General features: G+C 62.9%; 54 protein-coding genes (2 of these 54 running past the window's edge). 24 read left to right on the top strand and 30 right to left on the bottom strand.

Annotated elements, in window-relative coordinates; translation table 11 throughout:
- The 3 genes in view from QM467_RS03215 to QM467_RS03225 are tightly spaced (at most 48 nt apart) and all read right to left on the bottom strand, a layout consistent with a single transcriptional unit that may run on beyond the window.
- A protein-coding gene (locus tag QM467_RS03215) for an NRAMP family divalent metal transporter (RefSeq protein ID WP_283364856.1) crosses the window boundary here: on the bottom strand, positions 1-1,065 show its 5' portion. 588 nt of this gene lie to the left of the window's left edge; 1,065 of the gene's 1,653 nt are visible here — the first part of the coding sequence; it begins with the start codon at positions 1,063-1,065; the stop codon falls past the left edge of the window.
- Positions 1,066-1,113: 48 nt separating this feature from the next.
- Positions 1,114-1,236, bottom strand: a complete 123-nt coding sequence (locus QM467_RS03220; protein ID WP_283364857.1) for a hypothetical protein — start codon at positions 1,234-1,236, stop codon at positions 1,114-1,116.
- A gap of 15 nt (positions 1,237-1,251) precedes the next feature.
- A complete protein-coding gene (locus QM467_RS03225; protein ID WP_283364858.1) occupies positions 1,252-1,497 on the bottom strand; it encodes a hypothetical protein in 246 nt (81 codons plus the stop codon).
- A gap of 533 nt (positions 1,498-2,030) precedes the next feature.
- Between QM467_RS03225 and QM467_RS03230 the strand changes: the two genes are divergently transcribed.
- The 3 genes from QM467_RS03230 to QM467_RS03240 are packed head-to-tail and all read left to right on the top strand — an operon-like array spanning position 2,031 to position 4,316.
- A complete protein-coding gene (locus QM467_RS03230; protein ID WP_283364859.1) occupies positions 2,031-2,309 on the top strand; it encodes a metal/formaldehyde-sensitive transcriptional repressor in 279 nt (92 codons plus the stop codon).
- Positions 2,310-2,317: 8 nt separating this feature from the next.
- On the top strand, positions 2,318-3,553 hold the full coding sequence (gene dmeF, locus QM467_RS03235; protein WP_283364860.1) for a CDF family Co(II)/Ni(II) efflux transporter DmeF: 1,236 nt from the start codon (positions 2,318-2,320) through the stop codon (positions 3,551-3,553).
- Positions 3,554-3,557: 4 nt separating this feature from the next.
- On the top strand, positions 3,558-4,316 hold the full coding sequence (locus tag QM467_RS03240) for a cation transporter (RefSeq protein ID WP_446737724.1): 759 nt from the start codon (positions 3,558-3,560) through the stop codon (positions 4,314-4,316).
- A gap of 110 nt (positions 4,317-4,426) precedes the next feature.
- Here QM467_RS03240 and QM467_RS03245 read toward each other — a convergent pair whose 3' ends face one another.
- The 6 genes from QM467_RS03245 to QM467_RS03270 form a co-directional block, all read right to left on the bottom strand.
- Positions 4,427-5,239 carry a nucleoside phosphorylase gene (locus QM467_RS03245; RefSeq protein WP_283364861.1) on the bottom strand — a complete coding sequence of 271 codons (813 nt, stop codon included), beginning with the start codon at positions 5,237-5,239 and terminating at the stop codon, positions 4,427-4,429.
- 8 nt (positions 5,240-5,247) lie between these two features.
- Complete coding sequence (locus tag QM467_RS03250; RefSeq protein WP_283364862.1) at positions 5,248-6,519, bottom strand: MFS transporter; 1,272 nt, start codon at positions 6,517-6,519, stop codon at positions 5,248-5,250.
- Positions 6,520-6,521: 2 nt separating this feature from the next.
- Positions 6,522-7,238: a class I SAM-dependent methyltransferase gene (locus QM467_RS03255; protein ID WP_283364863.1), complete on the bottom strand. Its 717-nt coding sequence runs from the start codon at positions 7,236-7,238 to the stop codon at positions 6,522-6,524.
- Positions 7,235-8,353 carry a cysteine desulfurase family protein gene (locus tag QM467_RS03260; RefSeq protein WP_283364864.1) on the bottom strand — a complete coding sequence of 373 codons (1,119 nt, stop codon included), beginning with the start codon at positions 8,351-8,353 and terminating at the stop codon, positions 7,235-7,237. The genes QM467_RS03255 and QM467_RS03260 overlap by 4 nt, the downstream gene beginning before the upstream one ends.
- Before the next feature lie 2 nt (positions 8,354-8,355).
- Positions 8,356-8,709 carry a DsrE/DsrF/TusD sulfur relay family protein gene (locus tag QM467_RS03265; protein WP_283364865.1) on the bottom strand — a complete coding sequence of 118 codons (354 nt, stop codon included), beginning with the start codon at positions 8,707-8,709 and terminating at the stop codon, positions 8,356-8,358.
- Positions 8,710-8,816: 107 nt separating this feature from the next.
- Positions 8,817-9,551 carry an MBL fold metallo-hydrolase gene (locus tag QM467_RS03270; RefSeq protein ID WP_283364866.1) on the bottom strand — a complete coding sequence of 245 codons (735 nt, stop codon included), beginning with the start codon at positions 9,549-9,551 and terminating at the stop codon, positions 8,817-8,819.
- A gap of 124 nt (positions 9,552-9,675) precedes the next feature.
- On the opposite strand from QM467_RS03270, the gene QM467_RS03275 reads away from it, so the two are divergent.
- The 10 genes from QM467_RS03275 to QM467_RS03320 all read left to right on the top strand — a co-directional run bounded on the left by QM467_RS03275 (position 9,676) and on the right by QM467_RS03320 (position 18,359).
- Positions 9,676-10,332 (top strand): ArsR/SmtB family transcription factor, encoded by a 657-nt coding sequence (locus QM467_RS03275; RefSeq protein ID WP_283364867.1) that lies wholly within the window; start codon positions 9,676-9,678, stop codon positions 10,330-10,332.
- Between the two features lie 45 nt (positions 10,333-10,377).
- Entirely contained in the window at positions 10,378-10,626 is a 249-nt protein-coding gene (locus tag QM467_RS03280) for an SHOCT domain-containing protein (protein WP_283364868.1), read from the top strand.
- 588 nt (positions 10,627-11,214) lie between these two features.
- Complete coding sequence (locus QM467_RS03285; protein WP_283364869.1) at positions 11,215-13,098, top strand: potassium transporter Kup; 1,884 nt, start codon at positions 11,215-11,217, stop codon at positions 13,096-13,098.
- 137 nt (positions 13,099-13,235) lie between these two features.
- On the top strand, positions 13,236-13,577 hold the full coding sequence (locus QM467_RS03290) for a hypothetical protein (protein ID WP_283364870.1): 342 nt from the start codon (positions 13,236-13,238) through the stop codon (positions 13,575-13,577).
- Between the two features lie 423 nt (positions 13,578-14,000).
- Positions 14,001-14,327: a hypothetical protein gene (locus QM467_RS03295; RefSeq protein WP_283364871.1), complete on the top strand. Its 327-nt coding sequence runs from the start codon at positions 14,001-14,003 to the stop codon at positions 14,325-14,327.
- A 33-nt stretch (positions 14,328-14,360) separates the two neighbouring features.
- A complete protein-coding gene (locus QM467_RS03300; RefSeq protein ID WP_283364872.1) occupies positions 14,361-14,624 on the top strand; it encodes a hypothetical protein in 264 nt (87 codons plus the stop codon).
- A gap of 185 nt (positions 14,625-14,809) precedes the next feature.
- On the top strand, positions 14,810-16,420 hold the full coding sequence (locus tag QM467_RS03305) for a helicase-related protein (protein ID WP_283364873.1): 1,611 nt from the start codon (positions 14,810-14,812) through the stop codon (positions 16,418-16,420).
- A gap of 303 nt (positions 16,421-16,723) precedes the next feature.
- A complete protein-coding gene (locus QM467_RS03310) occupies positions 16,724-17,053 on the top strand; it encodes a hypothetical protein (RefSeq protein ID WP_283364874.1) in 330 nt (109 codons plus the stop codon).
- Between the two features lie 68 nt (positions 17,054-17,121).
- Positions 17,122-17,772 carry a TOPRIM nucleotidyl transferase/hydrolase domain-containing protein gene (locus tag QM467_RS03315; protein WP_283364875.1) on the top strand — a complete coding sequence of 217 codons (651 nt, stop codon included), beginning with the start codon at positions 17,122-17,124 and terminating at the stop codon, positions 17,770-17,772.
- 8 nt (positions 17,773-17,780) lie between these two features.
- The gene (locus tag QM467_RS03320) at positions 17,781-18,359 is read left to right on the top strand and encodes a hypothetical protein (protein ID WP_283364876.1); all 579 of its coding nucleotides are present in this window, start codon (positions 17,781-17,783) and stop codon (positions 18,357-18,359) included.
- 594 nt (positions 18,360-18,953) lie between these two features.
- Here the strand turns inward: QM467_RS03320 and QM467_RS03325 are convergent.
- Positions 18,954-19,160: a hypothetical protein gene (locus QM467_RS03325; RefSeq protein ID WP_283364877.1), complete on the bottom strand. Its 207-nt coding sequence runs from the start codon at positions 19,158-19,160 to the stop codon at positions 18,954-18,956.
- 195 nt (positions 19,161-19,355) lie between these two features.
- Between QM467_RS03325 and QM467_RS03330 the strand changes: the two genes are divergently transcribed.
- From QM467_RS03330 to QM467_RS03340, 3 genes are all read left to right on the top strand, one after another.
- Positions 19,356-19,538 (top strand): hypothetical protein, encoded by a 183-nt coding sequence (locus QM467_RS03330; RefSeq protein ID WP_283364878.1) that lies wholly within the window; start codon positions 19,356-19,358, stop codon positions 19,536-19,538.
- A gap of 335 nt (positions 19,539-19,873) precedes the next feature.
- Complete coding sequence (locus tag QM467_RS03335; protein WP_283364879.1) at positions 19,874-20,152, top strand: helix-turn-helix domain-containing protein; 279 nt, start codon at positions 19,874-19,876, stop codon at positions 20,150-20,152.
- Positions 20,153-20,996: 844 nt separating this feature from the next.
- Complete coding sequence (locus QM467_RS03340; RefSeq protein ID WP_283364880.1) at positions 20,997-21,536, top strand: antitoxin Xre/MbcA/ParS toxin-binding domain-containing protein; 540 nt, start codon at positions 20,997-20,999, stop codon at positions 21,534-21,536.
- Between the two features lie 41 nt (positions 21,537-21,577).
- Here QM467_RS03340 and QM467_RS03345 read toward each other — a convergent pair whose 3' ends face one another.
- The 4 genes from QM467_RS03345 to QM467_RS03360 all read right to left on the bottom strand — a co-directional run bounded on the left by QM467_RS03345 (position 21,578) and on the right by QM467_RS03360 (position 27,364).
- Entirely contained in the window at positions 21,578-22,126 is a 549-nt protein-coding gene (locus QM467_RS03345; RefSeq protein WP_283364881.1) for a hypothetical protein, read from the bottom strand.
- A gap of 375 nt (positions 22,127-22,501) precedes the next feature.
- The gene (locus QM467_RS03350) at positions 22,502-23,626 is read right to left on the bottom strand and encodes an ABC transporter permease (RefSeq protein WP_283364882.1); all 1,125 of its coding nucleotides are present in this window, start codon (positions 23,624-23,626) and stop codon (positions 22,502-22,504) included.
- Position 23,627: 1 nt separating this feature from the next.
- The gene (rbbA, locus tag QM467_RS03355) at positions 23,628-26,354 is read right to left on the bottom strand and encodes a ribosome-associated ATPase/putative transporter RbbA (RefSeq protein ID WP_283364883.1); all 2,727 of its coding nucleotides are present in this window, start codon (positions 26,352-26,354) and stop codon (positions 23,628-23,630) included.
- The gene (locus QM467_RS03360; protein WP_283364884.1) at positions 26,351-27,364 is read right to left on the bottom strand and encodes an HlyD family secretion protein; all 1,014 of its coding nucleotides are present in this window, start codon (positions 27,362-27,364) and stop codon (positions 26,351-26,353) included. The genes rbbA and QM467_RS03360 overlap by 4 nt, the downstream gene beginning before the upstream one ends.
- Before the next feature lie 136 nt (positions 27,365-27,500).
- Between QM467_RS03360 and QM467_RS03365 the strand changes: the two genes are divergently transcribed.
- Positions 27,501-28,148, top strand: a complete 648-nt coding sequence (locus QM467_RS03365) for a TetR/AcrR family transcriptional regulator (protein WP_283364885.1) — start codon at positions 27,501-27,503, stop codon at positions 28,146-28,148.
- Positions 28,149-28,262: 114 nt separating this feature from the next.
- Positions 28,263-29,123 (top strand): tRNA nucleotidyltransferase, encoded by an 861-nt coding sequence (locus QM467_RS03370; protein WP_283364886.1) that lies wholly within the window; start codon positions 28,263-28,265, stop codon positions 29,121-29,123.
- On the opposite strand, the gene QM467_RS03375 is transcribed toward QM467_RS03370, so the two are convergent.
- The 6 genes from QM467_RS03375 to QM467_RS03400 all read right to left on the bottom strand — a co-directional run bounded on the left by QM467_RS03375 (position 29,120) and on the right by QM467_RS03400 (position 37,746).
- Positions 29,120-32,308 (bottom strand): efflux RND transporter permease subunit, encoded by a 3,189-nt coding sequence (locus QM467_RS03375; protein WP_283364887.1) that lies wholly within the window; start codon positions 32,306-32,308, stop codon positions 29,120-29,122. The two genes, QM467_RS03370 and QM467_RS03375, sit on opposite strands and share 4 nt — an antisense overlap.
- Positions 32,309-32,329: 21 nt before the next feature.
- Positions 32,330-33,496: an efflux RND transporter periplasmic adaptor subunit gene (locus tag QM467_RS03380; RefSeq protein WP_283364888.1), complete on the bottom strand. Its 1,167-nt coding sequence runs from the start codon at positions 33,494-33,496 to the stop codon at positions 32,330-32,332.
- Between the two features lie 5 nt (positions 33,497-33,501).
- Positions 33,502-35,148 carry an efflux transporter outer membrane subunit gene (locus tag QM467_RS03385; protein ID WP_283364889.1) on the bottom strand — a complete coding sequence of 549 codons (1,647 nt, stop codon included), beginning with the start codon at positions 35,146-35,148 and terminating at the stop codon, positions 33,502-33,504.
- Between the two features lie 242 nt (positions 35,149-35,390).
- Positions 35,391-36,128, bottom strand: coding sequence for an acetoacetate decarboxylase (locus QM467_RS03390; protein WP_283364890.1), 738 nt, complete (start codon positions 36,126-36,128; stop codon positions 35,391-35,393).
- Between the two features lie 35 nt (positions 36,129-36,163).
- Positions 36,164-37,333 (bottom strand): patatin-like phospholipase family protein, encoded by a 1,170-nt coding sequence (locus tag QM467_RS03395; protein WP_283364891.1) that lies wholly within the window; start codon positions 37,331-37,333, stop codon positions 36,164-36,166.
- Positions 37,330-37,746 (bottom strand): hypothetical protein, encoded by a 417-nt coding sequence (locus tag QM467_RS03400; protein WP_283364892.1) that lies wholly within the window; start codon positions 37,744-37,746, stop codon positions 37,330-37,332. Before QM467_RS03400 ends, QM467_RS03395 begins: the two co-directional genes overlap by 4 nt.
- Before the next feature lie 75 nt (positions 37,747-37,821).
- Here QM467_RS03400 and QM467_RS03405 point away from each other — a divergent pair, with 75 nt between their 5' ends.
- The gene (locus tag QM467_RS03405; protein WP_283364893.1) at positions 37,822-39,504 is read left to right on the top strand and encodes a SulP family inorganic anion transporter; all 1,683 of its coding nucleotides are present in this window, start codon (positions 37,822-37,824) and stop codon (positions 39,502-39,504) included.
- Here QM467_RS03405 and QM467_RS03410 read toward each other — a convergent pair whose 3' ends face one another.
- Positions 39,505-40,752, bottom strand: coding sequence for a NupC/NupG family nucleoside CNT transporter (locus QM467_RS03410; RefSeq protein WP_283364894.1), 1,248 nt, complete (start codon positions 40,750-40,752; stop codon positions 39,505-39,507).
- 168 nt (positions 40,753-40,920) lie between these two features.
- Here QM467_RS03410 and QM467_RS03415 point away from each other — a divergent pair, with 168 nt between their 5' ends.
- Together QM467_RS03415 and QM467_RS03420 are read left to right on the top strand one after the other, a co-directional pair.
- The gene (locus QM467_RS03415; RefSeq protein WP_283364895.1) at positions 40,921-41,451 is read left to right on the top strand and encodes a flavin reductase family protein; all 531 of its coding nucleotides are present in this window, start codon (positions 40,921-40,923) and stop codon (positions 41,449-41,451) included.
- A 58-nt stretch (positions 41,452-41,509) separates the two neighbouring features.
- A complete protein-coding gene (locus QM467_RS03420; RefSeq protein WP_283364896.1) occupies positions 41,510-41,779 on the top strand; it encodes a hypothetical protein in 270 nt (89 codons plus the stop codon).
- A gap of 59 nt (positions 41,780-41,838) precedes the next feature.
- Here QM467_RS03420 and fabI read toward each other — a convergent pair whose 3' ends face one another.
- The 4 genes from fabI to QM467_RS03440 all read right to left on the bottom strand — a co-directional run bounded on the left by fabI (position 41,839) and on the right by QM467_RS03440 (position 45,090).
- Positions 41,839-42,666 carry an enoyl-ACP reductase FabI gene (fabI, locus tag QM467_RS03425; RefSeq protein ID WP_283364897.1) on the bottom strand — a complete coding sequence of 276 codons (828 nt, stop codon included), beginning with the start codon at positions 42,664-42,666 and terminating at the stop codon, positions 41,839-41,841.
- 55 nt (positions 42,667-42,721) lie between these two features.
- Positions 42,722-43,585 carry a 3-hydroxyacyl-CoA dehydrogenase family protein gene (locus QM467_RS03430; protein WP_283364898.1) on the bottom strand — a complete coding sequence of 288 codons (864 nt, stop codon included), beginning with the start codon at positions 43,583-43,585 and terminating at the stop codon, positions 42,722-42,724.
- A gap of 195 nt (positions 43,586-43,780) precedes the next feature.
- On the bottom strand, positions 43,781-44,437 hold the full coding sequence (locus QM467_RS03435) for a 3-oxoacid CoA-transferase subunit B (RefSeq protein ID WP_283364899.1): 657 nt from the start codon (positions 44,435-44,437) through the stop codon (positions 43,781-43,783).
- Positions 44,434-45,090 carry a CoA transferase subunit A gene (locus QM467_RS03440; protein ID WP_283364900.1) on the bottom strand — a complete coding sequence of 219 codons (657 nt, stop codon included), beginning with the start codon at positions 45,088-45,090 and terminating at the stop codon, positions 44,434-44,436. The genes QM467_RS03435 and QM467_RS03440 overlap by 4 nt, the downstream gene beginning before the upstream one ends.
- Positions 45,091-45,430: 340 nt before the next feature.
- Between QM467_RS03440 and QM467_RS03445 the strand changes: the two genes are divergently transcribed.
- The gene (locus tag QM467_RS03445) at positions 45,431-47,764 is read left to right on the top strand and encodes a putative bifunctional diguanylate cyclase/phosphodiesterase (RefSeq protein ID WP_283364901.1); all 2,334 of its coding nucleotides are present in this window, start codon (positions 45,431-45,433) and stop codon (positions 47,762-47,764) included.
- A gap of 44 nt (positions 47,765-47,808) precedes the next feature.
- Here QM467_RS03445 and QM467_RS03450 read toward each other — a convergent pair whose 3' ends face one another.
- From QM467_RS03450 to QM467_RS03470, 5 genes are all read right to left on the bottom strand, one after another.
- Entirely contained in the window at positions 47,809-48,417 is a 609-nt protein-coding gene (locus QM467_RS03450; RefSeq protein WP_283364902.1) for a hypothetical protein, read from the bottom strand.
- Positions 48,418-48,448: 31 nt separating this feature from the next.
- Positions 48,449-49,288 (bottom strand): DUF2092 domain-containing protein, encoded by an 840-nt coding sequence (locus QM467_RS03455; RefSeq protein ID WP_283364903.1) that lies wholly within the window; start codon positions 49,286-49,288, stop codon positions 48,449-48,451.
- A gap of 229 nt (positions 49,289-49,517) precedes the next feature.
- Positions 49,518-50,351 (bottom strand): hypothetical protein, encoded by an 834-nt coding sequence (locus QM467_RS03460; RefSeq protein ID WP_283364904.1) that lies wholly within the window; start codon positions 50,349-50,351, stop codon positions 49,518-49,520.
- Between the two features lie 158 nt (positions 50,352-50,509).
- On the bottom strand, positions 50,510-51,946 hold the full coding sequence (locus QM467_RS03465) for a DUF1254 domain-containing protein (RefSeq protein ID WP_283364905.1): 1,437 nt from the start codon (positions 51,944-51,946) through the stop codon (positions 50,510-50,512).
- A 185-nt stretch (positions 51,947-52,131) separates the two neighbouring features.
- Positions 52,132-54,687, bottom strand: a complete 2,556-nt coding sequence (locus QM467_RS03470) for an arylsulfatase (RefSeq protein ID WP_283364906.1) — start codon at positions 54,685-54,687, stop codon at positions 52,132-52,134.
- A 239-nt stretch (positions 54,688-54,926) separates the two neighbouring features.
- Here QM467_RS03470 and QM467_RS03475 point away from each other — a divergent pair, with 239 nt between their 5' ends.
- A complete protein-coding gene (locus QM467_RS03475) occupies positions 54,927-55,943 on the top strand; it encodes an AraC family transcriptional regulator (RefSeq protein WP_283364907.1) in 1,017 nt (338 codons plus the stop codon).
- Positions 55,944-56,107: 164 nt separating this feature from the next.
- Positions 56,108-56,533, top strand: partial view of a xanthine dehydrogenase gene (locus tag QM467_RS03480; RefSeq protein WP_283364908.1) — the start only. It continues 441 nt past the right edge of the window; the window shows 426 of its 867 coding nt (coding positions 1-426); the start codon lies at positions 56,108-56,110; its stop codon lies beyond the right edge, outside the window.

Genomic DNA, 56,533 nt, shown 5'->3' on the forward strand with positions numbered 1-56,533 from the left:
GCGATGCAGCGAATGCCGGATCGACAGGACATCGCCGAGCGCATAGGCTGTCGAGAGCGACACTGCGGAGGCGCCGATGATGCACGCATCGATCAGGGCGAGCGCGAACATTACGCCCGCCGCTCGCCCGGCGTATTTGCCGATGCCGCTCGCCACCGCCCCGGCGTCAACAAAAGCGCCGAACTCGGGCTTGCCGGCGAAAGCCGCCGCCGTGAAGGCCATCATCGCCGCCGCGCCGACGATCACCATGACGATGCCAATCCAGAGGTCGGCCTTCTCGTAGCTCATGAAGCGCGGGGTGATGCGCTTGTCGATGACGTAGCTTTGTTGGAAGAACAGCTGCCAGGGGGCGATCGTCGTGCCGACGATGGCGATGATCAGCAGCATGACGTCGCTCAGCTTGGCTCCCGCCGGCATTTGCGGCGTCACGAAGTCGCGCGCGATCTGGGCGATCGGGGGATGGACGAGCAGGAACACTGGCACGAGCAGCAGGCTGCCCGCGACAAGGGTCATCGAGAAGCGCTCGAAACGGCGGAAATCGCCGGTGCTCGCCGCCGCCATGATCAGAACGGCCGCCAATGCGACGCCGAGTTCCTTGGAGACGCCGAGATAATCGAGCGCCAGTGCGATGCCAATGAATTCGGTGACGATGGTCAAGGCGTTGAGCAGGAACAGGTCGATGACGCTGAAGGCGCCCCAGAACTTACCGAATCGCTCGAAGATGAGGCGAGCGTGGCCCACGCCGGTCACAGCGCCGAGGCGCAGAACCATTTCCTGATTGACGTAAAGCACGGGCACAAGGAGCAGCAGCGTCCAGAGCAGGGTCGTGCCGTAGTTCTGGCCAGCCTGGGTGTAGGTCCCGAACGCGCCGGCGTCATTGTCGCCGACCATTACGATGAGGCCCGGACCAAGGATGGCCAGGAACGTCTGGAGCTTGTGCCTCCAGTTGGCGCGGGGGCCGTGGTCGCCGTGCAGAATGGTGCCGAAGGCGCCGCGGATGTTGCCGACATGGGCCTCGTCGAGGACGGCCGAACGGGCCGCAGTCGCTTCTGAAATCATCGTCATGTTCGCTTCCTGACCCGCGATCGAACGCGGGGCGAGCCATAACGTCCGTCAGACGGACTGGGCCTCCGCATCCGCGTCGATCGCGGCGTTTGCTGGGGTATTGGTTTGGTTCGGGAAACCCGCGATCGCGTCAAAAACGTTGATGGCGGGGCTACTAGGGCCGTCGTTCAACGGAGTCTCCTTGGTTCAGGCGGCGAGACACAATCGGTCGGGATCTTCGATCCCGCCTGCGGCCGTCGCTTCAGTTTCGGGATAGTGCCAGACGGCATGGAGAGCGCCATTGGCAGAGTCCGCAACCCAGCGGCAGACAAGCCGCGACGGACGGCGCGCGGGTTTGCGCTCCGTCACTGCGGTGACGAATGTTACTGGCGGCGCACTCCGGGCGACCAGATCGACGCGCACGGCGCCGGGAAGGAAAAAGTTGATGATCATGTCTCACCTCCGGCTCGCGTGCCGAACGGTGAGCGACAAGGCCGCCGTCAGGCGGGCCCAATATCCCTCACGCGGGCGGAGCCGCGAGTCTCTTCAGTTTTTGGCGGCGCCACTCGCCCAGACTTCGCCGGGATTATGTCGCCAGAGGGAATACTGCCCATTTGTCCTTGACTTTGGGTTGTGAAGCGCAGCGCGGATCGCCAAGGCGTCTCCGAGCCGCGTTTTTGGAAATGAGCCGGAGTTCGCCGTTTGTCAACCCCAACTCGTCTCCGGCCCGACGTCTTTGTCGGAGTCAAAGGCCGAACTTATGTAAGCCAGAAAGCAGCGTCTTTATCCGGAGGGATCAAACTAAATTAACACTCAAAAAACAGTACGATTGGGCCGTTTACAACTTCTCAACCGGGATCACTTTTTCGGCCCTGCCGTTGCTCGTTCCCTGTTCGGTTGGTCGTCGGCCTCAGTAGGCCGCGCCCGCCGCGATCATTCCAACTTTGTCGGCTTGTATAGGGTAGGGGGGTATGTAATAAGGCGACATGACACACACCGTCCGCGAAAAACAAAAGCTGCTGGCGCGCGTGCGCCGCATCCGTGGCCAAGTCGAAGCCATCGAGCGGGCGCTCGACGGCGAGGCTGGCTGCGAACAAGTCATGCACCTCATCGCCGGAGCGCGGGGAGCCATGGCCGGTCTAATGGCTGAGGTTGTCGAAGATCATGTGCGAACGCACCTCGTCAACGCCGAGAAATACCCGAACGCACTGAATGCTGAAGCGGCGGAGCAATTGCTGGATGTCGTCCGCACTTACCTGAAGTGAGAGCCGTCATGAACGATAGCTATGCCTCGTCGGCTTTTCATAGCCACGTCTTCCTGGGCGAGGGACACGAGAAAAGCGAACGCAAGACCTGGGCGGTGATCTGGCTCTGCGGGATCATGATGATCGCCGAAATCGTCGGCGGCCTGCTGTTCGGCTCCATCGCCCTCGTCGCCGACGGCCTGCATATGAGCACCCATGCGGGCGCTTTGCTGCTCGCGGCGTTGGCCTATACCTACGCCCGGAAACACGCGGATAATCCCAGTTTCTCCTTCGGCACCGGCAAATTCGGCGATCTTGCAGGCTTTACCAGCGCAATCATCCTCACGATGATTTCCTTGCTGATCGGCTATGAATCGATCAGTCGCATCTTCGATCCTGTTCCGATCCACTTTTCGGAGGCGATTCCGGTCGCAATTCTGGGTCTCACAGTGAACGTCGCCAGCGCGTGGCTTCTGAGCGGCGGCGATCATCATCACGGCCATGGACACGGACATGCGCACGAAGGGCATGACCATGACGAGTCGCGCGAAATAACTACAGACGACGGGGTCGTTTTGCTCGAAGTGTTCGAGGAGGGCGTGCCGCCGCGCTTCCGGCTCCGCGCGCGAACAGGCCCCGCTCTTACCGCGCAAACAGCCTCAGTCGAAACCGTCCGCCCTGACGGATCGCGGCAGTTCTTCACCTTCAATGAGCAGGGCGCTTTTCTGGAGTCGGTCGAGGAAATTCCTGAGCCGCACGAATTTATCGCGCTTGTCAATCTCGGCCAGCAAACCTACACCGTCGCCTACGAGGAACACGAACATGCGCAAGGCTCGGCGCATCGTGACAACAACATGCGCGCCGCCATGGTTCACGTCATCGCCGACGCCGCCGTGTCCGTTCTCGTGATTGTCGGTTTGCTGCTTGCCCGCAGCTTCGGTTGGCTCTGGATGGACCCGCTGGCAGGCATCGTCGGTGCTATCGTCATAGCCAATTGGGCTTTCAGCCTGATCCGTGACACCGCCTCTATACTACTCGACATGAACCCGGATACACTCATGGCGGAAAAACTGCGCCAAACCATTGAGTGCGACGGCGACAAGCTTGCCGATCTCCACCTGTGGCGTTTGGGGCCTGGGCATCTGGGGGCGGTCGTCTCCATCCTGACGGCGGAGGCGACGCGGAGGCAGGACTATTATCGCGCGCGGCTTGCCCGCTTCCAGTCGCTCTCCCATTTGACCATCGAGGTTCTGCACAAAAGGTGATCGCATGACCGACAAGGGTTGTGAACCCGGCGACAGCTGTTGCACTCCGGCGCCGCTGCGATTGCCCGAACCGCAGACTGTAAATGGCGTCACGGCCATGGGCTGCAACGCGGATGCAGCTTGCGGCTGTCACGGCGGCGTGCCGGTCTTCGACGGGCTCGAACCATGCTATAAGCGCGTGCTCTGCACCGTGATAGCCATCAACGGGGCCATGTTCGTCACTGAGATCGTCGCCGGGCAATTGGCGGGCTCACAGGCCCTGAAGGCCGACGCGCTCGACTTTCTCGCCGATACCGTCACCTACGGCCTCAGCCTTGCGGTCATCGGGGCCAGCCTGAAGACGCGGGCCACGGCGGCGCTGTTCAAGGGCCTGTCCCTGGGACTCATGGCGCTATGGGTGTTTGGCTCCACCCTCTACCACACCTTCGTCCTCGGCCTGCCGAGCGCCGAATTGATGGGCGGCATCGCCGGCCTGGCGCTCGCCGCCAATCTGACCTCGGTGCTGCTCTTGATGTTCTACAAGGACGGCGACGCCAACGTGCGTTCGGTCTGGCTCTGCTCTCGCAACGACGCTATCGGCAACATCGTCGTGATGTTCGCCGCGCTGGGCGTATGGAGCACGAGGACGGCATGGCCCGACCTCGCGGTGGCGGGGCTGATGGCCGGGATATTCCTCACCTCGTCGGCGCAAATCCTGCGGCAGGCTTGGAGGGAATATCGGGATGAGGGCAACCTTGACCTCGCCGCGGCGCGCGAATTATAGGCCGCGAAAAAAATCGCCAGGAGCCTAATGGTTCCAGATGATTTGAACGCTGTCGGCGGTTGATGGGAAATTCTGAAGTTAGAACAGCGAAGGTGCGGCCCCGTATGCGCTCAGGGGGGCGTCTGGTCGCGCCAACGCTGCGCCACCGTCAAGATTACGTTCAGAGATTCTTCCGCGCCGTCCAAGGCGCCTTTTTCAAAATCGCCTTCGATGCGCCCCATCTGGTTGGTGACATGCGCGAAGCAAAGCACCGGCTGCTTCCGCGCGGCGGCAAAGGCATAGAGCGCCGCGGCTTCCATTTCGACGGCCAATATGCCTGCCGCCTGCGCGGCGCCGATCGCCTCGGCTGTCTCGCGAAACGGCGCATCCGTCGTCCAGGCGGCGCCGACCTGCGCCGGCGCTCCCGCAGCGTCAAGGGCCTCCTCGGCCAGCCGAGTGAGGCGCGCGTCGGCGATGCTGTAGTCTGCGGGCGGCAGATAATGGTAGCTCGTGCCCTCGTCGCGCAGCGCACGGTCAATGATGATAAAATATGGTGGCGTCTGAGCTGGCGCAATCTGGCCCGCCGACGTCATGCTGATGAGAAGCTTGCAGCCGGAGGCGAAGAGTTCCTCGGCGACCAGGACAGCGAAAGCCGCGCCGACGGCGCAGCCGACGACGCCGCAACTCAGCCCCTTATGCTCAAAAGCGTTCAGGTCGGTGTGATAGCAGGCCCAATGCGGGTGACGGCGAGAACGGCCGGTGGCGATGAGATGGCGCACAATATCGCCATCGGGATCGAGGATGCAGATTTCGGGCACGGCGCCGGCGCCGATCCCCTTCTGACGACGAGCCTCCCGGAGCAGGGCGTCCGGCGTGAACACCGAGGGAGCCTGATGGTTCTTGCCGCGCAGAATTGGCGGCAATCGATTTATTTTATCATCCATCGGCGCCGTCATCGTGCTCTTTCCAATTCACGCACCGGTCTATGTTCGTTCATGACGACGGCGACGAGCGCGCCGGAGGCGAAAGTGAGGACGCCAATCGCGCTGATCGCCCAGGCGGCGCCGAACAAGTCTGTCATGATTCCGGCCGACAGCGCGCCGATGGCGTAGCCCAGGTCGCGCCAGAATCGATAGACGCTGAGCGAGCGCGCCCGCCATGACGGATGAGAGGCGTCGGAGACCGAGGCGATGAGGGTTGGATAGACCATCGCCGTGCCGAGTCCGAGCAAGAGGCTGGCGACGAACCACCAGCCGAAACTGCGGGTCGCCGCCGTCAGGAACAGCCCGCCCGCCTGCACCCACATGCCCGCCACGATCAGGCCTTTGCGGCCCCACCGGTCGCTCAACGGGCCGGTGACGGTCTGAAGCACGCCCCACACCGCGGGATAGACGGCCTTGAGGACGCCGATCTGTTCGACGCCCAGGCCGAAAGCCGTAAAGAAAAGCGGAAAGATCCCCCAGCTCATGCCGTCGTTCAGATTGTTGACGAGTCCGGCCTGGGACGCGGCGAACAGGTTGCGGTCGCCGAACGATGCGCGGCGAAAAATCGCCCAGAACCCCACCTTTTCCGCCGGCGCTGCGTGATTCGCCAGTTCGAGGCCGACGTGATGGCGGGTGTCCCGTACGAGCAGAATCGAAAGAGCCAGCCCGAGAACGGCATAGGCGATGCCAAGATAGAACGGCTGCGGCCGGAGCCCGTAGCGCTGGGCAATGTATCCGGTGAGAAACGCCGTGACGCCGACGGAGAGATAGCCTGCGAATTCATTCAGGCCGACGGCGAGCCCGCGCGACTTGGGGCCGACGAGGTCCACCTTCATGATGACTGTCATCGACCAGGCGAAGCCCTGATTGATCCCGAGCAGCGCATTCGCCGCAATGATCCAGCCCCAGCTCGGTCCCCAGCCGATCATGAAGGGGACCGGCAGTCCGAACAGCCAGCCGAGGACGAGCATGTGCTTGCGTCCGTAAACATCCGCGAAATGCCCCGAGACCAGATTGGCGATCGCCTTGACGATTCCGAAACTGACGATGAAGGAAACAACGATTGTCGTCGAGGCGATCTTGAACTCTTCGGAACCGATCAGCGGGACGACTGTGCGCTCCAGTCCCACCATGCCGCCGACAAAGGCGTTGATGAGCACCAGCAGCGAAAACTGCGGCCAGTTCTCGCGCAGGCCAAGCCGGATGCCGGAAGGCGCGGAAACGTTCAAGTGTGGCGGCATGGTCATTGTTTCCAAGGCTGATCGACGGAAACCGCGCCAAGCGCGATGAACGCGGCGCCAAATGTCGTCAGGCGGCCAAGGCGGGAATCAATCGGCGCCAGCGCGCGGGCAAAAGCGCCCACTGGCGGATAGTAAACGGCGCCGCGGATGGCTGTGACGGACAGTCCCGCCTGTTCCGCGAGCGAGCGCAACTCGGACGCGCCGCGGAATCGCGCCGCCTTCCAGGTCTCCGCGCCGAGCCAGCCGCGCACACGGCGCAAAGCGGCCCACAGGCTCCAGCGCCCGAGTTCTCCGAGCACGAGCCGCCCGCCCGGACGAAGCACGCGCGCCAGCTCGCGAACGCTGCTTGCCGCATCCCGCGTGAAACAAAGAACGGTAACGGAGAAGACCACGTCGAATGAGGCGTCGGGGAACGGCAAACGCTCGACGCGCCCTTCAACGAACGCCGCGCGGACTCCTTCGCTGGCCGCGCGCGACCGCGCGGCGGCGAGCATGGCCGGGTCAGGATCGACGCCGGTCGCCTCCGCGCCCCGAGAGGCCATGACGCAGACCAGCGCGCCGTCGCCGCAACCCACGTCGAGGACGCGGGCGCCCGCAATCTTGCCGATCATGTCGAGGATCAGTCCCTGCTCGATGGCCTCCGTGATCGCCCCAAGCGAGGTCGCCCGCCAGGCGGCGTAGGGCGCTGGGCCAATTGTTGTGGGGTCCTTCCTGCTCATGCGAGCGCCCACTTGAGCCGGTCGACGGTTCCGTCGATTTCTTCCGGCGTCGTGCCGCGCCCAAGGCTGAAGCGAATAGCTCCCATCCCAATCTCGGGGGCGACGCCCATCGCCTTCAGCACAGGGGACAGCGCGATCTCGCCGGAATGACAGGCGGACCCGGTCGAAGCGGCGACATCGGGCATCGCCGCGAGAATGTCGGCGCCGACCCGCCCGACGAATGAAACGTTGAGCGTGTTGGGAAGCCGCAGGACCGGATGGCCGTTGAGCACGACCCGATCGCCAAAGGCCGCGCGCAGGTTTTCCCAGAACACATCCCGCAGTTGCCGTATGCCCGTCGCGTCAATCCAGGGCGGCGCAATCTCGCACGCCGTGCCGAGCGCCGCGGTCAGCAGCGCGCTCTCCGTGCCGGCGCGCCGGCCGCTTTCGTGTCCGGCTCCATGGACCAGCGGCTCGATGTCGATCCCCCGGCGAATATAGAGCGCGCCAATACCCTTGGGCGCATAGGCTTTGTGGCCCGCGATGGAGAGAAGGTCGACGCCAAGATCGTCAACCCGGGTCGGGATCTTGCCGGCCGATTGCGCGGCGTCGCTATGTAGGGGAACGCCATGCTCGCGGGCGACCTTCGCGATTTCCGCAATTGGCTGGATGGTCCCAACCTCGTTGTTGGCGTGCATCACGCTGATCAGAAAGGTGTCCTTGGTGATCGCCTTGCGAATGTCATCGGGATCGACGAGGCCGGCGCCGTCCACCCGCACATAGGTGACCCTGGCGCCCAGTCGCTCCAGGAAACGGCACGGCTCCAGCGTCGCCGGATGCTCGATTACGGAGACGATCACATGCGACGGGCGATCATTGCGCCGGAAAAACAGGCCCTTCAGGGCGAGATTATTGGCCTCGCTGCCGCCGCTGGTGAACACGACTTCATCGGTATGGCAACTGAGGAGCGCAGCGACCTTGCCGCGGGCATTCTCCACCGCGACCTTTGCCGGTGCGCCGGCCCAATGGCCGCTTGAGGGGTTGCCGAATGCATCCTCCAGCAAAGGCCGCATCGCCGCCCCGACTTCGGGGGCGATCGGCGTGCTGGCGTTATAGTCGAGATAGATTGTCGCCATCGTCAGAACACCAGAACCTTGTCGGCGGCCAAGGTCTCGGCCGCAAGCGCGTCCATGGTGCTGCGATGCGCGCCTTCGATCAGTTCGGAATCCGTGATGCCGCGCGCGTCCAGGCATGTCCCGCACAGCAGAACCTGTCCCTTGCCGGCAACCACGCGTTTCAGCATCCGCTCGATGCTGTAAAATCCCTCCGGCGTCTTCTGGCCGGCCTTGGCGGATAAGACAGCGTCGGCCATGAGAAAGACGGCGACTTGCGCGTCCGCGTCTTTCTTCACCAACGCATGCGCAAGCCGCAGAGCGTTGTAGCAGCGCTCCGTTCCATAGGGCGGGTCGTTCACAATGAATAAGGCCTTCATCGTAGCTCCTCCGGAATTGCGAAACGTCCCGGTTCGATTGCCTGCCGCACGCCGCCGTCTTCGTCGACACGCGACGTCGTTGCGACAATTGGAACGGCGCCCGCGGCTCAAGTCATGGCAAGTCCGGCATTGGTGGCGCGAAGTTCCGCCGCGCCGGGCGGCGGAGGTGGAATGTCCCTTGACATCAAGCGGACGAATTCTTCCTCGTCCTCAATGCGGAACGCGGCGTTATGGCGTCTTTCGAAACCGATCGTGGACATCGGCCTGCCGCTCAGGCTGCGGCCGCAAACCGAACCGGAAAATGCGCCCGGCAGCACCTCGACATAGTCTGGCAGAGTTTTCAGGCGCTGCAGGCTGTGGAACAGGACGCGCGCGCCGGCTTCGACGGTCGTGGCGAGTTCCGTCCGGCCGACGTCGCCCACCATCAGCGTATGGCCCGTCAGAACAAACCACGGTTCGGCGGCTCGGGTCCGGTCGGTGACGAGCAGCGAAATATGCTCGGGCGTGTGTCCCGGCGTATGGAGGATTTCCGCCACGACATTGCCGAGGTCGAGGACATCGCGGTCGCTGACGCCCCGGAACGGCGGAGCCGCCTCCGCCTCGGCGAACAGCACGTATTCAGCCCCGGCGGCCTCGGCCAGGCGCCTGCCCGACGAGGCGTGGTCGGCATGGATATGCGTGTCGACGACATAGAGAATGCGCATTCCCGTGTCCTTCGCCGCCTGGAGATAGGGGGCAATATCGCCGACGGGATCGACGACGGCGGCCATGGACTTGCCGCCGCAGCCGAAGAGATAGGAGATCGCGACCGGATCGGTGTGAAGGAATTGCCGCAGGATCATGAAAGTCTCCGGTTTCCGCTTGTTCCGACCGATGTGCGGCCCGCACTCGAACGGCTCGGACCTTGACAATATCGGTCGAAAGATATTCAATTAATCAGTTGAATGATTGTTCTGAGCGGAGCGCATGTCAAGCCCAAATCCCAAGAACGCAATTTTCGCCCAGTTCGCAGAAGTCGCGAAGGCATTGGGCCATGCGCATCGACTGGTCATTTTGGAGTTGCTCGCCCAGCGGGAGCGCAGCGTCGAAGCGGTGGCGGAAAGCGCCAAACTGTCGATCGCCAACGCTTCCCAGCACCTTCGGCTGATGCGCCGGGCCGGCCTGCTCGCCTCGCGCCGGGACGGCAAGCAAATCCTCTATCGCCTGAGCGATCCGGGTGTGCTCGATCTGGTGGCGGCGCTGCACCGCGTCGGAGAGCGCAACGTGGCGGAGATCCGGGAAATCGTCGGCGGCTACTTTCATGAGCGCGACGCCCTGGAGCCGGTGTCGCGCGAGGAAATGGCCCGCCGGCTTGAGGATGGTCTGGTGACCGTTCTCGACGTTCGCCCCGAAGATGAATTCGCCGCCGGCCACTTGCCCCAGGCCGTCAATGTTCCGCTCCGCGAATTGGCGCGGCGGCTGCGGGAATTTCCGAAGAACCGTGAAGTCGTCGCCTATTGCCGCGGTCCCTATTGCGTTTTCGCCTTCGAGGCCGTCGCGCTGCTGCGCGAGCATGGGTTCAAAGTGCGCCGCCTTGAAGACGGATATCCCGAATGGAAGGCGGCTGGGTTGCCCATCGCATAGGCTGAAAGGAGGCGAAACGGCCGCGCTTCGGAAGGAGGAACGCCAATGATGGATTACCATTGGGGAATGCCGTGGTACGGCATGGCCTTCGGGCCGATCATCATGATTGCGGTTCTCGCCGCGATCGTCGCTGTTGTCGTGTTGCTGGTGCGGTGGCTGGGCGCCGAAGCAACCCTCCTGCCGTCCAATCGCGCACGGGAGAAAACGCCGCTCGATATTCTGAAGGAGCGGTATGCGCGCGGCGAGATCGAGAAACAGGAGTTCGAGGAGAAGAAGCGGACCCTCACCGAGTAACGGGATATCTGGGAACGCGGCGTCGAGCCGTCAGCCCGGCGATCTGTGAACGGTGCGATTCAGCGTCTGCCCGGGGCGTGCGAAGCTAGCGGAAACCGGTGTCTTTCACGGTCCCGAAGGCCTGAGATGCAACCCCTTCGGCACCCAAAACCGTACCAGATGGCCGCTTTTCAATCAAGGGACGGGAGCGTCAGGATAAAAACGAACTCCCGCTTGTGGCGCCGAGCCGGCTTTTCGCGAATGACGGGAGACATGCAAGCAACGGACTTCCGGCGCTTCGAACGAACAGGCAATATTGACCTCTTGTCGACAGCTGCCTGTTTGGAGACCACCTAAAAGCGTATATTCAATTGAGCCGATCAATCTCCCGATATCGTCCCAGCCGAGCTGCGCCGGTCCAGTGGACGACAGGAACCGGGCGTGCGTTGATGCGGTGTGCAATCAGGGCATTGAGCGTCGATCTGGCATAAGCGTTTCGTAAAGACCCCTCATCCGAAAAGCTGACTGTCAAACCGAGCCCGAACCGCTAGCTTCGAGCCGAGATCGTCGCGTTAAATTTCGTGCCAGTTGCGGAATTTCGGAGGCGTCATGACTGCCGAAGCTGCGAAGGACGGACATCATGTCCGCCGCGAGGGGATTGGCGCGCTGGCGCTTGGCGCGCTCGGCGTCGTTTACGGCGATATAGGCACGAGCCCGCTCTACACGATCAAGACTGCGGTCGCATGGACCGGACGGGTTTTCACGCCCGAAGAAGCGCTGGGCATGCTGTCGCTGATCGTCTGGACGCTGGTGATCATCACCTCGATCAAATATGTCGCCGTGATCATGCGCGCGGACAATGACGGCGAGGGTGGCATTCTGGCGCTGATGTCCCTGCTCGGCGTCAAGCATGGCCGCCGCCCTTACATCATCACAATGGGTATGCTAGGCGCGGCGCTGTTGTTCGGCGACGGCGCCATCACCCCCGCGATTTCCGTGCTCAGCGCGCTGGAAGGCTTGAAAGGCGCAGCGCCGCCCATCGCGCCCTATGTCGTGCCGCTGTCGATCGTCGTCCTGATCGCCTTGTTCTGCCTACAACCACAAGGGACCGGACGAATTTCCAAACTTTTCGGCCCGATCATGGTGACCTGGTTCGTCGTGATCGCCGTGCTGGGAATTTCGTCCGTCATCCGGCATCCGCAGGTGCTGGCTGCCCTCAACCCCCTCGTCGGGCTCCATTATCTGTTCGGGCACGGATTGGCCGGCTTTCTGGTGCTCGGCGCGGTCTTCCTTTGCGCGACCGGCGCCGAAGCGCTTTATGCGGACATGGGCCATTTCGGCGCCCAGCCCATTCGCCTGGCGTGGTACTGCCTGGTCTTCCCGGCCCTGATCTTTTGTTATGCCGGCCAAACGGGGCTGCTGCTCGACGCGCCGTCCGACAAGGATTTCGATCCGTTTTACGCTCTCTGCCCCGGCGCCTTACAGCTGCCACTCATCGGACTGGCGACGGCGGCGACCGTTATCGCCAGCCAGTCGATCATCACCGGCGCCTTTTCGATGACGCGCCAGGCGATCCAACTCGGGCTGCTGCCGCGCGTCCGCATTTCGCAGACCTCGGCGCAGAGCTACGGACAGATCTATGTCGGGATGGTCAACTGGTCGCTGATGGCGCTCACCCTTGTCCTCACGACGACGTTCCAATCTTCGGACAATCTGGCGGCGGCCTTCGGCGTCGCCGTTTCGCTCACGATGCTGCTGACCAGTTGCCTAATGTTCATTGCCATGCGTGAAGTCTGGCGTTGGAGCCTGGCCTTGAGCATCGCCGTCGCCGGCCTCTTCGTTGTGGTCGACAGCTCCTTCGTCGCCGCCAATTTCGTCAAATTCTTTGAGGGCGGCTGGATCCCGATCCTCGTCGCAAGCTTCATCTATTTCCTGATGACGAGTTGGGACCAGGGCTACGCCGCCCTGCGCGCGGCGCTGGAGCGCGACACCATGCCGCTTTCGGATTTCATCCGAAGATTCCATGAGAAGGCGCGTGTGTCCGGCACGGCGGTCTATCTCACCAGCCGCAATGATGTCGTTCCCGTCGCCCTGTTTCACAATCTGAAGCACAACAAGGTCGTCCACGATCGCATTGTTCTGCTCAATGTCGTGACTGATCAGATCCCTCGCGTCGAGCCGGAAGATCGGGTGCGCAGCGCCGACCTGCCTGACGACTTCCATTCCTTATGCGTCCGTTATGGTTTCATGGAGCAGCCGGACATCCCGGTCGCCCTAAGTGACGAAAAGGGCGATTGCCCCTTGCATTTCAATATGATGGACACATCGTTCTACGTCGGCCGCCTGAGTGTTACGCCGCGCGGCCATTCGCGATGGTGGCGGATCAAAATGCAGGTGTTCAAATTCCTGCATCGAAACGCGCTACCCGTGACGGAGTTCTTTCGCATTCCGCCCGGTCGGGTGGTCGAACTTGGCGGCCAGATCGAATTGTAACGAAAGCCAAGCCAAACCGCGCGGCGTCGCGGATTTTTACGATTTCTTCACATTCGGCGCCCTGGTTCTGAATAGAAACCTTGCGGCGTAATGCGTTATCCCCGCCAAATCGGCTCAAGCTGAATTGGCGGACTCAAGTGCTTCTGTTTCATTCGGGCGGACAGGCGGGAACAAAACTCGATCGGATCGGGATGGGCCCGGATTCTCGCCACCTGTCGCATCATCACACCGCGCGCCTGGCATTGGACGTGGCGATCGTTGTCGGCGCCATCCTGCTTTGGGCGCTCCTGTCCCATGTGAACTGGTCCGGCCTTGGAAAGTCGACCGTCGCCGGGGATTGTGTCTACTACGGTCGCGCCGGCGCTCGTTGCACCGAACATGTCGAGAGCACGCAGGGCGACAAATCCGCCCAAGATCGGGGCTGTGATGTGCTTGGCAGGGCCGGCCGGATCTGCTGGCCGGAACCTTCTTCAAAATAGGTGTGGCGCCCAGTCGCTTCGCCTGCTTTCACGCGGGACTCTGGCGGCAGATCCGTAGCGGCTGAATCCGATCCTTCAAGGCTGCGTCATTGAACCTGGCCGGCGTCTGATCGAAGGCAGCGAGCGGAAACTTCAAAGCGATGATCTTTGCCAGGCTCCGGCGCCGTTTCGTCACGCTGGAATCGAGGCGGCTCATTCCTGGCGGAGAACGCCAGAGCGGTGACGATTCATAGCTCGGCTAAAGCAACAACCCACCATGCGCCGTGGCTTAGCGGCGCGTCGAATGAGTGGTGCAACTCGTTTGGTCCCAGCGATTGCAATGAAGGAACGTCGGATTGCAGAGGAGGAGAATGGCGATCCAGGTCAGGAGCCCGATGACGTAAATTGACATGTTTTTTACCGCCGAAAGGCGTCGGGCGCGGATTGTTTGATACGCGCGCGCCCGTCGCCGGGGCGTGGAAGGGGGTGACGGCATTCCAGTGGAAAGATACGCCAAAAGCATTTGGACCTCGTGGAGCCAATGGTCGCGAAATGCTTAATGCTGGTGAGCGCAAAAATTCCATTCCGATTTTTGGTCGTCCGCATAAGGAAAAGATTTTGGCGTCGGAGTTGACATTTTGGGCGCCGGTGACTTTCGCCGGTCGAACTGGTCTCTCCAACTCTAACAGAACCGTCTTGATGCGTCCTTTATCGCCCAACGCCCAAATCGGAATGGAATTCTTGCGCGGGCCGGCGTTATCAAGAATTTGAATTTACCCGAAACAGGTTGTGGAGCATTCCGAAATGCTGTTCGCACATGCGCAAGGAAGCGGCGCGACGCGCCGGGTGGCGACGAGATTCCATCTTGAACAACTTTCCCGCCGCATCGATTTGCGTGTCGCCTATGATGTTGCCGTCGTTTTTGCCACGCTGCTCATCGGGGCTCTGCTTTGGCTTGCGTTGGCTCGCCCCATCCCACCGGGAATGAACCGGGCCTTCGAGCCAACGAGCTGCAGTTTCGTGGAGCGCGAAGGGAGGCCGTGCGCGCCGACGCTCCTTTCACGTTGATCAGGGCAAATCACGGCGCGCACTTAGCGTATAAGGCTCCAGACAGAAAGGGGCGGAATGTCGCCCTTGCGGCTTCGACTGCTCTATCGCCGGGACTGGCCACTCGATTAAGGACCGGTTATGGCGCAATCTCGTCATAGCGTCACTGTCCGGTTTCCCGCCGTATCTTGCCGTTCGGCCTTCGGATGGTGCGGTTCGACGCCGCCTATCACGGCCTGTCAAATGCAATCTGCGTATTCAGTCGGTTCCGTGCGACCCCGCCCAGCGTCGCCGGGCTTCTCAGCTTCGGCGTCGAGGCCCACTGCCTTCCAGAGGAACATGTCGGCTATAAGAAGTTGTTCAGGACGCGGCGCTTCAAGCTGGCCCCCGGCACAGGCCCCGTGATGGCGGCCTTCCATCCCTCGCCATGGCTGATCCGCCACACCGATCCTCTCGCGAAAGCCGGAACGACACTCGGCGCGGTTCGCAAGAAAGTTCGTCAGCAGATCATCGATGCCTTGCCGAAAGGCATCGCCGTCGAACGGGACACGGCGGCCTCTCGCAGGCGGCACAGGTCGATCGCAAAAACGCTGGCGTCCATTGAACGGATGCACGGCGCCGCAAAACTGACCGCGAAGGGATGGGAAAGCGTCGTCGGAAACGATCGCGCGGCGAAATCCGCTGTTCAAAAATGGCATCAGTCACCGAAGATCGACAGGCTTTCGCCGAGCGAGGTTTCCGACCTCGTAGATTATGCCATCGGAGCGCCAAGCGTCGCGCTCGGCCGGGCAATGTGGCGCCATGATCCGACGATTCTTGACGATTCGCGATACCCCGAGCTGGTCCAACTGAGTTGGCAAGGACTTCGCGCCTATCTCGACAACCCGGTCATTCTGTCGTCGTTGCCTGGGAAGAACGCGGTCGAACAGGTCATGGGCGCGGTGGTCGATGGCGGCTTTGAAAGCGTGCTCGACGAACACTTTTGGCTTCGCGCCAAGAACCTCCAAGACGGTGTGGCCGGCCTTGCCAAGGACCTGATGTCCTCTCTCGGTCTTCGCGCTGGCGGGTTCAGCTTTCGTGGAACCGGAGACAAGTCCGTCAAGATCCCGGTACGTTGCCACGTCGCCGTGCCCTTCGGCAACGCCGAATCCGAGCCGGTCGTCAAGGGCAAGGGAGGCGAGGCGCAAGCCGCCCCGGCTCGTCCCGACGAGGTGCGCCGAAGCTTCAACACGCCTTTCTGGCCGCATGTCTTGGCAACGACGTCCGTCGGGCAGGAAGGCTTGGATTTTCATCCTTGGTGCTCGCATGTCGTTCACTGGGATCTTTCTTCCAACCCGCTCGACATCGAGCAGCGCGAAGGCCGCATCCAGCGCTATGCGGGGCTGTCAATCAGACGCAGGCTTTCGGCGCTGCTGCGTACCGATGTGCTGAGAGATCCCGCCCTGACGAAGGCGTCTCCTTGGAAATGTCTGGAACGTCATGCGGAACGTCTTGTCGACGCGAGCGGACTCCGCCCTTGGTGGGGCCTCGACGGCGCCGAAATTCGCCGACATGTCTTCGAGCGTCCCTTTGGTCGTGACAAGGCCCGTTTCGATCAACTTCGCGAACAGCGGATGATCTATCGGTTGGCTCTTGGGCAGCCGAATCAGGAAGATTTTATCGACGTGCTGTCGCGCGGCGGAGAGGAAATTCGAATGCTCTTGCAACCTCTCGTTCTCGACCTTTCCGCGATGGGGCTTCGCCAACCGCAGACGCACGCCACGTATTCATCGGCAAAAGGCCAAGGCCAAGGATTGGAGATTGATGCTGAGGATTAAATGTCGGAGGGCTAGTCGTGGAGCTGTTTCCAAGATTCGGACCAATGATCGGTGTCCCGGTTGCTCCAATGGCAAGGACAGGTGCCGTCGAATGCCAGCTAGGGCCAAATGCCTTTGGCCAGATCACCGGCGGGAAGCGCGACCGAAGAACCGGCATCCACTACAATCTCGCCAACACGGCATCCCAGTCTGGCGGTTCGGCGGCGCGCAAGCGCCGTTGGCCAATGGCTCAACAAGTGGTAAACGCAACAATATCTTCCGATGGCCACGCCATTGAATGTGAATCTCAAGGCGCGTGGTTAGATGAGTAGCTTAGACGAGATCACGAAGGACTATGAGGCCCTCATAAACTTGCCGGCTGACGCGGACGGCAATGCGAAACGCGCGCGAGGTTTTGCTTTCGAGCGTCTCCTCAACAAGCTGTTCATCCACGACAAGCTGGAGCCTCGTGCGGGATACAAGCCTGCGGGTGAACAGATTGACGGGTCGATTTATTTCGATGGCCGAATCTATCTACTCGAAGCGAAATGGCATGCCGATCCACTTCCTGCATCGACGCTCTATCAGTTCAAGGGCAAGGTCGACGGCAAGCTCTTGGGCACCCTCGGCATCTTCATCTCCATGTCGGGCTAGGTGACGATGCCGTCGATGCGCTCACGCTCGGCAAGGGGCTCAATGTCATCCTTGTCGATCGTGCAGACATGGACGCGGCCATACTGCGCCAGCATGGCATCAAAGACATTCTGAAACTTAAGTTTCGCAAAGCCGCCGAGGAAGGCGTGATTTATTTCCCAGTCGAAGGTGAACTCGTCACGGCCAGCGCAACGCGTACTGTTGAAATCGACGCCCTGCGCTTCGACGCTATCACGGGTAGCGTGATGTCGATGCAACCCGTCCTGCCGGTCACGGCCGATCTCCTCATCGTTTGCGAGGGTGACTCCGATCGCGCCGCCATTGCCATACTCGCCGAACGCATCCTTGCTGCCGCAGGTTCGAGGCGCTCAATCAAAATCCTCACTGCAATGGGCAAGATCACGATCCCGAAAGTCGCCAACTCTTTGTGGAACACGTTCCACACAGAGTCGAAGGTATTGATTGTGACCGATGCCGACAATGATCCCGCCGGTACCTTAGCGATGCTGCACAACGGCCTCGAATTCAACGAATGGGTCGCGGCCATTCCGAATCCCAGCATTGAAACCTGGCTCGGCGTGAAAGTGCAGTTTGTGCGGAGGAAAGGCCAATCTCGTGCCAATATATGCCGCGACGCGGCAAAAACCCTCGACATCGACGCGCTTCGAGCGAGCGACGCCGAGTTTGCCCGCTTTTACGACGCCATCCTCGGACCATAGATAGTACTGTGCCCACAGTCGACGACGAGCATTATCGCACGCACATGGTCGGGATGGTCGAAGAGGGTTTCACGCTCGATCCGCCTGGCTATGAGCGATTGTCGGCTTGGACCCACATTCTAATGAACCTCTTCACGGCGCGTTCTAATTTCGAGCGCGTTAAAAATGCCCCCATTAAATTGGGCGAGATGGGGAATGCCGTCGAACAGCAGGCGTTCTTCGTCGCTGGTATAATCGCCTACTGCCGATGCTATGCCTCGACCGGCTCAGCAATTCCGAAACTCAATCCCAAGCAAGTCTATGTGGGCTCCGGCGACGGCATGGAGGTTCATGAGCGCTTGATGACCCTTCGAAACACTTTCGCCGCGCATGCCGATCGCAACGACCTCGTTCGCGTGACCCTCGCGGTTAAAGAAGACAAAGATCACGTCATTGTCCGTCATCTCCTGACGAGCGCCTTGCCTGTCCCGGAAATTCCTGATTTTCTCGGAGCTGTCGCTCATACAACGCACTACGTGACCGTCGGCCTCAACAAGCAGCTCGATAAGATGGGAGAAAAAATCGGAAAGATAATCACGCTCGATTAGTCTCGACCTTGGCTTTGTTGGCCAAGCGAGAATGTCCAAAAGCGGCTTAACCAAACGGAGTAGCGAGTCGGATAGTTGGCTCCCAAAGACCTGCGATACATGCCCCGGATCCGTATATTTCCGGCTGTCTGAGACGGTTCCCGGCGCGACCTGCCAGTTTTGCTCGAATGGCGGCGATCGGGGTAACCACGCCCTCCCGCGCTATTACTTTCACACCCGATGAGCGCCACGCCTACCTATCCTATCCCAGCTCATGAAACGCTTCTTAACAATCGAGCCGACGAATGCACGCCCTCCAAGGCGTTCACGGGTCGTTAAGTTCGCCGGCGCCGAAAGGTTGCATTTCGTGGCGCCGAGCTGGTACACATCGCTGATACACTACCCAGTCGTGCGCGCTGGATGTGACGTTATTTCAGGTGGTTAGCGCTGAGGCACGGCGTGGTCGGCATCCTCCCGCCCCAGCAAAAACAGCAGTGACATTCAAACAATCCAATCGATTCAAACAGGGCAGGAATCGACGCCAAACGGCGCGTCGTATTGGGAATAAAATTGGTTATATCAATGGTTATAATAATTTTTTCGAGATCGTTGAAGTTATTGAAGTTGTGATGCTTTATCGCGCTGCGAGCGGGTTCCCTCCACCCGCTCCATTTTGCCGGCGGCCTCGGCGCCGCCCACGGCGGAAGTGCGAGGCAGCGGCGCATCGCGAAAATAGATCCCGAAATCGACAATGGCCGCGTCATCGCCGACGCCGGAGCCGATCGCCGTGATTGTGCTGGAGACCGCATGGATCGCGGCCATTGCGGCCATCGCCGTGAAACGTTCTTAAAAATTCAAGGCTCGAACAGCTCGCCCGTCGTCGGGATTTGTGGCGCGTGGCTCAGCCGTGCCCCCGTCGAGCCTCGAAATCGTGACTGAACCTTAATGCCGAGCAATCGTTCTAGGGGACGGGGGCTGATATCCGGCCAGAACGTCAAAACTGGAGCGAGGTTCACCATGCAGGAAGTCGAGATCCATGATTACGCGCGCCGCCTGTTCAATGCCCGCGGGGCGAAAGCCGCTGCCGACGCCGCACAGAAAGCGCGATCCTGTGAGGAAAGCGGCAAAGCCGAGGACGCCGTGACTTGGCGGCATGTGGAGGCCGCTATCAAGCAGATGCTCGGCCCACGCCAAGGCTGACGGGCCGTCGCGCCCCGTCAGGGCCGCCCCGCGCTCGCGCCCCGGATATTCTGAACGGACGCCGGTCGACAAGGAAAACCCCGCACGGGGGTTTTCACCCTGCGGGGCCGCTTCCCTGGCGGCTGTACATCCGGGCTCGCTATGGACAGGGATCGTCAAAGCCCCTGCTTATGGTGAATGCGCGCCGCCGCCGTTTGCTGCGACCGCCAGCCTTCTGTCGATGGAGCTGACGGAATTTGCCGGCTTCGCGCCCGAAAATTGCCATTGTGGCGGTCATCATCAGTTCCGGGCCGCTTGGGCGCAGCCTCAATAATCAATTCTGTCCGGGAGGCGTCATGACGCAGTTTAACGACTTGGATACTCTGATTGGCCGCAGGATTCGCCTCCGCAAAGTCCAGTTAGGGATTGAAGCGAAATCGCTCGCGGCGGACGTCAAAATTACGATGGCCCGTCTGCAAGCGTTCGAGGCGGGAACGGAGCGGATCGGCGCCGCGCTTCTGGCGGAAATTGCCGCGGCGTTAGGCGTGTCGTCGGCGTTTTTTTATAGCGCCCCTCGAACCGGTTTTTCACGGCGGCGCCAAACACAGGCCGATGGTCGTGCGGGCGCGCGTTGACATCTCATGGGCGGCGTCGGCCGCGAATTCTTTCTTGACCGAAACTGGTCCTGACAATCCCAGTGGGGTTTGAGGGCCCTCTGGCGTTGATCATTCAGCTCACGCCGCCAACGCGGTCAGAACGAGGCGGCGGCGTGCTGCCCGCGAGGGAATCCTCGCGAAAGCCTGCTGCGCCGACTTATGGCGATCTCTTGCAAATGGCGTCGTCAATGCGAGTCCGGGAAGAGGCTGTGCAAGGACCCATATTCGACGCGGTCTAATCGCACGGCGTCAACCTGGGAGCATTGTTCGAAAGCGTCCTGATTCGTCTGGCGCCGGGCCGAACATCCCGAGCGATCGTCCGCGAAGGCCTTTGCTTCCTCAGCCCTGACCTTGGCGTCTACATGGCTGATCCCAAGTCCGACAAATCCTAGAAGCGCCACGAAAAACAGAGCCGGAGCCCAGGTCTCCTTAAACGCGCGAATGAATTTCAAGCCCGCCTCCGTTTTATTGAGCCGCGGTCCGAATCGTAAAGCGGCGGCTTGGATCACCAGATCGTCCTGTTTTCGAGACTGTCGCCCCTTGGCTGAACCGGCGATGAACGTGATTGGCCAGACCGAAGCTCAGCTGCGTCATCCGAGTTAACCGAACGGAGCGTTCTGCGCGAGCGAGGGAGGCCGCCAATGTCGCGTCGATCCTTGCATGCCGGGAACCATTCCGTGGATGGTCGAGCCGGAAGCGCTCGCGCAGCAGGACGCCTGACAATAGATTCCTTGAGATTCCTTGGCTCGACGCTTGACAACCGCATAGAAATGTTCTCTGTTCGTTCCCGATGGCTTCGGCTGCGGGAAATAGGGGAAAAATCATGTCGCTTGCGTTTGGCGTCGGCAATGGACCCGATATGATTGGCGCGTTGTCGGTTCCGCGCAGCTTGGGGCCGAGAAAGCATCGCGGCGCGGCTGCCGCCTTCTGGGCTGGCGCGCTTTCCTCGTCGCGCGATTTCATGGAACGCGCGACAGCGCTGCGCGGCAGCGGGCGATCGGCATTGGCCACCGGCTCTTCCCGGCGCATGGCGAAGAGGATCGAGGAAAACGAGATACGCGACGCATTCGCCCGCAACGCCGAGCTCGCAGGGCTCGCGGTCGAGGAGAGATCAGTGCTGCTCGGAGACGCCTGCGAATTGTCCGCGGTCATCCTGGCGCTCGAGATCTTCGGCGCCGCGCTCGAGCTGTTCGGCTCGCCCGCCGCCGCCGTCGCCTGGCTGCGCGGAGAGAATGTCTCTGAACCTTTCAATGGCCGCGCCCCGCTGCGTTTGATGGCGGCCGACGGGCGGCTCGGCGTCGAAATCACCTTGCTTTATCTGCGGGCTCGGCTGCGCCTCACACGCCACGAGGTTGGAGCGTGAGATGCGGGAGCCTTAGTGTCTTGGCGCATAGGCAAGCGGCGTCAGTTCTGGGCCTTGCGGACCCGAGCGCGCAGACGCGCCAGCATCCCCATCAATCCGCCCTTGCCGGCGGCCGCGTCAATGCTGCGCCTGAGCGCTGAGAGCCGGGCGACGACGGCCGCCTTGTAGGGCGCGACAAATTGGTGGGCCTTGTCGCGCCAATAGATCACCAGCGCGTAAAAGCGCGCAAACCAGCCGATCGTGAGAAGCTTCTCGCGCGTGAGGTCGAAGACGAAAGCGATGAGGCCAAGGCCGACGAATTTCAGCGCGACGAAGGCGAGGGCGCCGCGCAGCAGGCGGCCATGCGCGATCTCGTCCACTGCGATAATTTTCAGGGGCTCGATGACGGCGATGGGAATCAGGAACAGCAGCAGCGCGCCATAGGGCGGCAGGCGTGCGATCAAACGGGCGACGGCGTCCTTGAATTCCTGCCAGGGAATGTGGCGGGCCGCCCATCGGCCGAGCACGATCGTCTTGTCCCATAGCCAGGCCTCGATGAGGAAGATCACGGCGGCGAAGGTCAACAGGGCGTGTTTGAGGCGATGGGCCATCTGGCTTTTTTTCCGATCGTTTCCGACGCCTTATATCATCACGGCGTCCCGGTCGCTGCTGTTTCCGGCGCGGCTCGGCGCTGCGTTTGGCCTTCAGTCAGCTGCCCGGGCCGTGCAGGCGGCTGATACGGTGTCAGCGACTGGCTGGCCCCAGCTGGCTATGCAAAAGCGGCTGCCAAGGCCGTGCCGGCCAAGCATATGTCTGCCTGCATTTCAGTCCTGGCCACTAAGGCGCGGCGGCGACTCCGCACGCATCAAAGCGGCTGGAATAAAGTAATAACGATATGAAATATCGAAAGTATCACCGCAGTGGCGCTTTCCCTCCCTGGCCGCGCGCCCGCATGGCGGATTGCCGAGGCCGCGCTTCGCAGGGTCTCACATCGCGTTGATGACCTTGCTGAACCTGCTGCGGCAAAGCGCGAGAATGGTCATGCCGATCGCAGCCATGGCCAGGAGTTGCGGCCAGACCAGATCCAGCCCCGCGCCGCGATAGAGCACGGCCTGGGCGAAGGAGACGAATTGGGTGTTCGGCGTGAACTGCATGATGGCTTGCAGCCAGTCCGGCATGGTTTCGAGCGGCGTGGTGCTGCCTGAGAGCAGATAGAGAATGACGATCACGGGCAAGGCGAGCAGGCCGAATTGCGGCATGGTGCGGGCGTAGGTCGCGAGCAGCAGGCCGAGCGACGTCACCGAGAACATGAACAGGATCGCGCCAAACACGAACAGCGCGGTCGAACCCGCAATGGGCACGCCGAGCACGCCGCGCACCATCGCGAACAGCGACAGGATCGAGGCGCCGACGATGACCGCGCCATTGGCGAAGATCTTCGCCAGCATGATTTCAAGCGGCGTGACCGGCATCACCAGCAGATGTTCGATGGTGCCGTGCTCGCGTTCGCGGATCAGCGCGGCGCCGGTGAGGATGATGGAGAGAATGGCGATATTGTTGATGACCTGCATCACCGAGGTGAACCAGACGGATTGAAGATCCGGGTTGAATTTGGCGCGCACCACCAGATTGACCGGCTGGGAGGCAACGCTGCTGTCGCCGCGCAGGAACGAGGCGCTCTCCTGAAGAATGATGTTCTCGATATCCACCGCGCCATTGCCGGCCAGCGCCATCGCGGTGGCGTCGACATTGATCTGGATCGACGGCTTCTTGCCCGCCAGCAGGTCGGATGCGAATTTCGGCGGAATTTCGATAGCGAAGACATAGCGCCCGCGATCCATGCCCGGGTCTATCTCGGTGGGCGCTATATTTTCGGCGGATTTGAACAGCGGCGGCAAAAGCGCGGCGGCGATGCGCCGCGACAATTCGGACTGATCCTCGTCGACGACGGCGACGCGCGCCGCCTCGACCTCGAATTTCACGCCCGACGCGACCTGATAGATCGCGAAGCTGAACACGTAGAAGATGAAGGCGAGCAGGATCGGGTCCGCGACGAGGCTGCGCAATTCCTTGACGCTGAGACAGTAGATGCGGCGCAGGCCAGAGTTCATGTCAGGCCTCCTGCTTTTTCAGCGCCGCGACCGCGCAGAGCTGATAGACCAGGCTGAACAGGCAAAGGATCGCGAGGTCGGGCCAGAGCGTGGCGAAGCCCAGTCCCTTGGTGAAGGCGCCGACGCTGATCTCCTGGAACCAGCCGCAGGGAAAGGCGAGGCCGACCCGGCGCGCGGCGTCGGACAGCGACGAGACCGGCACGAGCAGGCCGGAAAAATTCACCGTGGGGATGATGGACACGACCGCCGTGACAAAGATGGCGGCAACTTGCGTGCGCAGGAAGGACGACAGCAGAATCCCCAGTGAGGTCGTGGCCAAAATATAGAGGAAGGCCCCGAGGATCAGCGCCGTCGTCGATCCGCTCACCGGCAGGCCGAACAGAAAGCGCGCCGCCGCGAGCAGCAACAGGAAGCTGAAAAAGGACAGCGCGACATAGGGCGCCTGCTTACCGAGCAGGAACTCAGGCGCCGTCACTGGCGTCGCGCGGAAATTGACGATGGAGCCGACCTCCTTCTCCCGCACCACGCCGACCGCTGTGAGCATGGCCGGAATCAGCATCAGGATCAGCATGATGACGCCGGGAATGATCGAATAGACGCTCTTGAACGCCTGATTATAGCGATAGCGCATTTCGATATTGATCGGCGCGGCGGCCGATAGCAGCCCACGCCGGCGATATTGCTCGGCGAGATAGGCCTGCGAAATGCCGGTGATGTAGGAGCGGATCGTTTCGGCGCGGAAGGGCATGGCGCCGTCGATCCAGACCGCCACTTCCGGCGATTTGCCGCTGGCGAGATCCTTCCCGAAGCCGGATGGAATTTCGATGGCCAGCTTCAATTCGCCGCTGGCGAGACGCCGCTCCAGGTCGGCCTCGGACGCAATGTCGCGCTTCTGCCGGAAATAGCGCGAGCCGGAGAAGTTTTCGAGCAGTTCCCGGCTTTGCAGCGAATTGTCCTGGTCGTGGACGGCGTAGGCGAGATTCTCGACGTCGAAGGAAATGCCATAACCGAAGGTCAGCATCAGCACGAGCGGCCCAAGCACGGCGAATGCGAGCCGCAGGCGGTCGCGCAGAATCTCCATGCTTTCACGGCGCGCATAGGCCCACAGCCGCGCCGGATCGAACCGCCGGGGCTTCAGGTCGAGAGTTGCGGCGCTGGCGCGGAATTCCGCCGCGCCGGCCGCGCCGTCAGGCTCGGCGGCGGCTTCGAGATAAGCGATGAAGGTCTCTTCGAGACTGGGCTTGCCGTTTTGAGCGACCAGATCCGTCGGGGCGCCGACCGCGAGCACCTTGCCGGCGTGCATCAGCGAGATGCGGTCGCAGCGTTCGGCCTCGTTCATGAAATGGGTCGAGATGAAAATGGTGACGCCGTCCTCGCGCGAGAGCGCGATCAGCATGCGCCAGAACGAATCGCGCGCCACCGGATCGACGCCGGAGGTCGGTTCGTCGAGGATCAGCATTTCGGGGCGATGGATCATCGCCACCGCGAGTTGCAGCCGTTGCCGCAATCCCAGCGGAAGGCTGTCCGGGCGCGCATCGGCGGCTTCCGTCAGGTCGAACCGCCGCAGCATTTCATCCACGCGCGGCGCGATTTCGGCGTCCGGCAGTTCGAACAATTCGGCGTGCAGGCGCAGGTTCTGGCGCACCGTGAGTTCGCTATAAAGCGAGAAGCTTTGCGACATGTAGCCAACGCGCCGCCGCGTCGCCATGTCGCCGGCGTCGAGCGTCTCGCCGAATAGCCGCGCCTGTCCCTCGCTCGGCTTGAGCAGGCCGGTCAGCATTTTCATCGTGGTCGATTTGCCGCAGCCGTTGGAGCCGAGAAAGCCGAAGATTTCGCCGCGCCGGATTTTGAAGCTGACGTGATCGACGGCGGTGAAATCGCCGAAGCGGCAGGTGAGGTTCTCGGCCTCGATGGCGTATCCGCCGCCATCCGGCGGCAGCGGCGGCAGGACGATCCGCTGGTGATCGCCGCGGACCTCGGGGGGCAGCAGCGAAATGAAGGCGGCGTCAAGGGTCGGCTGGCCGGTGCGGGCGCGCAATTCGGCGGGCGTTCCGGCGCCGATGATCTTGCCGTCGTTGAGCGCGGCGAGCCAGTCGAAGCGCTCGGCCTCCTCCATGTAAGCGGTGGCGACCAGCACGCTCATGCCGGGGCGGCGCGCGCGAATGCGGTCGATCAGCTCCCAGAATTGGCGCCGCGACAGGGGATCGACGCCGGTGGTCGGCTCGTCGAGGATGAGCAGGTCGGGGTCGTGGATCAGGGCGCAGCACAGCGAGAGCTTCTGCTTCATGCCGCCGGACAACTGGCCGGCCGGCCGGTCCCCGAAAGACGAGAGGCCGGTCGCCTCCAGCAATTCGACGATGCGCGCCGCGCGCTCCGCCGCGCCTTGCCCGAACAGGCGGCCGAAAAAGTCGATGTTCTCGAATACCGAGAGGGTCGGATAGAGATTGCGGCCGAGGCCCTGCGGCATATAGGCGATGCGCGCGGCGCAGGCGGCGCGATGGCTGCGGTCGCGCATGTCGCCGCCGAGCGCGCGCACCTCGCCGGTCTGGAGGCGGCGCACGCCGGAAACCAGCGCGAGCAGGGTCGATTTGCCGACGCCGTCCGGTCCGATCAGGCCGATCATTTTTCCGGCCGGCAGCGCGAGGCTCACGCCGTCGAGCGCCCGCGCCTTGCCATAGAAGTTCGAGACATTGACGAGTTCGGCGACAATGGCGCCCTTCGCGCTCATTGCGGCAGCTTGACCGCGAGGAAATCGGGCCAGGTCTTGACGAGATCGGTGCGCAGATAGCCGACGCCGCGCACGCCGGTCTTTACCTGGCTCTCATATTTCCGCAGCAGGTCGGGCGGCAGGGTCAGCTTCACGCGGAACATCAGCTTCTCGCGCTCCTCTTTCGTCTCCACCGTCTTGGGCGTGAACTGCGCTTCGCTGGCGATGAAGGAAACCTTGGCCGGGATTACATATTCCGGGATGGCGTCGAGGATCAGTCGGGCGTCGTCGTCATAGGCGAGCTTCGTTGCGACCGAGGAGGGGACGAAGACGGTCATGTAAACGTCGGTGAGGTCGATCAGCGTCAGCACGCGCGAGCCGGCGCCGAGCACCTCGCCAGCTTGCGCGAGCTTGTATTCGATGCGGCCTCGGCGCGGGGCTTTCAGCTCCATGTCGTCAAGATTGGACTGGATGCGGGCAATGTCGGCGCGGGAGGCGTCGATCGCCGCGATGGAATCGTTGAGGCTGGCCTTTGACGCATTGAGCGCGGCTTGGGAAACATTGAGGACCGAGCGACGCTGATCGAACGATTCCGTCGTGGCATAGCCTTTGCCGTGCAGGGTCTCGACGCGCTCCATTTCCTGTTCCGCCAGCTTGCGCTCGCTCTCGCGCTGGGCGATCACCGCCTCGGCCAGAGCCTTGGCCTGATGGGCGCGGCGCTCCAGCGCCTCGGCGCCGCGCAATTGCGCCTGCATTTCCGAGACGTCCATGCGGGCGAGAACCTGACCCTGTTCGACCAGCTGGCCCTCCTTGACCAGAACCTCGGCGATGCGGCCCGGAATCTTGGTGGCGATCTCGACCTGCTCGGATTCCAGCCGCCCATTGGCGCTGGCGAAACCTTCCGGCAGGCGGTTCGGCTGCAGTTTGCGCAGCAGAGCCTCAAAGGGGTCATTGGCCAAAGCCGGCGCTGGCCCGAACGCCAAGGCGGCAAGGGCGAAAACAAAGACGAGGGCGAGGTTTCTGGATCGCATGGGCGCCGGGTCCCGATCGAAAAAAGTCGTCGCGGCGTGGGGGAGGAAAATGCCGCAGGATGGCTTTCCTTTTATAGCAAACTGAGCAAAATTGAACAATGATGTTCAATCGGCGGCGTCGAGTGAAGGGGATAACGTGACCGGGGCCAGCGGCGCGCAGCGGCAGATCTACCGCGCGGCGATTCAGCTTTTCGCCGAGCGCGGCGCCGCGCATGTCAGCGTCTCCGAACTGGCCCAGGCGGCCGGCGTGGCGCGAGGCACGATATACAACAATCTCGGCGATCTGAGCGGCCTGTTCGATATTGTGGCGCGGCAGCTCGCCGTGGAAATGAACGAGCGCCTCGTCGAGGCCCTGACCGGAATCGACGATCCGGCGCTCCGGCTGGCGATGGGACTTCGCCTGTGCCTGCGCCGCGCGCATGACGAGCCGCAATGGGGCCGCTTCCTCTGCCGTTTCGGCTGCAGCGCCGCAGCCTTGCAAGAGGTATGGCGCGGACAGCCGCTGGCCGATCTTCACGCCGGTCTGGCGCGGGGGCGCTATGCGTTCCGCGAGGACCAGCTGGACTCGGTCCTTGGCTTCATCTCCGGCGCGGTTCTCGGGGCCATTGTGACGGTGCTGGAAGGCGCCCGGACATGGCGTGAGGCGGGCGCAGATCTCGCCGAATTGGTGTTGATCGCCCTTGGCCTCAAGCGCGAGGAGGCGCTCGCCATTTCACGGAGGCCGTTGCCGGAGTTTTCCAGTGGCGCGGCCTTCCCGCCGCAAGGCAAGGTTTTCCCGGCGTAAGGAAACCGCTCTGGCAGGACAATTGCTTGCCCATGTGCAGATGAGTGTGAAGGCAAAAATTGCGCCGCGATCCGATGTGGTCGGCTCGCAAGAAGCTCCAGAGGCTGCTCCGCCATGGCTGAAAAATCGTCGCCGTTTCTGACGGATTTCGCGCAGACCCACCCGGCGCTGGGCATTCTGCGTCACGCGGCGCTGCTCGCCGAAGCCGACGCCGCGCCGGATGACGAGGAACTGGACCTGCTCTACCAGCAGGCCGACGCCGGCTTTCTGCTTGATACGGAACCCGCCGACATCTGGCCCGAACTCGCGCGGGGCCTGATGGGGCGCGCGCCGTCGAAAATGATCGCCAATTTGCGCGAATGCCGCGCGCTGGAGCAGGTCCTGCCTGAGGTCGAGGCTCTATTTGGCGTTCCGCTGCTCTCCGATGAGCCGGCCGAGGTGGACCTTGGCGCTCACGTGCTGAAATCGCTCGACGAGGCGGCGAGCGAAGGCGCCGGCCTGAGCGTACGCTTCGCGCTGCTCACCATGCATGTCGGCAAATCGGATTCGCCGCGTGAACATTTGCCGATCCATTACAAACATATCGAGCGCGCCCGCCCGCGCATCGAAGCGATTGCGGCGCGGTTTGACGTCGCGCCGGATTGTCGCGACCTCGCGCTGCAGGCCCTCGCCGAATGCGAGAGGGTGCATCGTGTTTCCAAAATGCGCGCCGGGCCGATCGCCCTCATGCTTGAGCGGCTGGGCGCCTTCGACACGCCGGAGACATTCGCGCATTTGCTCGCGGTTTGCGCTTGCGATTTCCGCGCCTTTCCGGGGCGGTCGGGCTTGCCCTATCCCAAGGCGGCGTTGCTGGAGCTTGCGCTCGGGGCCTGCGCGGAACTCGCCCCCGGCGGGTCCGAAGCCGTGCAGGAAGCCCGCGCTTTGGCCATCGCGCGGGCGTTCCGTTCGCAGCGCTGGGCGGACGAGGCGGACTAGGCTTCTTTCGCCGCCGATTCTACCGGCGGTTCGGCGGGGGTGGGCTGCGCGCCTTTCTTCTTCGCCTTGCGCGATTCCTCGAAACGCTGCAGCACGGCGAAGAAGGACGGCACGAACAGCACGGCCAGACAGGTCGAGGCGATCATGCCGCTGAACACGCTGATGCCGAGCGATTTGCGCGCATTCGCGCTCGCGCCCGTCGCAATCACCAACGGCAAGACGCCGAGGATGAAGGCGAAGGAGGTCATCAGGATCGGGCGGAAGCGGGTACGCGAGGCTTCGACCGCCGCGTCAATGATCGACTTGCCGTGGAGCAGGCGCTGCTCGCGCGCGACCTCGACGATGAGAATGCCGTTTTTCGCGGAAAGCGCGATCAGAAGCATCAGGCCGATCTGCGTATAGAGATTGTTGGCGGCGCCGAGCGAGGTGAGCGCGATCACCGGGCCGAGCAAAGCGAGCGGCACGGCGGAGAGCACCGCGAGCGGTAGGATCCAGCTTTCGTACTGGCCGGCGAGAACGAGATAGACCAGCAGGATCGACAGGCCGAATACGTAGTAAAGTTGGTTGCCCGTCAGTTTTTCCTGATAGGACATGCCCGTCCATTCGAAGGAGACGTCGTTCGGCAGCACGCGTTTCGCTATGGCTTCCATCGCGGCCATCGATTGTCCCGAGCTGAAGCCGCGCGCCGAGCCGCCGACGATCGTTGCGGACGGATACAGATTGTAATTCGTCAGCAACGCCGGAGCGGCGACCGAGCTCAAATGGGCGACGGAGCCGATGGGAACCATATTGCCGTCCTGACTGCGGACGTAAAGGTTCAAAAGGTCGTCGGGGCGAAGGCGGAATTGCGAATCCGCCTGGACATAGACCTGCAGCGATTGGCCGAATTTGTTGAACTGGTTGACATAGGTCGAGCCGATATAATCGGTCAGCGTCGAGAAGACGTCGCCGACGCTGACCCGCAGATCCTGCACGCGGTCGCGGTCGACCGTGACCGTGACCTGCGGCGCATTGTTGCGGAACGTCGTCGCCACATTCGACACCGACGGCTCCTTGGCCGCCTCCGCCACGATCTGGTTCGCGAGATTGCCGAGCTTCACGTAATCGGTGCTGCCGCCGAGCAATTCGAGCTGCATCTGGAAGCCGCCGGCGTTGCCGATACCCTGGATCGCCGGCGGCGGCAGGACAAGCGCCTTGCCGTCGGGCAGGTCGGCGACGGCGACCGACAGGCGCTTGAATATCGAGATCAGGTCCTGGTCTTTTTCCTTGAGGCGATCGTCGAACGGCTTGAGGACGACCCAGGCGATGCCGGCGTTGAACAAGTCGGCGCTGTTGTCGAGAACGGAAAGGCCCGCGACGGTGATCACTTTTTCGACGCCCGGAATCTGCTGCGCCTTGTCGGCGACCTTGTTCAGGGACTCAACCGTGCGGCCCATTGACGCCGCTTCGGGTAGCTGGACCGAGACCATGAGGTAGAGTTGGTCGTCGATCGGGATGAAGGCGGTGGGGATTCGCGCGAGGCCCCAGAAGCCAAGTCCGGACACAATGAGCGCAAGGATCACCATCAACCCGCTGCGGCGGACCATGCGGCCGATGAAGGCGGTGTAGCCGTGCTCCATGCGGTCGTAGACGGCATTGAAGCCACGGTAGAAAAAGTTCCGCTTTTCCGGCGGCACGGGTGTTCGCAGCCAGAGCGCGCATTGGGTGGGCTTGAGCGTCGCGGCGTTGACCGCGCTGATCAGGGCGGTCACGGCGATGACCAACGCGAATTGCGCGAACATGTTGCCGGTGAGGCCGGGCACGAATGCCGCCGGCAGGAACACGGCCATCAGAACCAGCGTGATGCCGATGATCGGGCCGAACAATTCGTCCATGGCCTTGATCGCGGCGGGAACGCCGGGAATGCCCTGTTCGATATATTTGCTCACGCCCTCGACGATGACGATGGCGTCGTCCACCACGATTCCGATGGCCAGAACGATGCCGAACAGAGTCGAGAGGTTGACGGAATATCCGAGCGCCGCCATGCCGGCGAAGGCGCCGATGATGGTGACCGGCACGGTGGTCGCGGGGACGAGCGTGGCGCGGAAATTCTGCAGGAAGACCAGGATCACGATCAGAACCAGGACGCCGGCCTGCCAGAGGGTCTTGTAGACCTCGCCAATCGAATCCTTGACGAAGATGGTCGTATCGTAGGGAATGGAATAGCGCAGGCCCTCGGGGAAACGCTTGGCCATGGAATCCATGGCGGCCTTCACTTCCTTGGCGACGTCGAGCGAGTTTGATTCCGGCGTTTGATAAATGGCGATGCCCGCGCCGGGCTTGCCGTTGAGGCGGAAGTCCTGCGAATAGGTCTGAGCGCCGAGATCGATCCGCGCGACATCGCTGAGATGGATCAGGCGACCGCCCTGGGCGGTCTGGTCCTTGATGACGATATTCGCGAATTCCGCGGGCTCATCGAGGCGCGCCTTGACGTCGACCGTATACTGGAACTCAATGTCGCTCGGCGCCGGCGGCATGCCGACCTGGCCGGCGGCGATGTTCTGGTTCTGCTGGCGGACGGCGTTGATCACGTCTTTCGGCTGCAGGCCATAGGACTGCAGTTTGTTGGGGTCCATCCAGATGCGCATCGAATAGTCGCCGGCGCCCATCACTTTGACGCTGCCGACGCCCGGCAGTCGCGACAGGACGTTGACCAGGTTGATTGTCGCGTAATTGCTCATATAGAGCGCGTCATATTTGTTGTCCGGCGAATCGAGCGCGACGAACAGCAGGATGGCGGTGTTCTTCTTCTGGACGCTGACGCCTTGCGCCTGCGCCGCTTCGGGCAGGGAGGCCTGTGCGAGCTGAACGCGGTTCTGGACGAGAACCTGGTCCATGTTCGGATCGGTGCCGATCTCGAAGGTGACGGTCAGGGTGTAGGTGCCGTCCGGCGCGCTGGTCGACTCCATATAGAGCATGTGGTCGACGCCGTTGACCTGGTTCTCAATCGGCAATGCGATCGTATTGAACACGGTCTGGGCGCTGGCGCCGGGATAAGACGTGGTGACCTGGACGGTCGGCGGCACGACATTGGGATATTGCGAGATCGGAAGTCGATACAGCGACACGGCGCCGATGAGCACGAGCACGATCGCCAGCACATTCGCCAGCACCGGACGCTCGATGAAGAATTTGGACATCATCGGCTGGGTTCCCGTTCCTGGCTATTCGGCGCTGGTCAGTTTGGGCGCGACCGTCAGGCCCGGCGACGCGCGCCAGAGTTCACCGATGACGATACGGTCGTTGCGGTCGATGCCGCTCGTGATTTCCTGCAGAGATCCCACGGCCTGGCCCAGCTGGACATAGCGCTTCTCGATGACATTGGCGGCGTTGACGATGAGCAGGTAGCGGCCGCCCTGGTCTTCCTGCAGCGCGCGCTGGGGCGCGAGCAGAGCGTTCTGGACGACCTTGCCCATTGGCAGGCGCAGTTTGGCGAAGACGCCCGGCAGCATTGCGCGGTTCGCATTGGGAAAGATGCCGCGCAGATAGAGCGTGCCAGTGGCGGCGTCGATGGCGGGCGCCACATATTCCAGCGTCCCCTTGTGCGGGAAGCCGGTTTCGTCGGTGAGCGCCGCCTCGACCGGAATTTTGTGCAGCTCCTCCAGAGTCAGCCGGCGCTGGTCGAGATTGGCGCGGATCTGCAAGGCCTGCTGCGAGCTGATATTGGCGACGACATAGATCGGATCAAGCTGGGTGATCTGGGCGAGCACCGCGGTCTGGGCGCTGGCGCCGACCATGTTTCCGACGTCGATGAGGTGCTTGCCCATCTGGCCGTCAAAGGGCGCGCGCACTTCGGTATAGCCGAGATTGAGCTGGGCGAGCGCCACCTGCGCCTCCGCCGCCAGAATATTCGCTTCGGCGGTCTTCTGCTCATAGACCCAATGATCGACCTCAACCTGGGAGGTGGCCCGCTGTTTCAGCAGCGCCGTATAGCGGCCGACCTCGAGTTTGGCGTGGTCTCGCGCGACCGTGGCGGCCTGCAGCTGGGCCTGGGCCTGTTGCAATTGCGCCTTGTATTGATCCTGCTGGATGATGAACAGGAGGTCGCCCTTTTTGACGATCGCGCCGTCTTCGAAAAGGATCTGCTCCAGATAGCCCGGCACGCGCGCGACCAGCTTGACCTGATTGACCGCCTCGGCGTTGCCGATGATTTCGAGCGTGTCGCTCACGGTCTGCGTCTTGGGCAGCATGACAGGGATGGACGGCGCCGCCGAAGGCGCGCCGGTCTGGGCATGTACTGTAGCCGGCAGGGGATTCGCCAGCATGGCGAGGAGTGCGAGGGCGGTAGCGCGCGCCGCGCGTAGCGGCGAAGAACGGAAAATATTTTTCATGGCGATCACCATTGCGGCGGCCTCACAGTCGGTCCGAGGTCAGACGGGCCTGGCAGCCCGGGCGTCGCTGCCCGCTTCTGGCCGGCGGGCGGGAGCAATTCGCCCCAATTTGTGCGCGCGCGCATCTCGTCGCGGATGGAATCGCTGACGAAATCCTTGCCCCAGCGGATCTGCCAGCCACCGCCCATCGCGCGATAGGCGGTGGTGAGGCTGATGGAGACATTGCCCTCTGCCGCCGCAAGATTATTTTGCGCCTGGTAGAGGTTCTGCTCGGCTGTCAGCACTGTGGTGAAATCACGCGTGCCGAGCTGGTACTGGGCGAGAGCGATGGTCAGGGCGTTGCTGGCCGCCGAGACGCTCTTCCGAAGGAAAGCGACCTGCTGGCGGCCCTGGATGAGGCCGCTGAGTCCGTCCTCGACCTCGCGCTGCGCCTTGAGCACGCTGTTCTTGTAATTGGTGAGCAGCGCCTGCAATTCGGCGTCCTGCGCGCGGACGTTATTGGTGATCTGTCCGTAATTCAGAATCGGCCAGCTGAACGAGGGGCCGAAGGCGAAGGTCACGCTCGGCGAGGTGAAGAGCTGGCTGATCTTGTTGCCATTGGTGGTGCTGACCAAGGTGCCGAGCGCGCCGCCGAGCGAAAAGGCGGGATAGAGATCGGCCTGGGCCATGCCGACCTGCGCGCCTTGGGCGATGGCCTTCAATTCCGCCGCGCGGATGTCGGGGCGGCGGCGCAGCAGATCGGCTGGAATGCCGACCGCGACGCTGGCAGGCGGCGCGGGAATGCCGCGCGACCCTTTGAGCAGACCGTCGACCGTCTCGGGCGGCTCGCCGAGCAGCACGCGCAGGGCGTTTTCCTGCTTTTGCAGCTGGGCGGCGTATTGCGGAACCGCCGCTTGCGTCTGGGCCAGCACGTTCTGGGCCTGATAGACGTCGAGTTCGGAGGTCGCGCCCCCTTTGAAGCGGGCGCGGGCGATATCCAGCGCCTCCCTCTGCTTGACGACATTCGCCTGAGCGATTGCGATCTGCGCCTGCAGCGTGCGGATGGCGATGTAATCGCTGGCGACGTCGCCGATCAGGGTCACCAGCACGTCGTCATAGCTGGCGATGGAGGCGAGATAGGCGGCGTCGGCGGATTCGACGCCGTGGCGGAACTTGCCCCAAAGGTCCAGCTCCCAGGCGACCTGACCGCCGAGATTGACCCGCCAGAATTGCGTGGACAGGGTGTTGCTGGGGTTGGAGGTCGCGTCGGTGCGGCTCGGCTGGAGATAATCCGCTGTGCCATTGAGCTGCTGCGTTTGCGGATAGACCTCGCCGACGGCCTGTCCCAGCACCGCCCGCGCCTTGAGGACGCGCGCTCCGGCCTCCATGAGGGTCAGGTTCTGGTCATAGGCGATCTCGACGAGGCGATTGAGCGTCGGGTCGCGGAAGGTCGCCCACCAATTGCGGTAATCCTGACGGCTCGTCTTGACCGAGGGATTGCCCGCTTCCCGCCATTTGACGCCAATCGGAGCATCCGGGATCACGACATTCGGGCCGACCGAACAGGCGGAGAGGGACGTCGCCAGGGCGAGGGCCGACAGCCCCGCCATGCGGCCGCGCGGCGCGCCGACGGATCGGCGCCAGCGCCGGGACATGCCGCGATTTTGCTTCATAAAACTCCGTCCCCGGCGGCTCTTAACCGAGCGTCAACTAGTTAGCGTTTTAATGAAAAACGAATCTCGTGAAATGCTAGGCGCCACTGATCGGACGATCAAGCGGACCTGAGGCGTTGCGCGCAATTCCTGTCGCACGTGTCATTAGCGCAACAGGCATTTTTCTCAGTCCGCCATGGGTTTAGCGTCACGCGGCCCGAAAGCCGCGTGAAAGCGCGTTGCGCTGCAATCCGTATCGCAGGTCAGGCGAGATAGTCGTGAACGACCTTGCCCAGATCGAGCGTCAGGTCGGCCAGGATGTGGGTGGCGGAAACCACTTCCAGAACCGGCAATTCGGCGACCGGGGCCAGCGCATGCGCGAACAGGTTGAGCGAGGCGGGGCCGGTCCAGGCGCCCTTGAGGTCAATGTCGCTCAGCCTGTATTCCACGATCTCGCAGATGCGCGGCGTCCCGTCGACATGCGGGATGATCTTGAGCAGGAAATTGGGCGCCTCCAGCGAGGCCTTCACCGCGGCGAGATCGGCCTGCCTGTGCTTGTAGCCCATAGTGCCGACGGCGACCCGCACGGGGCCGTAATGCAATTCTCCCACCAGCGTGTCGATCTCGACCTTGAGGGTCGGTCTCGCCAGCTTTTTCGGAAAGCCCCATAGTTCGCGCCCGCCCGCGATTGGCGGATGATCATTGAGGAACATGCAATGGGTGTAGCCGCCCTTGCGGCCCTCAAAGGTCACGGGAATGACCTGTCCGGTCTCGGTATAATCGCCGAAGCCGGTCGAATCCGGCATGCGGATGAACTCATATTTGACCAGCGGCTCGTCGATCTGAAGCGGCTCGGGCACGATTTCGCGCAGCTTCGCCGGATCGGTCCGATAGGTGATGATGAGATATTCGCGATTGAAGAAGCGATAAGGCCCGATGGGGTAGGCGGGGCTGGTCAGGGGCATGGCGAATGCCCGGCTGAGAACGTCCTTTTCCTTCATGTCGTGCTCCGGGGTGTGACGGCGTGGGGCGGGCGTCAGACTTCGCGGGAAAAATCGAATACGCGGAAGCCTTCGCGATTGTGCGGGCGTTGCAGAACCTCGGGATGGGAGAGCGCCTTGCGGCCGGCGGCATAGCCGGCGCTCCAATGCTCCTCCATCGTGCGGCGGGAAAATTCATAATCCTTCGCCGCGCCTTCGTAGTTCTTCGCGTGATAGATCAGATGGACGATATTATAGACCGACTCGTCGGCTTCCCTGGCGAGGTACGCAACCTCTGGCAGCGCGCGAACTTCTTCCGGCAAGTGCTCGTAAGCCTGACGGAAAATCCGCCTGAGCCTCTGGGCGCTGAGGACCTGGTGGGTCGCCTCGCGGGTCCGGCTGGAAAACATGATGTCCTTCTGCCGCACCTCGGCCTCCGAGAGATCGCGCGGCAGATCGCCGGTGGCGCTCCATAGATCGACCTGGAAGGTAAGCGTGTCCTTGCGCGGGCGGGAATCGAGCACCCATTGCAGCGGCGTGTTGGAGACGATGCCGCCGTCCCAGTAGAACTCGCCGTCGATTTCGGTGGCCGGAAAGCCCGGCGGCAGCGAGCCGCTCGCCATGATGTGGCGGAAGTCGATGCGATGGGTCGTGGTGTCGAAATAGGTGAAATTGCCGTTGCGGACATTGACCGCGCCGACGCTGAGCCGCGACTCGCCGGAATTGAGCCGGTCGAAATCGACCAGCCGCTCCAGCGTCGCTTTCAGCGGAGCCACGTCGTAATGACTGAGTTCAGCCGGACTCGGCGCCGGCCAGACGAAGGGGGAGGGAACGCGTGGACGGAAAAAGCCGGGCGCGCCCAAAGCCGCCACGCCCATGGCGCGGAACTGGTTGAGCGCGCGGTGAATGGTCTCGTTCAGATGTTTGACGCTTGGATTATAAGGCGCGCCGAGCGGGCCAAGCGGCGGCTTGCTCACCGTCTCCCAAAATTCGCGCAGCTTCTCGACCCTTTTTTCGGGCGCATTGCCTGCGATCAGCGCCGAATTGACGGCGCCGATGGAAATGCCGGACACCCAGTCGGGATGAATATCGGCCTCCGCCAGGGCCTGGTACACGCCGGCTTGATAGGAGCCGAGCGCGCCGCCGCCCTGAAGGACCAGCGCGACAGATTCGAACTGCTTTCCTGTGGCGTCACTCCGGGAGAGGCGGGTTGAATCCTCGGTCATGAACACTCCTGCGCGTGCTTGAGTCGCCGCCGAGCCTCACCCGGATGGGATTTGGAAACAAGGCGAAATTTTTTTTCGCCGCCGGTTCTTTTGGCATGACGCGCGGCAGGTCCTGGGCGCGTTTCGGGCTCTTTGCCGCCGATGTCGATCCCCGGCGGCGCGCGGCGCCAGCCATAACCTTGCGCGGTCTGTTCATAGCCGTAGTCGCCGACGCTGTTGCAATTGATCAGCGTGCTCAGGGGCGCGATATCGGTGCGCTCGCCCGGCGCAATGCCCGACAAGGCGAGACCGGCGATCAACGCGAGGGCGGAGGCGGCGACCCGGTTCAGAGCTGACGAAGCGGCGACTTTGCTTGAGCGGGCCAGGTTTGACGCGCCGAGATCCATTGCAAAATCCAGCCGATCGATAAACATGGGCCAGGCCGGGGACAAGTCGTTTCCATCTGGCGGGATCAGGGCGTTCGGCTGGCGGGGAGCGAATCGCGGAACATGGGCATCAGGATTTTGCAGGGACTTTTGCCGCTGAAGCCGCGCGAGGCTTTGAAAGACGCGCTCGCCGGTCTCACCTTGGCCTCGATGAACGTGCCGCAGGTGCTCGGCTATACGCGAATTGCAGGGACGCCGGTCGTCACCGGCCTTTACACCGTTCTGCTGCCGCTGGTCGGCTTCGCCTTGTTCGGCTCGTCGCGGCATCTGGTGGTGGCTGCGGATTCCGCGACCGCCGCGATTTTTTCCAGCGCGCTCTCGCGCATGGCGCCCGTCGCCAGCGGAAAATACATGGCGCTGGTCGGCATGCTGACCCTGCTGACCGCCGCGCTGCTGCTGCTGGCGCGCATCTTCAAACTGGGCTTTCTGGCGGATTTTCTCTCGCGCACGGCGCTGGTCGGGTTTCTAACCGGGGTCGGCGTGCAGGTCGGCGTCGCCATGCTGCCCGACATGTTGGGCGTCGGGGTCGATTCGCACCGCACGCTCGGCCAGCTCTGGGATGTCCTGCGCGGTCTGCCCAATCTTCATCCGTTCGATTTCGCGCTCTCGGCCTTCGTCGTCGCCGCCATTCTGTTCGGGCGGCGGTTCGCGCCGCATTTCCCGATTTCGATGGTCCTCGTGGTCGGGATGATCGCGGCGAGCGCCTTCTTCGATTTCGCCGGGCGCGGGGTCGCCGTCATCGGCCCCGTTCCGGGCGGACTGCCGTCGCTGCGCTGGCCGGACGTCAGCTGGTCGGAGACTCTGGCGCTGCTGCCGGTCGCGGCCTCCTGCTTTGTGATGATCATCGCCCAAAGCGCCGCGACGTCGCGCGTCTACGCCTTGCGCCATGGGGAGCGCGTCGATGAGAACGCCGATATTCTGGGCCTCGCGGCGGCCAATGCCGGGGCGGCGCTGACCGGCGCCTTCGTCGTCAACGGCAGCCCGACCCAGACCGCCATGGCGGACAACGCCGGCGCCCGCAGCCAGTTCGCGCAGCTCGTTTTCGCGGCGCTGGTGGTGGTCGTTCTGCTCGCCTTGACAGGGCCGCTGCAATATCTGCCGCATTGCGTGCTCGCGGGCGTGGTCTTCACCATCGCTGTCGGGATGGTGGACGTCAAAGGGCTGATGGCGATCCAGCGCGAAAGCGCGAGCGAATTTCATCTCGCCCTGTTCACCGCCGCAGCGGTTCCGTGCATCGGCGTCGAGCCGGGCATCCTGCTCGCCATCGCGCTGTCGCTGGTCGGCCATGTCCGTCACTCCTACCGGCCGCATATCGCCATGCTGGCGCCGAACGCCGAGGGCCGTTGGGAGCCGAGGGACGCGCAGCCGGGCGTCCAGACCGCGCCGGGCCTGATCGTTTATCGATTTGGCGCGGATCTGTTTTACGCCAACGCGGACCGTTTCGCCGACGAGGCGCGCGAGCTGATCGCCAAGGCGCCGTCGCCGGTGCGCCATTTCGTGATCGACGCGGCCGCCCTGACCGACATCGACTTTTCCGCCGCGCGGACCTTTCGCGATCTGCTCGGCGAACTCAGGGAAAAGCAGATCGAGGTCGTGCTTGGCCGGGTCAGCGCCAATCTGCGCGCCGATCTGGAGCAGCACGCCCTTGTCGAGGCGCTCGGCGCGGAGAAAATTTTCTCGACGCTGCATCAGGCGTTGGCGGCGGTCGGCGTCGATGGCGAGTCCAGCGTCGGTCCGATGGCCTGATCAGGTCAGCGCTCCGATGACGGCGCCGCCCATCAGCGACGCCAGTGCGCCGGCGACGAGCGCGCGAAAGCCCAGCGCGACGATGTCGTGCTTCCTCTCCGGCGCCATGGCGCACAGGCCGCCGACCAGAATGCCCACAGAGCCGAAATTGGCGAAGCCGCAAAGGGCGTAAAGCAGGATCAGCCGAGAGCGCGGGCTCAGGGCGCTTTCCGGCAGCGCGGCGAGGTCGACATAGGCGATGAATTCGTTGAGCGCGATCTTCGTGCCGAGCAGCTGCGCGGCGGTATCGACATCGGACGCATCGACGCCGATGGCGAAGGCCAGCGGCCGGAATAGCCAGGAAAAAATTCGTTGCAGGCTGATCGGCGCGCCCCAGAGATCGGGCAGGGCGCCGAGCATGGCGTTGAGAAGCGCGACCAGAGCAAGCAGCACGATCAGATGGGCCAGAACATGGGCGAGGATGCCCACGCCGTCGCTCGTGCCGCGCGCAAGGGCCTCAAGCGCGTTGCGGGGCGGGTCGGCAATGACGATGGTCGCGTCGCCCTCGTTGCTCGGTTCAAAGGGGATGAGAATGGCGGCCACAGCAATGGCCGCGGGCGCCGAGATCAGCGCGGCGGTCAGCACATGGCCAAAGGCCTCGGGAATGGCCGCGCCGAGAATATGGCCGTAGATCACCATGACAGACCCCGCGATTCCGGCCATGCCGGCGGACATCAGGGCGAAAATCTCGCCGCGCTGCATCCGCGCGAGATAGGGGCGGATCAGGATTGGCGATTCCACCATGCCGACGAAGAAATTCACCGCCGCGCCCGTGCCCAGCGCGCCGCCGACGCCGATCGTACGGCGCAGCGCGAAGGCCATGCCGCTGACAACCTTCTGCATGATCCCCCAATGGAACAGCAGGGCGGAAAGCGCGCAGATCACCAGGATCAGCGGAAAGACATGGAAAGCGAAAACCATCGGGGAGCCTTTGCCATTGGGTTCGAAGGGCAAAGGCGCGCCGCCGAGATAGCCGAAGACGAAGCTCGTCCCCGCTTCGGTCGCCTTGTCGAGCGCGCCGACCGCGCTGGCGAGCGTCGCCATGAAGGCGCTGGCGGGCGGGAATTTCAGCAGCAGCAGGGCCAGCGCCGCCTGCAGGGCGACGCCCGCGACCACGACGCGCCACGGAATGGCGCGTCGGTTCTCGCTGAGCATGAAAGCGAGGCCGAGCAGGCAGGCGAGGCCGAAAATTCCGTGGAGGACATTCATCGCGGATAAATCACGTTTGGGCTCGGGGAGGAAACAGGGGCGGGGCCTCCAGACCATAAGCAATCGAAAGGCCAGAAACACGGATCGCCACGCGGCGAACGCAAAAATTGCGCGCGCGAATTGCTTTGGCGCATTGCGAAGCCGACGACCCGTGGCAGGATGAAGGCCATGCGCAAACTCGATCTCGGCAAGGTCTATCAGAAACTCGAACCCGGACCTGTCGTTCTGCTGACGACGGCAGAGGGCGGTCGCGCCAATGTCATGACTATGTCATGGCACATGATGGTCGAGTTCAATCCGCCGCTGATCGCCTGCGTCGTGAGCGAGGGCGATTACTCGCATCGGGCGTTGAAGCAGACCGGCGAATGCGTGCTCGCCATTCCGCCGGCGGAAATGGCCGAGACGGTGGTCGCGATCGGCAATTGCTCGGGGCTCGACGTCGACAAATTCGCGCGCTTTGGCCTCAGGGCCAGGCCGGCAAAAGAAGTTGGCGCGCCGCTGCTCGACCAGTGCATCGTCAATATCGAATGCAAGGTCGTGGATCGCGCGCTCGTGGCGGCTTACAATCTGTTCGTTCTGGAGGCGGTGCGCGCCTGGATCGACCCGAAGCAGGCCAAGGCCAGGACCCTGCATCATTGCGGTTACGGCCGTTTTCTGCTGGACGGCGAGGAATTACGGCTGCGTTCCGCCAAGCCGTGACGAATTAAAGCCGTGATGTTTCAAGGATTTGAAAACCACAATTGCCAGGAGAAATGAAATGACAGTCTATCGCCTCTCGCCCATCGCCCCGGACGATCCGTCCTGGAAATATTCAGTGGAGAAGGCCCATGTCTGGGCGGGCGCAGCGACGGCCGAGGACGCCCGCGAACTCGTCGCAGTCAAAACCGGATTTTTGAAACTGGCCGTGCAAGGCGCCATCTCGCCCTGGAAGGACGAGGGCGTCACGTCCTGCAATGAAGAGCCGACGATGAACTATCCAGACCCCGGCGAGGTCATCCGCGAGGACGGCAGCCGGGTCGATCACTGACAAAAAACAGCCGCCGCCGGTTGGGAACCGGCGGCGGCGAAATCAGGCGTGATGGACGTTCAGGCGACGTTGTGAAGGCCGGCGTCGACATAGATCGTGTCGCCGGTCATGCCGGAGGCGGCGCCGCCGACGAGGAAGGCGGCCACGCGCCCGACTTCGGCGATATCGACCAGACGATGGGCGGGGCTGCGCTTCACCGCGGCGTCGATCAACTCGTCGAATTCGGCGATGCCGCTGGCGGCGCGGGTCTTGAGCGGGCCGGGCGAGACGGCGTAGACGCGGATGTTCTTGTCGCCGAGCTCCGCCGCGAGATAGCGGGTTGTCGCCTGCAGGGCGGATTTGACCGGCCCCATCACATTGTAATGGTTCACCACCTTGTCGGCGCCGTAATAGCTCATGGTCAGCAGCGCGCCGCCCTGTTTCATCAGCGGCTCGGCCAGCCGCGCCATTTCGATGAAGGAATAGCAGGAGACGTGCATCGCCTGCAGGAAGCCTTCCAGCGAGCAATCCACCACCCGGCCATGCAGATCCTTGCGCGGGGCGAAGGCGATGGAATGAATGACGAAATCGAGCTGCCCCCATTCGGCCGCGATGCGCTCGAAAACGCTTTCCATCTGGCCGGGTTTTTCGACGTCGAGCGGCAGCAGCAGGCTCGCCTCGATCTGTTCGGCCAGCGGCTGGACGAAGGGCTTGGCCTTTTCGTTGAGATAGGTCAGCGCGAGTTCCGCGCCGAAGCCGCGTAATTTGGCGGCGCAGCCATAGGCAATGGAATTCTCGTTGCTGACGCCGACGATGAGGCCGCGCTTGCCCTTGAGCATTTCGCCGATCTTGAGGTCGGGATCCCAGACCTTGGGCAAGGGGTCGATCTTGAGGGCCTGTTCGCGCATTTTTTGCTCCTGATGTGAGCGCCGCCCGGCAAGGCCAGGGCGGCGCGGCGGGTGTTCAGTTCGCGGTATAGGAGAAGAAGCCGCGCCCGGACTTGCGGCCGAGATAGCCCGCGTCGCACATCTGCTTCAGCAGGGGGCTGGGGCGGAATTTGGGGTCGTTGAAACCCGCGTAAAGAGTCTCCATCACGTCGAGCACGATATCGAGGCCGATGAGATCGCCCAGCGACAGCGGGCCCATCGGATGTGCGGCGCCGAGCTTCATCATGGCGTCCACGTCTTCGGGCGTCGCGACGCCTTCATAGACGCAATTGACCGCCTCGTTGATCATCGGAATCAGCACGCGATTGACCACGAAGCCATAGGAATCCTTGGAGACGCGCGCATCCTTGCCGATGGCTGCCACCAGCGACGTGATCGCCGCGCAGGTTTCGTCGCTCGTCTGCATCGCGCGGATGATCTCGACCAGCGGCATCATCGGAACGGGATTGAAGAAATGCATGCCGATGACGCGCGAGGGGATTTTCGAGGTTGCCGCGATCTTGGTCAGCGAAATGGAGGAAGTGTTGGAGGCGAGGATGGCGTCGGCGCGGCAGACCCGGTCAAGTTCGCCGATGATGGCCTTCTTAACCTCGAATTTTTCGACGACGGCTTCGACGACGAGATCGCAGCCATGGAGATCCTCGACGGCCAGCGTGGTCGTGATCCGGGCGAGGGCGGCGTCGGCGTCGGCTGCGGAAAGCTTGTTTTTCGAGACGAGGCGGCCGAGGCTGGTCTGGACGACGGATCGGGCATGATCGAGCGCGCCCTGCGCCAGATCGCGCAACACGACGTGAAAGCCGGAGACCGCAAAGGCCTGTGCGATGCCGGAGCCCATCGTGCCCGCGCCGACAACGCCGATTTTCTGGATTTTCAAACTCATCAGAGCCTCTTTCGCCGAGGCGCGCCGCCCGCAAGGCCGGAGGGCCCAGGTCGAAGCGCGCGCCAAACAGGGACCGGCGCCAATCGCAAGTCCGTGGCGACCGGGGAGAACCCCGGCCTCAAGGGTTTATAAACGGCTCTTGACGCGATGACGACAGCAAGTCCGCCGCACGCGTCAAGCGGGCGGCGGAAAAGGTCAGTCGTGCAGCCCCATTTCCGGAACATAGTCCGGAATGCGCAGGCTCGCGCTGGTCGCCGCGACGATCTCGGCGATCTCCACGCCGGGGGCGCGCTCACGCAAGAAGAGGCCCTTGTCGGTCGGTTCGATCACCGCCAGATCGGTGACGATGAGGGTCACGCGCCGGGTCGACGTGAGCGGAAGCGTGCATTTCGGCACGATTTTCGGCCGGCCCCGGGCGGTGTGCTGCATGGCGACGATCACGCGGCGGGCGCCGGAGACCAGATCCATCGCGCCGCCCATGCCGGGCACCATGCGCCCGGGCACGACCCAGTTGGCAAGGTGGCCGTCCTCGTCGACTTCGAGTCCGCCGAGCACGGTGGCGTCGAGATGGCCGCCGCGCACGAGGCCGAAGGACAGGGTGCTGTCCACGGTCGCGGCGCCGGGCACGGCGGAGACGAACGAGCCGCCCGCGTCGGTAAGGTCAATGTCCTCCATGCCTTCCGGCGGGGGCGACCCCATGCCGACAATGCCATTCTCGGACTGGAACAGGATTCCGGAATTGTGCGGGATGTAGCGTGAAACGCCGGTCGGCAAGCCGATGCCGAGATTGACCAGAGTTCCGGCGTGCAATTCGCGCGCGACGCGGCGCTGGATGATTTCTTCGGGGCTCATGCGGCGCCTCTCAGGATGATGTAATCGACCAGGACGCCGGACGTGGACACATGGTCCGGCGGAATGACGCCAACCGGCGAGATTTCGCGCGGCTCAGCGATGACGGTTTCGCCCGCCATCGCCATCACCGGATTGAAATTGGTCGCGGTGAGCTGATAGGTGAGATTGCCGGAATAATCGGCGCGATCCGCGTGGATCAGTGCGAAATCCGCCTTGAGCGGCGGCGCATAGAGCCAATCTTCGCCATCGATCTCGATGACTCTCTGCCCCTCGGCGGCGATGGTGCCGAGGCCGGTCTTGGTCAGTATGCCGCCGAGGCCGAAGCCGCCCGCGCGGATGCGCTCGGCCAAGGTGCCCTGGGGCACGAGGTCGACCGCGATCGAGCCGTCGATCATGCCCTTCTGAGTCTCAGGATTGAGGCCGATATGGGACACGATGGCGCGCGTGACCGCGCCGGTGCGAATCAGCTTCCCGATGCCGTAATTAGGCCTGGCGGTGTCATTGGCGATGATCGTGAGATTTTTTCGTCCGAGATCGACCAAAGCGTCGATGATTCGGTGGGGACTGCCGACGCCCATGAAGCCGCCAATCATCAGAATGGCTCCATCAGGGATCATTTCGGCGGCCTGTTGGGGGGTGACGCCCTTTTTCATCGGCCGTATTCCTCGCATGTTCGGCTTTGTCGCCCGGCGGCGGCAAGCTCAGCCGCATCCATAGCACGCCATAAATAGGCGACCATTGATACAACACCGTGAACGCGACATTTCACGGCCCGGCGCGGCGCTTTAGGGCTCGCTGCGCTGCACGTAAAACGTGTCTAAATTTGAATTACACGGGCAAATTGAGCAGTTGTTTACCGCGGCCCCTTAACGTCTTCAACGCGTCGCCAGTTTGGGGCGCGGCGGGAAGGGACGAACGGCGCATCCTGTTTGGCGGTTTTCATCGGGCCGCCGGGCCGCCGGATCGCCTGTTCGGCGGCTCAAGGATGTTTCGTTGACGATAGCCCAGGCCCATTCGCGCGTTTCGGTCGGGACTCGAGCTCCGACGCCGGCGCATGCGCCTGCAAAAGGGAGCAATGAAGGCAGGGCCTTTTTCGACGCCGCACCGGCACTGACCCTGGGTGGGGCCGTGCTCGGCTTCGATTTCGGCCTGCTCAGCAATTTCGCGGGTTGGGCGCTCATCGCCGCCGCGGGCGTCAAGATCGGCGTCCAGATCCTTGAAAGCCGGGTCAAAAGCGGCGCGACCCGATTTCCCGACGCGGCGCATGGCCTCGCCGGCGCCGGAATGGCGGCGGCGCTGGGATTTCTGTGCCTTTCGGTCTTCCTGATGGACGCGCCGGCGAGCATCAGGACGGCGGCGGCGATTTCCACGGTCGGCTACGCCGTCCTCGCTGCGGAACGCGAAGCGTCGCGCCCGCGCCTCGCCAATTTGCAGGCCGCCTGCGCGCTGGGCCTCTTCGCGGTGGGCCTGGCGCTGACCTGGGACAAATATTCGCCCGTCGCGATTGCTTCGACGCTGAGCCTTGGCTTCGCCCTGTTCATGGCGACGCGGCGGCGTTCGCGCGGCGCGGCCCAGACAGCGGAGTCCGGGCGCCGCTTCACCGTCGCCCTCAACAGCATGAGCCAATGTGTCGGGATGTTCGATTTCTCCGGGCGGCTGATCGCCGGAAACAGCCAGTTCCACCGCATGTTCCGGATTGCCGAGCCCGCCGTCGAGCACGCGCCGATCGAGGATATGCTGCGAAAAAGCCTTGGGCTTCGGATCAAGGATCCAGCGGCGGTCGATGTGCTGTGCGAGGCGGCAGCGGAGGTGTTGAAACGGCAGGCGCGCGAATGTGTCGCGCTGGAGCTGTCCGACTCCCGTTTCATGGAATTTACCTTCCAGACCACGCCGGACGGTTTTTCGATGCTGATCGAGGACGTGACGGCGCGGCGGGCCTCGGAGCTGCGCGTCGAACGCCTCGCGCGCATCGACGATCTCACCGGGCTTTCGAACCGGACGAGTTTTCGTGAATCGCTGGAGCGCGCGACCGCCGGAATTGGCGAGGCCTCGCCGCCTTTCGCCGTGATGATGGTCGATCTCGACCGCTTCAAGCATGTCAACGATTCGCTGGGCCATCCCGTAGGCGACAAATTGCTGCAAAGGGTCGCCAAGCGCATGCAGGAAATGGCCGATCCGGAAGATGTGGTCGCCCGGCTCGGCGGCGACGAATTCGTCTTCCTGCGCTTCGGCGGGCGCGAGGACGCGGCGCGTTTCGCCGCCAGCGCGGTCGAGACATTGAGCGAGCCCTATCTCGTCGAAGGCGCGAAACTGATGATCGGCGCCTCGATCGGAATCGCCGTGGCGCCCGACGACGCGACCGAGGCCAGCGACCTGATGAAAGCGGCGGACATGGCCCTCTACGCGGCCAAGGACGCAGGGCGGGGCGCCTTCCGCTTTTTCCACGCCGAAATGGCCGAGGAGGCGCGTCGCAAACAGGAGATCGAGCAGGATCTGCGCATCGGCATCAGCCGCAACGAGTTGGAGGTGCATTACCAGCCCATCGTCAGCCTCGTCAAAAGGCGCATCTGCGGCTGCGAGGCTCTTGTGCGCTGGCGCCATCCCGTGCGCGGGCTGATCTCGCCGGCGGACTTCATGGAGATTGCGGAGGATTCCGGCCTCATCGTGCCACTCGGCGAATGGGTGCTGCGGCAGGCCTGCAACGACGCAAAATCCTGGCCGCGCGACGTGAGGCTGGCAGTGAATTTTTCAGGCATCCAGTTCGCGCGCAGCAATGTCGCCGAGACCGTGCGCCGCGTGCTGAAGGAGACGAAATTTCCGGCGTCGCGGCTGGAAATGGAGATCACGGAATCGGTGCTGATGCATGATTTCGAGGCCGTGCTCGACACCATCGACCAGTTGCGCGACATGGGGATGAGGGTCGCGCTGGACGACTTCGGCGCGGGCTATTCCTCGCTCGCCTATCTCAGCAGGTTCCGGCCCGACAAGGTGAAGATCGACCAGTGTTTCGTGCGGGACATGGCAAAAAACGGCACGGCGCTCGCGATCATCAAGGCGGTCAAGGCGATCGTTCAGGAGCTCGAAATCGACATGCTGGTCGAGGGTGTCGAGACGATGCAGCAGTTCGAGATCCTGCGCGCGCATGGCGCCGACGAGGCGCAGGGCTATCTGTTCAGCAAGCCGCGCCCAGCGCAGGAAATCGCGCGTTTCGTCGCGGATCCGGCGCAGCTCGTGCGCGGTCGCAAGCTGCTGATCGAAAAAACCGCGCCTTGGGTGAAGAGCTGCGAGCGGGTCAATCCGGCGATGGCGCAGCGCGCCGTCGGTTGAGGCGCGGCGCGCGCGATGTTTCGCGCGCGCCGGACCCTGGGCGATTACGGAGCGGGGACGACCCGATAATAGACGCCGTTGGCGCCATAGGCAGGCTGCAGCCAGCCGGAATCGCAGCGATAGAACACCTGCCCGGCGACATTTTGATAGGCGCAGCCCGTCGGCAAATAGCCGTAAGTCACGCCGACCGGCCAGGCGTGAGCCGCCGCCGTCGCGGCCGCCGCGCCGACGACGGCGCCGGCGGCCACCGCGCCAGCGCCCCAGCCCGCGGCGCCGCATCCGGCGCAATAGGCGCCATAGCTGTTGACCACCACCGGCTGATGATAATAGGCGCCATAGGCTCCGGTGTGATACACGCCGCCGCCATCCACCGCCGTCCCGTGGTAATAGCCGCCGTAATCGCTGGCGTGCGCGACGCCGTTGGGACCGGCGGCGGTTCCGTGCCAATAGCCGCCCGCGTCGCTCACATGGGCGACGCCGTCCGGTCCCGCCACCGTGGCGTGATCGAAGCCGCCTGCGTCTCCGGCGTGAAAGCCGCCATAGCCGCCGTGGAAGCCGCCGAAGCCGCCGCCGCCGCGAAAGAACGCGCTCGCCGGCTGCAGCGAGGCCGCCAAAGCCAGGGCGGCCGAAATCGCAATGATCGATTTTTTCATCGCAAGAACTCCTGTGCTTGAGGGCCGGGTTTCACTTCTTGTCCACGGGCGGTTGGGGGGCTGCCGGCGGAATGGGGGCTGCCGGCGGCTTGGGGGCGCCCGGAGGGTAGAACTCGATGCGCTTCGCCTTGGCCGCCTTTTCGGAGGCGAAGGCCGTTGCTTCGACTTTTTCGCCGAGCTTCCAGTTTGAAAACTCCGTCTGGTAGAGCGCATGCGCAGGCTCATGCGCATAGACGACCGCAATCTTGCGCGGCAGATGGTCTTCGGCGCCGAGCCAGATTTGCCCGGCGGCGTCGTCGCCGGCGATGGCGATCATGTCGGTCGTCGTGCCGCCAACCGCGATCGAGCGCCCGATATAGAAGGCTGAATGCAGGTTTTTCGAAAGTTCGCCATAGGGATTCGACGCCATCACATCGGCGAACGGGAAATAGATCGCGGCTTTTTCCCAGACTTCGTCGAGCAGTTTGTCGATGGTTGGCGGCGCGTCGGCAATGGCCACGAGTTCGAGCGAGGGGATATAGGCCGACATGGTCTTGCCGTCGTAATAGAATTCGTCCGGCGTGCCGTCGCCCAGCGTCATGACGCGCAGCTTGTCTGGGCGCTGCATTTTCACAGCGCTGACCGAGCTGTAGAACAACGGCTGGCCGTTCAGCGCCACGCGCTCATAAGTGGAGGTGGCGTCGAAGGAAACGGTTTGAGCGCCCGCGAGAGCGGCGCTCGCGGCCTTGAGCAGATCGAGAGCCTTGGGTTCAAGCTTCTCGGCCGCGGCCGTCGCCGCGGCCGGAGGCGGGGCGTTCTGCGCCATCGCCGCAGGCGGGGCGAGGGAAACCATCATGCCCAGACAAAGGCCGAGCGTCAGCGTTTTCGACATTTGGGTATTGCTCCCTTTTTTCGCCGGACATCCTGAAAATGCAAGGGTCCGCCTCAAATCGCGCCCGCAGGAATCAGGCGCCTGAAAGAGGCCTTGAGCCTAGCATTTTCGACCCGAACAGAACACATGAACGATCGCGCCCGGACGGGATCCGGGCGCGTCGTTGCGCGAATGGGATCTGAAACTTGCCTGGCGCTGGAGGCGAGCCGCCGAAGCGCGGCTACCCGGCTCAGAATGCGTAGATAATCGTCGCCTGCGGCCCCAGCAGCGTCTGCTGGAAACGGAAGCTGCCATTGAAATTGTTGGCCTTCTCATAGTCGACGTAAAGGGCGCGGAAGCCCACGGTCGATGAGATGTTCTGCGTCCAGTTGTATCCGACCGCCGCAAAGGTCTGCCAGGTCACGCTCTTGTTGTAGCCGCCAATATCGGCCTCGGCGTCCACGAACCATTTTTCGTTGATGACGTATCGCGAAGCGAAACCGATGATCGGGTCGACCCAATCCTTGCCTTGCGTCGCGGAGAGGCCATAGCCTGCGACCGGCGCGCTCAATCCGAGCGTGTTATTGACCCCGAAATAACGGGCGCCGGCGATTCCGTAAAAGTTCAGATTGGCGATCTGAAGCGGGAGCCGCACGCCGCCGAAACCTGTCAGGATCGTCATGGCGGTGTGCAGGTTGGCGTTCACGCCGCCGAAAGTGGTCAGCGCCGCCGGCCCACGGAAGCTCGCGCCCGCAGAAAGGGCGCTCCAGTAGAGGTCCACGCCGGCGATGAATGTATCGTTACGGGCGATGAGACTCAGCGGGACGACGCCGTTGAGTTTGGAAAGAATCTTGAAGAAGCCCACATCGACCGATGAGGTCGGGAAGCCGGCGACGCCGACATTGCTGATGATGCTCGGCGCCCAGCCATTGACCGTGGCCTCGAAGCGCCAGCCGCTGGGGATCGGCGCCAGGACAGGAGCGGGCGCTTCCTTGACCGAGGGCAGGTCCGCGGCAAGGGCCGGCGCCGAGGTCGCCAGCATGGCGGTCAGCAAAGCCGCGCTGCTCAAAATGAATTTCCGCACGCGGGTCTCTCCCAAATCAAGGCCCAATCGTCAACGCGGGCAGAATGGCAAAATAAGCGCATGAATGAAATGTCCGGCCGGATTGCGATGGCGCCATTTCCGGCCGAAGTGGCAAATTTACGACAAACCGCCAGCGGCTTTTCCCGTTGGCTCCCGCCTCAGGAGGTTTTCGTCAACCGCGGCGGCTTCCATTCGCCCTTGCCGGGCGGAAGGATGGAGGGCGGTTCGGTCTTGGGCCAGTAGAGCCGCATCACCAGATAGATTGATCCGGCAGGCGCCGGAAGCCAGTTCGATTCCTTGTCCGCCCCGGGCGATTGATTCTGGATATAGAGCGTCAGCGAGCCATCCGCGTTGCGCTTCAAATTCGGCAACATGGGCGAATTGATCAGGTAGCGGTCGATCGGATTCTTCACCAGCAATTGCGTCTTGCCGTCATACATGGTGACGGACCAGAAGGCGTTGACCGGAGGCAAGCTGTCGGCGGCGAAGGTCAGCGTATAGGCGTGAGCGGCGCCGTCGAGCAGTGCGCCGACGCCGTCCTGGTGGGTCATTGGATACATCGCCTCTTCGGCGTCATTGGCGTAGATCCCGGCCTTCGCCAGCGCCGCGCGCGCGAGCCAGTCGCCGTTGAAAAAGGAGGCGTCGCCGCCTGCCGCGCCGACGCGCCAGCCGTTCACATCGACGCCGCGCTGCGCCACGGCTCCGTCTGTCTTGCGGGCGCCTTTCTGCATGCCAAGCGCGATTTCGCGTTTCTGCTCGACCGACAAATCGTCGAAATTGAACTTCTTGCCGGGACCGATTCCGATCTGCGCCATCCTCGCGCGAATCTCCGCCTCGTTGGGCGCCGGGGGGATGAATTGCAGGGCGAAATCGAGGAATTCGAAGAAGAGTCCCTTGACTGAATCCCTGTCGATCTTCGGAAAATCGATCTGTGGCGCGGCGGGCGGCGCTGGCTGTTTCAGAAAGGCGGAGAGCGGCTGGACCTTATATCCGGACTGCACCTTGATGACGTTGTCGATGTCGGCCGCGTCGAACAACTGGGTGCGGTAGATCGCGCCGCCGAGTTCGCTCCCGGACCTGAAGACCTTCTTGATCCCGGGCGGAATTTCGCCCTTCCAATCGGGGCCGACCACGAGATAGTCGCCCGCTTCGCTTCCGGTCGTCCGTGAGCCGATATAGCCGAAATTATAGGTGCTTCCGTCGAACAGCTGTACGGAATAATAGCGCTTCGGATCGATGGCGGGAACGGACAGAACCAGCGGTTCGGTGCGCAAATCCATGAACAGCATCGAATAGGGCGTGTCGCTGTTCGGGGTGACGACCGCGGTGTCCTTGTAGGTGAAGACCTCGTGGGCGTTGGCGATCTCGTTAAAGGGCGCCTTGAACTGGCTGGAACTCCGGTCGATCGCGATCTGATACATCACGGAATAGTTCATGACGATCGGCAGGCCGAAGATGAACGCTTCCTCGGCGATGTCCCGGATCGCGTCGGAGTCGGGACGCGAGGAGTCGGCTTGTGCGACCGCGGTAAACGGCGCGGCCGAGGCGAGAGCGACGAAGCCCACGGATTTCAACAAGTTGCGCTTGGATAGCATCGGGCGTTCTCCGGTTTTGGCGCGTTCGGTCGCGACGCGCTCTGTCTGGTTTATGCGGTCGGCGCAAGCCGCGCGGGCGACGGGTCGCCCGCGAAGACGAGGACTGATCTGCTTCAGCAGTCTTGAAGGGAAATCCCTCCCGCCGCATGTTTCGACGTCGGACGCGCCGGCGTCGGGGCGATGGTTCACTTGCCGTCCTGAGCCGCCTGGGCGCCTTCCGCCAGCTTCTTGATGTCGGCTTCGGTCAGAACCGGCGGCTCGACCGTGATATTCAGCTTGTCGATCTTTCCGGTGAAGGCGAAGGGCGTCTGGTAGTCCCGGTCGTCGATCGGCGAGCCAGACTTGGCGCCGATGTCGAAGGTCTCGTCGATCGGCAGCAGCAGCGGGATGGTTTTATCCAGCTTCTGGGTCGCGACGACCTTGCCATCCACGCTGAAGGTTCCGACGCCCGGGCGACCGAGGCCGCTGAGGTTGTTGAAGGCCAGCGTGGCGAAGCCGAGGCCGTCATATTTGAAGTCATAGACGAGTGTGTGCTTGCCGGGCGCGAGAACGTCCGGCCCTTCCCATTTCACCCGTTTCAGGTCGAGCAGGTTCCACGTGAAGACCGGCTTGCCCTTCAGCAGATAGAGGCCAAAGCCGCCGAAGCGGCCGCCTTCCGACACGATATTGCCTTCCGCGCCGCCCTGCGGGACGTCGATTTCGGCGGTGATCGTGTAGGAAGTGTTCAGCAAGTTGGGCGCCGCGTTGTCCACGATGCCTGTGATCGGGTTGCCCGAATAATCGAATGACTTGCGGCCCGCGGCGAGTCCGGGGCGCGACGCTACGACCCGGGTCGCCACCGAGGCGTCGAGCGGCAGAACCTGATATTTGGCGAATTCGCCGAACATCCGGTCGGTCAGCTCCCGGACCCTCTGCGGGTTCTGCGCCGCGACGTCATGGTTCTGTGTCCAGTCGTGGCGGACGTCGTATAGTTCGAACTTATAGGCGGCGGCGGGGTCCTCGATGGCCTTGCCGAGCAGTTCCCACGGGGCGCGAACCGGCACGGCGCTGAGCATCCAACCGTCATTATAGAGGCCCTGCACGCCCATCATTTCGAAATATTGCGTCTTGTGCGGCGAGGGCGCGTCGGCGTTGGCTTTGTCGAAGCTATAGGCCATGCTCACGCCCTCGATCGGTTTCTGCCCGATGCCGTCAACGCTGTCGGGCGCCGGAATGCCTGTGGCCTCCAGAATGGTCGGCACGACGTCGACGACATGGTGGAACTGCCAGCGCACGCCGCCCTTGTCCTTGATTCTGTCGGGCCAGGAAACGACCATGCCATTGCGGGTGCCGCCGAAAAAGGACGGAATCTGCTTGGTCCATTTATAGGGCGTGTCGAACGCCCACGCCCAAGGCACGGCGAAATGGGGATAGGTCTGGTCCGTGCCCCAGGCGTCATAGAAATATTTCAACTGGTCCTCGACGGGAACCTGAACGCCGTTGAAGACGAGGGTTTCGCTCGGCGTGCCGTTGAGGCCGCCCTCGGCGGAGGCGCCGTTGTCGCCGTTGATGAAGATGATCAGCGTGTTGTCGAGCCTGCCCAGCCTCTCGATCTCGCCGATGACGCGGCCGATTTCATTGTCCGTATAGGCCAGATAGGCGGCGTAAACCTCGGCCTGGCGGATATAGAGCTTCTTCTCGTCCGCGCTCAGTTCGTCCCAGTTTCTGAACAGGTCATGCGGCCAGGCGGTGAGTTCGGCGTCCTGCGGGATCACGCCAAGCTTTTTCTGATTGGCGAAGATTGTCTCGCGCAGCTTGTTCCAGCCCTGGTCGAACAGATGCAGGTCGCTGACCTTCCTGACCCATTCCGGCGTCGGATGATGCGGCGCGTGGGTCGCGCCCGGGGCGAAATAGAGCAGGAAGGGCATCGACGGATCGATGTCGTTCAGCTGGTCCACCCAGCGGATCGCGTCATCGGCCATGGCGGTGACGAGGTTCCATTTCGGATTGCCCTGAAAGGGCTGGATCGCGGTGGTGTTGCGGAACAGGTTCGGCTGCCACTGGCTGGTGTCGCCGCCGACGAAGCCGTAGAAATATTCGAAGCCCATGCCGGTCGGCCACTGGTCGAACGGGCCGGCCTGGCTGGCGGTATAGGTGGGCGTGTTGTGGTTCTTGCCGAACCACGAGGTGCGATAGCCGTTTTCGAGCAGGACCCGGCCGATGGTGGCGCTGTCCCGGGGAATGATGGAATTATAGCCGGGGAAGCCGGTCGATTGTTCCGAAACCACGCCAAAGCCGACCGAATGATGGTTGCGGCCGGTGATGAGCGCCGCACGGGTCGGCGAGCACAGCGAGGTGGTGTGGAAATTGGTGTAGCGCAGACCCTGCGCCGCTACCTTGTCGAGCGTCGGCGTGGGGATGACGCCGCCAAAGGTCGAGGGGGCGCCGAAGCCTTCGTCGTCGATCAGGATCAGCAGGACGTTCGGGGCGCCCTTGGGCGGAACAACGCGCGCCGGCCAGTACGGCTTGGACTGCGGGGCGTTGAGTTCGATCCGACCGCCGAATTTCTGCGGAAACGGCGGCAGCACATGGCCGTCGATGGTCGTCGTGGCGTTGGCCGCGCCCGGCGTCCCGTTGATCTGCTGCGCCTGGGCGCCTTCGGTCAGGCCGATCGCCAGACCTAGTGCGAATCCCAGACCGGCGAGGGCCCTTGTCGTCTTTGGCGGCAGAAATTCCGCGACCGCATATCGGAGCGCTTCCATGGCGTCTTCCCTCAAGAAAATGCTTTCTGAACACCCGGGACGTGGGCGGAGCATATGGAATCCGCACGCGCGATCCAGCGGCGCAAAGCTAGCAGGCGCCGGACTTCTGTCATTAGCATTCTCGTGGCAAAATTGTCTTTTCAGCACAAAGCCGGATTGTTGCGCTTTGAGCGCAGTTTCCGTTGGCGGCGGCGGTTTGACGGTCGTCGCGGAGAGCGCTGGCGACGGGGTGGGGCGATATGGTCGCGACGATCAAGGTTAGAAATTTCCATGCCGTGAAGGACGTTCTGGAGAATTTCGGAGTGGCTCCGGCTGACGCCTTGAAGCGCGTAGGACTCGATCCAAACCTGTTTTCAAACAAGGAAAATGTCGTCCTCTACGCCGACGCCGCGCGGCTGGTGGAGGAATGCGCGCTGCTCACGAATTGCGACGATTTTGGCCTGCGGGTCGGGATGCGCGAGGACGCCTCGGCCATGGGGCTGACCGGCTTGCTGTCGCTCAGCGCCATGAGGGTTGGCGAGGCGCTGCAATTCATCGTCGCCGGCCTGAAAACCTCTGATACGGGCGGCGTGTTCGCGTTCGAGGCCCGTAACGGCTCAGTCTTTCTCAGCTATATTGTCGTTGATGGCGCCGCGCCGAGCCCAGAACAACTGGTTGACGGCGCGATGGCGGTCGCCTGCAACACATTGCGCCAGTTCTGCGGCGCCGAATGGCGGCCCGACCGCGTCGCCCTGACCCGGGAGCCGCCGCGCGATCCCAAACCGTTCCGCCAATTTTTTGGCGCGCCGGTGGACTTCGGGGCGCCAGCGGCCCATCTGGCTTGCCCGGCGGCCATCCTGAGCCGGACGGTCGCCACGCATAATCCGCAGCAACTGGAGATTCTCGTTCCGCTGTTCGACGCGGCCGTCAGCCAGACGCGCGGCGATCTCGTCTCGACAGTCAGGGCCGTCCTGAAGGCCCAGGTCAGCGGGGGCCGCCTCACCCGTGCGCGCGTCGCCCAGGCGATGGGGCTGACGGAGCATGTTCTCGTCTATCGTCTGAACGAAGCCGGGGTCGCCTTCAGCGATCTCGCCGAAGAAGTGAAAAATGAACTTGCGCGCCAGATGCTCTCGGCGGGCAAGGAGTTGCGCGCGATCGCCGGAGAGCTCGGATTCGCCGACGCCAGCGCGTTCAGCCGCGCCTTCCTGAAATGGTCGGGCGAGACGCCCGGCCGCTGGCGCGCGGATCGGGCGCGCATGTCCGTTACCGAGAACTGAAGTCCTTTGTCGGATTTTGGCCCCAACCGTTCAAGAGCGTCGCTTGTGCGACGTGGCGCTAATAACATGTAAGTTTATTATATAAAGAAATACACTGATGTTTCGACTTCATTGCAAAGCTGGCCTATGTATTGCATTGACATGTTGAGAGCGTGAGGTCGCCCATGTCCAAAGCCGGTCAGAATCTTTTTTCGTTTCAAAGCCGCCGTCTCGCTGTCGTGATGGGAACAAATGAAATCGCTTCCGCCGTCGCGGTCGCGCTGATCCGGGCGGGTTATCCGACCGTCATGAGCCATGATCCTTATCCGCCCGTCATCCGGCGCGGCATGGCCTTCCACGACGCGCTCTACGACGATTACGTCGAACTTGGCGGCATTGTCGGGCGGCGCGCGGAAAGCCTGCTCGAAATCGCCTCCGTTCTCGCGCGCAAGAGAAGCGTGGCGGTGTCGCCGCTCTCGCTCACCGATCTGCTAGCCCTGCGCGTGGCCGACGTCCTGGTCGATGCTCGGATGCAGAAGCACCGCATCACGCCCGATTTTCGCGGCCTCGCGCGCATCACAGTGGGGCTCGGGCCAAAATTCGTTGTCGGC

This window comes from Rhodoblastus sp. 17X3, assembly GCF_030056575.1.
Lineage (GTDB): Bacteria > Pseudomonadota > Alphaproteobacteria > Rhizobiales > Beijerinckiaceae > Rhodoblastus.

Coding starts and splice junctions, on each gene's coding strand:
- QM467_RS03225 (WP_283364858.1), bottom strand. CDS start 1,497: ATGATCATCAACTTTTTCCTTCCCGGCGCCGTGCGCGTCGATCTGGTC.
- QM467_RS03230 (WP_283364859.1), top strand. CDS start 2,031: ATGACACACACCGTCCGCGAAAAACAAAAGCTGCTGGCGCGCGTGCGC.
- dmeF (WP_283364860.1), top strand. CDS start 2,318: ATGAACGATAGCTATGCCTCGTCGGCTTTTCATAGCCACGTCTTCCTG.
- QM467_RS03240 (WP_446737724.1), top strand. CDS start 3,558: ATGACCGACAAGGGTTGTGAACCCGGCGACAGCTGTTGCACTCCGGCG.
- QM467_RS03245 (WP_283364861.1), bottom strand. CDS start 5,239: ATGGATGATAAAATAAATCGATTGCCGCCAATTCTGCGCGGCAAGAAC.
- QM467_RS03250 (WP_283364862.1), bottom strand. CDS start 6,519: ATGCCGCCACACTTGAACGTTTCCGCGCCTTCCGGCATCCGGCTTGGC.
- QM467_RS03255 (WP_283364863.1), bottom strand. CDS start 7,238: ATGAGCAGGAAGGACCCCACAACAATTGGCCCAGCGCCCTACGCCGCC.
- QM467_RS03260 (WP_283364864.1), bottom strand. CDS start 8,353: ATGGCGACAATCTATCTCGACTATAACGCCAGCACGCCGATCGCCCCC.
- QM467_RS03265 (WP_283364865.1), bottom strand. CDS start 8,709: ATGAAGGCCTTATTCATTGTGAACGACCCGCCCTATGGAACGGAGCGC.
- QM467_RS03270 (WP_283364866.1), bottom strand. CDS start 9,551: ATGATCCTGCGGCAATTCCTTCACACCGATCCGGTCGCGATCTCCTAT.
- QM467_RS03275 (WP_283364867.1), top strand. CDS start 9,676: ATGTCAAGCCCAAATCCCAAGAACGCAATTTTCGCCCAGTTCGCAGAA.
- QM467_RS03280 (WP_283364868.1), top strand. CDS start 10,378: ATGATGGATTACCATTGGGGAATGCCGTGGTACGGCATGGCCTTCGGG.
- QM467_RS03285 (WP_283364869.1), top strand. CDS start 11,215: ATGACTGCCGAAGCTGCGAAGGACGGACATCATGTCCGCCGCGAGGGG.
- QM467_RS03300 (WP_283364872.1), top strand. CDS start 14,361: ATGCTGTTCGCACATGCGCAAGGAAGCGGCGCGACGCGCCGGGTGGCG.
- QM467_RS03305 (WP_283364873.1), top strand. CDS start 14,810: ATGGTGCGGTTCGACGCCGCCTATCACGGCCTGTCAAATGCAATCTGC.
- QM467_RS03310 (WP_283364874.1), top strand. CDS start 16,724: ATGAGTAGCTTAGACGAGATCACGAAGGACTATGAGGCCCTCATAAAC.
- QM467_RS03315 (WP_283364875.1), top strand. CDS start 17,122: ATGGACGCGGCCATACTGCGCCAGCATGGCATCAAAGACATTCTGAAA.
- QM467_RS03325 (WP_283364877.1), bottom strand. CDS start 19,160: ATGGCCGCGATCCATGCGGTCTCCAGCACAATCACGGCGATCGGCTCC.
- QM467_RS03330 (WP_283364878.1), top strand. CDS start 19,356: ATGCAGGAAGTCGAGATCCATGATTACGCGCGCCGCCTGTTCAATGCC.
- QM467_RS03335 (WP_283364879.1), top strand. CDS start 19,874: ATGACGCAGTTTAACGACTTGGATACTCTGATTGGCCGCAGGATTCGC.
- QM467_RS03340 (WP_283364880.1), top strand. CDS start 20,997: ATGTCGCTTGCGTTTGGCGTCGGCAATGGACCCGATATGATTGGCGCG.
- QM467_RS03345 (WP_283364881.1), bottom strand. CDS start 22,126: ATGGCCCATCGCCTCAAACACGCCCTGTTGACCTTCGCCGCCGTGATC.
- QM467_RS03350 (WP_283364882.1), bottom strand. CDS start 23,626: ATGAACTCTGGCCTGCGCCGCATCTACTGTCTCAGCGTCAAGGAATTG.
- rbbA (WP_283364883.1), bottom strand. CDS start 26,354: ATGAGCGCGAAGGGCGCCATTGTCGCCGAACTCGTCAATGTCTCGAAC.
- QM467_RS03360 (WP_283364884.1), bottom strand. CDS start 27,364: ATGCGATCCAGAAACCTCGCCCTCGTCTTTGTTTTCGCCCTTGCCGCC.
- QM467_RS03370 (WP_283364886.1), top strand. CDS start 28,263: ATGGCTGAAAAATCGTCGCCGTTTCTGACGGATTTCGCGCAGACCCAC.
- QM467_RS03375 (WP_283364887.1), bottom strand. CDS start 32,308: ATGATGTCCAAATTCTTCATCGAGCGTCCGGTGCTGGCGAATGTGCTG.
- QM467_RS03380 (WP_283364888.1), bottom strand. CDS start 33,496: ATGAAAAATATTTTCCGTTCTTCGCCGCTACGCGCGGCGCGCGCTACC.
- QM467_RS03385 (WP_283364889.1), bottom strand. CDS start 35,148: ATGAAGCAAAATCGCGGCATGTCCCGGCGCTGGCGCCGATCCGTCGGC.
- QM467_RS03390 (WP_283364890.1), bottom strand. CDS start 36,128: ATGAAGGAAAAGGACGTTCTCAGCCGGGCATTCGCCATGCCCCTGACC.
- QM467_RS03395 (WP_283364891.1), bottom strand. CDS start 37,333: ATGACCGAGGATTCAACCCGCCTCTCCCGGAGTGACGCCACAGGAAAG.
- QM467_RS03400 (WP_283364892.1), bottom strand. CDS start 37,746: ATGTTTATCGATCGGCTGGATTTTGCAATGGATCTCGGCGCGTCAAAC.
- QM467_RS03405 (WP_283364893.1), top strand. CDS start 37,822: ATGGGCATCAGGATTTTGCAGGGACTTTTGCCGCTGAAGCCGCGCGAG.
- QM467_RS03410 (WP_283364894.1), bottom strand. CDS start 40,752: ATGAATGTCCTCCACGGAATTTTCGGCCTCGCCTGCCTGCTCGGCCTC.
- QM467_RS03415 (WP_283364895.1), top strand. CDS start 40,921: ATGCGCAAACTCGATCTCGGCAAGGTCTATCAGAAACTCGAACCCGGA.
- QM467_RS03420 (WP_283364896.1), top strand. CDS start 41,510: ATGACAGTCTATCGCCTCTCGCCCATCGCCCCGGACGATCCGTCCTGG.
- fabI (WP_283364897.1), bottom strand. CDS start 42,666: ATGCGCGAACAGGCCCTCAAGATCGACCCCTTGCCCAAGGTCTGGGAT.
- QM467_RS03430 (WP_283364898.1), bottom strand. CDS start 43,585: ATGAGTTTGAAAATCCAGAAAATCGGCGTTGTCGGCGCGGGCACGATG.
- QM467_RS03435 (WP_283364899.1), bottom strand. CDS start 44,437: ATGAGCCCCGAAGAAATCATCCAGCGCCGCGTCGCGCGCGAATTGCAC.
- QM467_RS03440 (WP_283364900.1), bottom strand. CDS start 45,090: ATGAAAAAGGGCGTCACCCCCCAACAGGCCGCCGAAATGATCCCTGAT.
- QM467_RS03450 (WP_283364902.1), bottom strand. CDS start 48,417: ATGAAAAAATCGATCATTGCGATTTCGGCCGCCCTGGCTTTGGCGGCC.
- QM467_RS03455 (WP_283364903.1), bottom strand. CDS start 49,288: ATGTCGAAAACGCTGACGCTCGGCCTTTGTCTGGGCATGATGGTTTCC.
- QM467_RS03465 (WP_283364905.1), bottom strand. CDS start 51,946: ATGCTATCCAAGCGCAACTTGTTGAAATCCGTGGGCTTCGTCGCTCTC.
- QM467_RS03470 (WP_283364906.1), bottom strand. CDS start 54,687: ATGGAAGCGCTCCGATATGCGGTCGCGGAATTTCTGCCGCCAAAGACG.
- QM467_RS03475 (WP_283364907.1), top strand. CDS start 54,927: ATGGTCGCGACGATCAAGGTTAGAAATTTCCATGCCGTGAAGGACGTT.